Origin of the sequence: Pseudomonas sp. P20 (assembly GCF_016463925.1) — a bacterium.
GTDB lineage: Bacteria > Pseudomonadota > Gammaproteobacteria > Pseudomonadales > Pseudomonadaceae > Pseudomonas > Pseudomonas aeruginosa.
On the sequence record NZ_JAEMVM010000028.1, the window covers coordinates 110369 to 166789 of the forward strand.

Here is a 56421-nt window from a genome sequence, read left to right on the forward strand (position 1 = left end):
GGGCGACGCCCAGGGGTTCTTCGACCTGCTCACCGAGCGTATCGCCCGCCTGCCCTGAGTCTCTCGCCGTACGGCCGGCGCCGGGTCAGCCGTGGCGCCGGCTGGCGAGTTGGCGCAGGGCCTGCTCGGCGTCGCCGACGACTAGCGTTGCCGGCACCGCCAGCATCAGGTTGAGCGGCAGGCCGAACTCTTCCAGGGTCATGCCGTCGCGGTCGCGGGTCGGATCCTCGCCGATCAGCTCCGGGGCGTGCCGGCGGATCCGCTCGGCGTAGCTGCCGGCGTCGTCGACGTAGCCATAGACCGGCTTGCCGAGGGCGGTGGCATAGCCGACCTCGAAGGCGGTGCCGCTGTCCGGCTCGGCGCCGCGGAAGAAGTTCAGGTTGGCCAGCACCGCGTCGGCGCGTTCGATCAGGCCGATGTTGGCGCGGTAGATCCAGGCCGCCTGTTCGCGCGGCTCGGCGAGCTGTTTCGGCAGCGCGTTGTCCAGCGGGTAGAGGCCCTCGAAACCGTAGCGTGCGCACAGTGCCTTGAGTGCTTCGCCGTGGGCGACGGCGTCGGCGCGGAACACATCGGGACCGGCCAGATAGAGTTTCCGCGGCCTGGCCGCGGCGCGTACGCCCGGCAGGCTGCCGAGCAGGGCGCCGGCGGGCAGCAGCAGGGCTGCCAGGCGCAGGAAGGTACGACGGCTGCTGGAACCCTTGGATCGGTTCATCGGATGCCTCTTGCAGGCCGGCCTCCCGGATGGGGCCGTTGTTGTCCAGGATTATGGCCGGCAAGCGACGGGCCGGGCGGCGGCTATCTGCCAGCAGCTAGGCGACGGCCTTCCCGCGATGTCAGGCGCGCTCGAGTTCCTCGGCGAGGCGTCGCAGGGCCTCGCGCGGGCCGCCGGCGACCAGCCGCGAAGGCACCGCCAGCATCAGGTTCAATGGCAGGCCGAAACCCTCCAGTTGCCAACCGTCGCGGTCCTCGCCGGGGTGCTCGCCGAGCCATTCCGGGGCCAGCCGGGCGAGGCGCTCGGCGTAGGCGCCGGCATCGCTGAGGTAGGCATATACCGGCTTGCCCAGGGCCAGGGCGTAACCCACTTCGAAGGCGGTGCCGCTGTCCGGCTCGCTGCCGCGGAACGGTTCGAGGTTGGCCAGCACGCAGTCGGCGCGCTCGATCAGGCCGACATTGGCGCGGTAGATCCAGGCGGCCTGTGCGGCTGGCTCGCGGATGTCGGCGGGCAGGGCGTGGTCGAGCGGGTAGAGGCCGACGAAGCCGAACTCGGCGCAGAGCGCCTTGAGGGTTTCGCCATGGGCTTCGGCGTCGGGGCGGAAGACGTCCGGCCCGGCCAGGTAGATCGCGGTCATCGCGTGCGTGCCTTGTTACGGAAAGCCAGCGCCCATGGTAGCGCCATCGTGGCGGCGCCGGCATGCACCAAGCGATGGCGCGCTGCACCGTCCTGCAGCCGCGCCGGCATGACGCGGCGCGCAGAAGCGCGAGCTTGAGCGGAGTTGTCCGGGTGGTCAGGTAATTGCATCGGCGGGCGGGCTGAACGCGAAGCCACGCCCGATGGCCAACCCTGCACTCACCGGAGCACGCCCATCCATGAAACACCGTCGCACGCAATCCCGCATGTCCGTCCTGCGCCGCCTTGCCGCCGTCCTCGGCCTCGGCGCCTGCGCTCTCGCCGCCGAGGCCGCCGAACCACTGAAGATCGGCTTCGTCTATGTCGGCCCGGTCGGCGACCACGGCTGGACCTACCAGCACGAACTGGGCCGCCGCGAACTGGTGGAGCACTTCGGCGACAAGGTGAAGACCAGCTTCGTCGAGAACGTCGCCGAGGGCGCCGACGCCGAGCGGGTCATCCGCAACCTGGCGAAAGACGGCTACGGCCTGGTCTTCACCACATCCTTCGGCTACATGAACCCTACCGCCAAGGTGGCCCGGCAGTTTCCCAAGGTGACCTTCGAGCACGCCACCGGCTACAAGCGCGACAGGAACCTCGGCACCTACCTGTCGCGCTCCTACGAGGGACGCTACGTCGGCGGCTTCCTCGCGGCGAAGATGACCCGCAGCCACAAGATCGGCTACATCGCCTCGTTTCCGATTCCCGAGGTGATCCGCGACATCAACGCGATCCAGCTGGCGCTGGACAAATACGACCCGCAGGCCGAACTCAAGGTGATGTGGGTGAGCACCTGGTTCGATCCGGGCAAGGAGGCCGACGCGGCCAACGCGCTGATCGACCAGGGCGTCGACGTGGTGTTCCAGCACACCGATAGCCCGGCGCCGATCCAGGCCGCCGAGCGTCGCGGGGTGTACGCCGTGGGCTACGCCTCGGACATGCAGCACTTCGGTCCGAAGACCGTGCTCACCTCGATCGTCAACGACTGGGGCCCGCACTATATCCGCTCGGCCCAGGCGGTGATGGACGGCACCTGGAAATCCGAGGACTTCTGGGGTGGCCTGGCCGAGAGTACGGTGGTCCTGCCGCTGAACCAGGAGGTGCTGCCGGCGCCGGTGCGGGAAGAGGCGGGCAGGCTGATCGAGTCGATCCGCAGCGGAGCCTTCCACCCCTTCACCGGGCCGATCCGCGACCAGTCCGGCAAGGAGCGTTTCGCCGCCGGCGTCAGCGCGACCAATGCCGACCTGGCGTCGATGAACTATTACGTGGAAGGCATCAAGGCCGACCTGCCGAAGTGAGCCCTGGCCTTGTATGGAAAAAGTCGCCGAGCGCAGGCACTTTCCGTACAGGACCCATCGAGGAGAGCGCGATTGGACCGTCTACCCATCATCGACATCGCCCCGCTCTACGGCGCCGACCGTGGCGCCTGGAACGACGTGGCGCGGCGGATCGACCAGGCCTGCCGCGAGTGGGGCTTCTTCTACATCGCCGGACACCCGTTGCCGGCCGCGCGCTTCGAAGCCCTGCTGGCGGCGGCGCGGGAGTTCTTCGCGCTGCCCGTCGAAGAGAAGCTGAAGATCGATATCACCCGTAGCCGCAATCATCGCGGCTATGGCGCGATCGCCACCGAGCAGCTCGACCCGGCGTTGCCCAGCGACTTCAAGGAGACCTTCGACATGGCCCTGCACCTGCCGGCGGAGCATCCCGACGTGCGCGCCGGCAAATCCTTCTACGGGCCCAACCGACACCCCGACCTGCCCGGCTGGGAGGCCCTGCTGGAAGGACACTATGCCGACATGCTGGCGCTGGCCCGTACCGTGCTGCGCGCCCTGGCCATCGCCCTGGGGATCGAGGAGGACTTCTTCGATCGCCGCTTCGAGCAGCCGGTCAGCGTGTTCCGCCTGATCCACTATCCGCCGGCCTCGGCCCGGCAGAGCGCCGACCAGCCCGGCGCCGGCGCGCACACCGACTACGGCTGCGTGACCCTGCTCTACCAGGACGCCGCCGGTGGCCTGCAAGTGCAGAACCGCCAGGGCGAATGGATCGACGCGCCGCCCATCGACGGCACCTTCGTGGTCAACATCGGCGACATGATGGCGCGCTGGAGCAACGACCGTTACCGCTCGACCCCGCACCGGGTGATCAGCCCGCGCGGGGTGCACCGCTACTCCATGCCGTTCTTCGCCGAACCGCACATGGACACCGAGATCCGCTGCCTGCCGGGCTGCTTCGACGCGGACAACCCGCCGAAGTATCCGCCGACCACCTGTGGCGATTGGCTGACCTCGCGCTTCGCGCAGACCTATGCCTATCGGCGCGGCGAAACGGCCTGAGCCGCCCGTCGCGCGCGGGAGCGGCTCGTGGGTTTGCCGCGGGCCTGACTCCCGGGACAGGTTAAACTTGCCGGCCAAGACCAGCCTGATCGAGAACCCACCCCATGTACGAATGGCTCAACGCCTTGCCCAAGGCCGAACTGCACCTGCACCTGGAAGGTACCCTGGAGCCGGAGCTGCTGTTCGCCCTCGCCGAGCGCAACCGCATCGCCCTGCCCTGGAACGACGTCGAGACCCTGCGCAAGGCCTACGCCTTCAACAACCTGCAGGAATTCCTCGACCTCTACTACGCCGGCGCCGACGTGCTGCGCACCGAGCAGGACTTCTACGACCTGACCTGGGCCTACCTGCAGAAGTGCAAGGCGCAGAACGTCGTCCACGTCGAGCCGTTCTTCGACCCGCAGACCCACACCGATCGCGGCATTCCCTTCGAGGTGGTGCTCGCCGGCATCCGCGCCGCGCTACGGGACGGCGAGAAGCTGCTGGGCATCCGCCATGGGCTGATCCTCAGCTTCCTCCGCCACCTCAGCGAGGAACAGGCGCAGAAAACCCTCGACCAGGCGCTGCCGTTCCGCGACGCCTTCATCGCCGTCGGCCTCGACAGCTCGGAAGTAGGGCATCCGCCGAGCAAGTTCCAGCGGGTCTTCGACCGGGCCCGCAGCGAAGGCTTCCTCACCGTCGCCCATGCCGGCGAGGAGGGGCCGCCCGAGTACATATGGGAAGCCCTCGACCTGCTCAAGGTCGAGCGCATCGACCACGGCGTACGCGCCTTCGAGGACGAGCGGCTGATGCGGCGGCTGATCGACGAACAGATCCCGCTGACCGTCTGCCCGCTGTCCAACACCAAGCTCTGCGTGTTCGACGACATGAGCCAGCACACCATCCTCGACATGCTCGAACGCGGCGTGAAGGTGACGGTGAACTCCGATGACCCGGCCTACTTCGGCGGCTATGTCACCGAGAACTTCCATGCCTTGCAGCAGAGCCTGGGAATGACCGAGGAGCAGGCCAGGCGCCTGGCGCAGAACAGCCTGGATGCGCGCCTGGTGAAGTGAGGGGCGGCGTGCCGGATAGCCCGGCGCGCGACCCGCAAGGCGTTTCGTCGTCGCTGGCTTCTCGGTATTGATGATAAGCATTATCATTTGAAGGCCTGCTCAGCATTCCCATGGCGCCGCCCCGGCGCCGGCTTTCGTGCAGCCGTCCTCACCGATGCCCGACCGCGACCTACCTCCCGGCCCGCGCCCGGATGCCTTGCCGGCAGACGGCGAGGCGGCGCGCCGCGCGGATCTCCTCAAGGCCTTCCTGGCCCAGCGCCAGCGCATGGAAAGCCTGGTCAGCCGCTGGGTCGGCTGCCGAGCGACCGCCGCCGACCTGGTCCAGGAGCTGTTCCTGCGCTTCTGGCGGCGCCCGGCCGCCCCGGTGGAGGAGCTTGGCAGCTACCTCCTGCGCAGCGCGCGCAACCTGGCCATCGACCACTTGCGTGGCGAAGGATCGCGGCAACGGCAACTGGACGATTGGCTGCCGGAGCAGCGCCAGGGCGAGCCGGTCCGTCCCGAGCAGGCGCTCGAGGCCGGCGACCAGTGGCGCCGGGTCGAGGCCGCCTTGCGCGGCCTGCCCGAGCGCACCCGGCGGATTTTCCTGCTCAATCGCATCCACGGCCGCACCTACGCGGAGATCGCCCAGGCCATGCAGCTTTCCCAAAGCGCCGTGGAAAAACATATGATGCGCGCCCTCGACGCCTGCAAGGCGAGCCTGGCCGGCCCGGCCGGCGAGCAGGCAAGGAGCGCCCAGCCATGACCCGACCCGATAGCGACGCCGCGCCCTACGAGCCCGTCCTCGAGCAGACCGCCCAGGCCTGGCTGGTGCGCCTGCGCGGTACGCCGGATGCGGCGACCCGGCGGGCCTTCGAGGACTGGCTGGCGCAGCGGCCGGCGCATGCCGAGGCCTATGCCCGCGCCGAGGCGCTCTGGCGCCTGACGGAAATACCGGCGAGCCGCCTGGCCATCGAAGAGGCTGATGCCCTGGAAGCCTACCTGCGGCCGCGCCGAGCGTCGCGCAACCCGCGGCGCTGGGCCTACCCGCTGGCCAGCGTCGCCTGCCTGCTGGCGATGCTCTGGCTGGGCGGCTGGTGGCAGCCCGGCGACTGGCTGCAGGACTGGCGTGCCGACTATGTCGCCGCGCCGGGACAGGTCGCCGAATGGAAGCTGGCCGATGGCTCCTACCTGAGCCTGGACGCCGGCAGCGCGGTGCGCGTGCGTATCGACGGCGGCCAGCGGCGGGTCGAACTGCTGCGCGGCGCCGCCGCGTTGCGGGTGAAGCGCGACACGCTGCCATTCGTGGTCGAGGCCGGCGAAGGTCGGGCGCGGGTACTGGGCACCGAGTTCGAGGTCCGTCGCGGCGCCGGGGCGACCCGCGTCACCGTGTTGCAAGGGCGGGTCGCGGTGAGCGCCGGCACCGGTGCGGGCGCCGCCGAGGAAGTGCTGGGCGCCGGCCAGCAGGTCGGCTTCGCCGACGGCAAGCTGGGCCGGCCCGTGGCCATCGACGCCGCCGCCGCGCTGGCCTGGCGCCAGGGTTGGCTGAGCTTCTACCGGCGGCCGCTGGCGGAAGTGCTCGACGAACTCGCTCGCTACTACCCCGGACGCATTCTCCTGCTCGACGACGCGCTCGGTCGCCAGCCGGTCAGCGGCAGCTTCCGCAGCGATGATCCCGAAGCCGCGCTGAAGTCGCTGCAGGCGGTGCTCGGCTATCGCCAGCAGATCCTGTTCGGACGCCTGGTGGTGATTCGCTGACGGTGGCCCTGGTCCGTTTGGCCGCAGGAATCTTTCCCGGCGAAGAATTTTTTTGCCCTGCGGGGTGAGGTAAATCCGGCGCCGCTTCGTGTAGTGCTCATGACCGCGATTGATTCGCATTAGAAAAGCGACCGACACGAGCAACCCATGACCCCGTTCCCGCGCTTCGCCCTGCGTACTCTCCCCGCCCTGTTCCTCAGCCTCGGCTGTCTCGCCGCCACCGTGCAGGCCGCCGAGGCGGTTCGCTACCGCTTCAGCCAGGCTGCCGCGCCGCTGGCCCAGGCGCTCAACGCGTTCAGCCGGGCCAGCGGGCAGACGCTGCTCTACACCGCCGAGCTGCCGCCGCAGGCGACCGCTCCGGCATTGCACGGTTCGCTGGACGCGGAGGAGGCGCTGCAACGCCTGCTGCAGGGCAGCGGCCTGCGCGCGCGGCGGATCGACGAGCGCACCCTGACCCTGGAACCGATCCCCGCCAGCGGCGCGCTCGACCTCGATGCCACGACGGTCTCCGCCGCCGCCCCGGCGCAGGGCTACCGGCCGGCGGCCAACGCCTCGATCAGCCGCGGCGATGCGCCGGTACTGGAAATCCCCCAGGCGATCAGCGTGGTCCCGGCACAGGCGCTGCAGGACCAGCGCCCGCGCAACCTTGACGACGCGCTGGGCAACATCAGCGGCATCACCCAGGCCAACACCCTCGGCGGTACCCAGGACGCGGTGATGAAGCGCGGCTTCGGCGACAACCGCGACGGCTCGATCATGCGCGACGGCATGCCCTCGGTGCAGGGCCGCAATTTCACCGCCACCGCCGACCACGTCGAGGTGCTGAAGGGGCCAGCATCCCTGCTCTATGGCATCCAGGACCCGGGCGGGGTGGTCAACGTGGTGAGCAAGAAGCCACAACTGCAACAAGCCAACGCCCTGACCCTGCGTGGCTCGGCCTACGCCCACGGGCGCAACGGCAGCGGCGGCCAGCTCGACTCCACCGGCCCGCTGGGCGACAGCGGACTGGCCTACCGGATGATCCTCGATCATGAGGACGAGGATTACTGGCGCGACTTCGGCAAGAGTCGCGAGACGCTGGTGGCGCCCTCGCTGGCCTGGTACGGCGAGGACACGACGGTCAACCTGAGCTACGAGCACCGCGAGTTCACCACGCCGTTCGACCGTGGCACGGCCATCGACCCGCGTACCAACCGCCCGCTGGACATCCCGCGCAGCCGGCGCCTGGACGAGCCCTTCAACATCACCGAGGGCCGTTCCGAGCTGGCCCGCCTGGATCTCGAACGGCAGCTCGACGACACCTGGAAGGCCCACTTCGGCTACGGCTACAGTCGCGAGACCTACGACGACAACCAGGCCCGGGTGATGGCCGTGAATGCCGACGGCACCCTGACCCGGCGCATGGACGGCACCCACGGCGCGGTCAGCAGCGACAGCTTCGCCACCCTCGGCCTGAGCGGAACGCTGCAACTGGCCGGGATGCAACATGACCTGCAATTCGGCATGGACCACGAGAAGCGCAAGATCTTCCGCGCCGACCTGCTGCGCGACAGCAAGACCAGCCGCTTCGACTACCTCGACCCGGTCTATGGCCAGGTGGTGCCGTCGACCCGGGTGGTCGCCGGCGACAGCGACCAGACCGACAAGCTGCGCAGCGACTCGCTGTACTTCCAGGACTCGATCCACCTGGACGAACGCTGGATCCTGGTCGGCGGCGCGCGCTACCAGATCTACGACCAGCTCGCCGGGCGCGGCCGGCCGTTCAACGCCAACACCGATATCAACGGGCAGAAATGGGTGCCGCGCGGCGGCCTGGTCTACCGCCTGAGCGACGAGGTTTCGCTGTACGGCAGCTACACGCGCTCGTTCAAGCCGAACTCGACCATCGCCCCGCTGAGCACCGGCGAGACCATCGATTCGGCGATCCTGCCGGAGGAGGCGACCTCCTGGGAGCTGGGCGCCAAGCTGGATGTGCCGGGGCGTCTCAGCGGCACCCTGGCGCTGTTCGACATTCGCAAGAAGAACGTGCTGGTCAACGAACTCGACGGTGCCGGCAACAGCAGCGTGCGCGCCGCCGGCCGGGTCCGCTCGCGCGGCCTGGAGCTGGACCTCACCGGCCAGCTCAGCGAACGCTGGAGCCTGATCGGCAGCTACGCCTGGCTCGCCGCGGAAGTCACCGAGGACCCGACCCTGGAGGGCAAGCGCCTGCAGAACGTGGCGCGCAACACCGCGTCGCTGTCGGCGGTCTACGAACTCGGCCAGCTCTTCGGCGGCGACCGCCTACGCCTGGGCGGCGGCGCGCGCTACGTCGGCAAGCGCCCGGGCGACCCGGCCAATTCCTTCGACCTGCCGTCCTACACCGTGGCCGATGCCTTCGCCAGCTACGACACCCGCTTCGGCGGGCACGGCGTGAAGTTCCAGCTCAACGTGAAGAACCTGTTCGACCGCACCTACTACCCGTCCAGTGCCAATCGACTGTACGTGGCGATGGGCGAGCCCCGGCAGTTCCAGGTGTCGACGACGGTGGAGTTCTGAGTCGGCGCTCGCTCCAGGTGGGGTTCCCCGGCGTCCTCCTGGACGTGGAGGCCCCCTGAAGGGCGAAGGGTCGGCGCGATGCTGCCCGACCATGCTCCATCCGGTTCCTTCTTCCCCCAGGGAAGGGATTGCCCGGCGCGTGAGTCGTTCCGCCATCCAGTGCCTTCTCCCTTTGGGGAAAGGAAGGCGGAGAACCGCCTGGCACGACCTCGCCGCACGCCACACCTCGTTCCCAACCCGCCCGTTGGGTACCATGCCCGCACCACTCGCCGCCACGGCCGCCCCATGAACCTCGACAACCGCATCAAGTTCCGCCACCTCGCCTGCTTCCTCGAAGTCGCCCGCCAGCGCAGCTTCGCCAAGGCGGCGGATGCCGTGGCGGTGTCGCAGCCGGCGATCTCCAAGACCCTCAAGGAACTGGAGGAAATCCTCGGCGCGCGCCTGTTCGAACGGAGCAAGGCCGGCGCCGAGCTGACCGAGGCGGGCGTGACCTTCCTGCGCTATGCCGGCCCCTGCGTGCAGGCCCTGCGCGACGGGGTGAACACCCTGCGCGGCCACGAGGCGCAGGTCGAGACGGTGCGGGTCGGCGTGCTGTCGACGGTGGAGAGCCTGGTGGTGCCCGAGGTGATCCGGCGCCTGCACCGGCGCCACGGTGCGCTGGTGGTCAGCGTCGCCACCGGACCCAGCGCCTACCTGCTGGCGCAACTGAAGGTCGGCGAGCTGGACCTGGTGGTCGGGCGGATGACCGATAGCCCGGACATCCAGGGCCTGACCTTCGAGCACCTGTACAGCGAGTCGATGATGCTGGTGGTGCGTCCCGGCCACCCCTTGCTCGCCGCGCCCCTCGGCGACCTGCAGCGGCTGGCCGAATTCCCACTGGTGCTGCCGCTGGCCGGCACCACCATCCGCCGCCACGCCGACAGCCTGTTCGTGCAGTGGGGCATCGCGCTCGCCGGACAGCGCCTGGAAACCCTCTCGCCGACCCTCAGCCGCAGCTATGTGTTGCGCAGCGAGGCGATCTGGGTGGCGCCGCGCGATGCCGTGCGCCTGGACGTCGGCAACGGCGAGCTGGCCGAGCTGGACCTGGGTATCCGCGAACCGGGCGGTTCGGTCGGGCTGTGCCACAACGCGGCCTTGCCGTTGCCGCTGGGGGCGCAATGGTTCAGCGCGGTGTTGCGCGAGGTGGCCGCCGAGTTGCACTGATAAAGCATAACCAAATGGTTATGTATGGGGCCGGATAATTCACTGTCCCCGTCCCGCCTCCTGCGCAAGACTTCGTTTTCCATGCCTGAATCCACAAGCCTGGCGACCGATAACGCGAATAACAGGAGCCCGACATGCACGACGCCGAAAGCCGTCGTTTCGTCATCCGTGACCGAAACTGGCACCCCAAAGCCTTGACCCCCGACTACAAGACCTCCGTGCCGCGCTCGCCGAGCCAGGCGCTGGTGAGCATCCCGCAATCGCTCTCGGAAACCAGCGGGCCGGACTTCTCCCACCTCAGGCTCGGCCGCCACGACAACGACCTGCTGCTCAACTTCGACCACGGCGGCCTGCCCCAGGGCGAGCGCATCATCATGTTCGGCCGGGTCTTCGACCAGTACGGCAAGCCGGTCCCGCACACCCTGGTGGAGATGTGGCAGGCCAACGCCGGCGGGCGCTACCGGCACAAGAACGACCGCTACCTGGCGCCGCTCGACCCGAACTTCGGCGGCGTCGGCCGGACCCTCACCGACAGCGAGGGCCACTATTACTTCCGCACCATCAAGCCCGGGCCCTATCCCTGGCGCAACGGCCCCAACGACTGGCGCCCGGCGCACATCCACGTGTCTGTCAGCGGCCCGGCGATCGCCGCGCGGCTGGTCACCCAGATGTACTTCGAGGGCGACCCGCTGATCCCCAAGTGCCCGATCATCCGCACCCTTGCCGACCCGGAGGCGGCGCAGAGCCTGATCGGCCGGCTCGACATGAGCATGGCCAACCCGATGGATTGCCTGGCCTACCGCTTCGACATCGTCCTGCGCGGGCAGCGCAAGACCTTCTTCGAGAACGCCTGAGGAGCCGACCATGAGCCACGAACTGCTGCGGGAAACCCCTTCCCAGACCGCCGGTCCCTATGTCCACATCGGCCTGGCGCTGGCCGCCGCCGGCAACCCGACCCGTGACCTGGAGATCTGGAACCGCATGGCCCGCGAAGACGCGCCGGGCCAGCACATCCTCCTGCTCGGCCACGTCTACGACGGCAACGGCCACCTGGTGCGCGACTCGTTCCTGGAGTTCTGGCAGGCCGACAGCGAAGGCCGCTACCAGGAGCGCTACGATCCGGAGCGTCCGTTCAACAGCTTCGGCCGCACCGCCACCACCTTCGATGCCGGCGAGTGGACCCTGCACACGGTCAAGCCGGGGGTGGTGCGTAACGCCCAGGGCGTGCCGATGGCGCCGCACATCAACGTCTCGCTGTTCGCCCGCGGCATCAACATCCACTTGCAGACCCGGCTGTACTTCGATGACGAGACCGAGGCCAACGCCGCCTGTCCGGTGCTCAACCTGATCGAGCAGGCGCCGCGTCGCGACACCCTGCTCGCGCAGCGCTGCGAAGTGGACGGACAGCTCGCCTACCGTTTCGACATCCGCATCCAGGGCGACAACGAGACGGTGTTCTTTGACTTCTAGGCGCATCGATCGCGCGGGAAGGAAGGGCGCCCTTGCCGGAGCGGCAAGGGCGTACCCAGAACCCGCCGATGGGTACCTGACATTACTCCCGGAGGGCGATGGGTAGCCCCGACAGTACTACAGTCGGAGGCGCTCCGGTCAATTGCGATGATCGAACGAGTGTCCGATAATCGGCGAGCCTTTCCGTGACCCGAGCCCGAACGTCCATGAGCGAACTCCCGGAACACCCCGCCACCCTGGCGCCGCCGACCGTCCTTTCGCCGGCCAAGCGCATCGAGGCCTTCACCGGCGATCCCAACTTCATGACCTCGCTGGCCCGTGGCCTGGCGGTGATCCATGCGTTCCAGGAGCGCAAGCGGCACCTGACCATCGCCCAGATCAGCCACCGCACCGAGATACCCCGCGCCGCCGTGCGTCGCTGCCTGCACACGCTGATGCAGCTTGGCTACGCCACCACCGACGGGCGCACCTACTCGCTGTTGCCGAAGGTGCTCACCCTCGGCCACGCCTACCTGTCGTCGACGCCGCTGGCGATCACTGCGCAGCCGATCCTCGACCGCCTCAGCGAACAGCTCCACGAAGCCTGTTCGATGGCCACCCTGGAGGGCGACGACGTGCTCTACATCGCCCGTTCGGCCACTCCCCAGCGGCTGATTTCGGTGGACCTCAACGTCGGCAGCCGGCTGCCCGCCTATTGCACCTCGATGGGCCGCATCCTCCTCGCCGCGCTGGACGACGACGCGCTGCACGCCTACTTCGGCGGAGTGGAGATGCAGGCCAAGACCAGCCGTACCCTGTATACCCCCGAGACCCTGCTGCCGTGCCTGGTGGAGATTCGTCGCCAGGGCTGGTGCATCGTCGACCAGGAGCTGGAAGTCGGCCTGCGCTCGCTGGCGGTGCCGGTACGCGACTCCGCCGGCCATGTGCTCGCCGCGCTGAACGTCGGCACCCATGCCGGGCGGGTCTCCCGCGCCGAACTGGAAAGCCGTTTCCTGCCGTTGCTGCTGGAGGCCAGCCGCGAGCTGAGCGCGCGCCTGTTCACCTGACGCCGGAGGCGATCCCCTCCACAAGTTTGGAAAAGGAACCCCCGCTTCCATCTGATAGTCGCAATCCTTGGGGACGCGGCTAGAATCCCTGCCAATTCTGGGAGTTTCCGGCCGGATCGGCCGGTATCTGTATGGATCGCGAAGGGGAAGGCATGTCAGACGCCAGAGGCGCTTTTCATTCCAAAGGTCGCTGGTCGCGGATGGCGCTGCCCGCCATCCTGTGCGCCGGCCTGCTTGTCGGTTGCGGCGCCGAGCCGCCCGCCGAGGAACACGTCCGTGTGCTGGCGCAGACGGTGAAGATGGCCGAGTTCGCCTCGGCCACCTCGATCACCGGCGACATCCAGGCACGGGTACAGGCCGACCAGTCGTTCCGTGTCGGCGGCAAGATCGTCGAGCGCCTGGTCGATGTCGGCGACCACGTCGCGGCTGGCCAGGTGCTGGCGCGGCTCGACCCGCAGGACCAGCGCAGCAACGTGGAGAACGCCCAGGCGGCGGTCGCCGCGCAGCAGGCGCAGTCGAAGCTCGCCGACCTCAACTACCAGCGGCAGAAGGCGCTGCTGCCCAAGGGCTACACCAGCCAGAGCGAGTACGACCAGGCGCTGGCCTCGGTGCGCAGCGCGCAGAGTTCGCTGAAGGCCGCCCAGGCGCAGTTGGCCAACGCCCGCGACCTGCTTTCCTATACCGAGCTGCGTGCCTCCGACGCCGGGGTCATCACCGCCCGCCAGGCCGAGGTCGGCCAGGTGGTGCAGGCCACCGTGCCGATCTTCACCCTGGCCCGCGACGGCGAGCGCGACGCGGTGTTCAACGTCTACGAGTCGTTGTTCAGCCACGATGTCGACGGCCAGCGGATCACCGTCAGCCTGCTCGGCAAGCCGGAAGTCACCGCCAGCGGCAAGGTCCGCGAGATCACCCCCACGGTGGACGAGCGCAGCGGTACGCTGAAGGTCAAGGTCGGCCTCGACTCGGTGCCGGCGGAAATGAGCCTCGGCAGCGTGGTCAACGCCAGCGTCGCCGCGCCGGCCGAGCACAGCGTGGTGCTGCCCTGGTCGGCGCTGTCCAAGGTCGGCGAGCAGCCGGCGGTCTGGTTGCTCGACCAGCAAGGCAAGGCGCGTCTGCAACCGGTGCGGGTGGCACGCTACGCCAGCGAGAAGGTGGTCATCGACGGTGGCCTGGAGGCGGGCCAGACGGTGGTCACGGTGGGCGGCCAACTGCTCCATCCGGGCCAGGTGGTCGAGGTGGCCCAGCCGCCGCAGCCGACCCAGAGCACCGCCAGCCGCGACGCCGTGGGCGGAGGCCAGCCATGAAGCCGTTTTCCCTCGCCGGCCTGTTCGGCTTCGCCCTGCTCCTCTCCGGCTGCGGCGACGAGCCGCCGCCGGCACCGCCGCGGCCGGTGCTGACGGTGACCGTGAAGACCCTGAAGAACGACGACCTCGGTCGCTTCGCCGGGAGCATCCAGGCGCGCTACGAGAGCGTGCTCGGCTTCCGCACCAACGGACGGATCGCCTCGCGCCTGTTCGACGTCGGTGACTTCGTCGGCAAGGGCGCGCTGCTGGCGACCCTCGACCCCACCGACCAGCAGAACCAGTTGCGCGCCAGCCAGGGCGACCTGGCCAGCGCCGAGGCACAGTTGATCGACGCCCAGGCCAATGCCCGGCGCCAGGAAGAACTGTTCGCCCGCAGCGTCACCGCCCAGGCGCGCCTGGACGATGCGCGGACCCGCCTGAAGACCAGCCAGGCCAGCTTCGACCAGGCCAAAGCGGCGGTGCAGCAGGCCAGGGACCAGCTTTCCTACACGCGCCTGGTGACCGATTTCGACGGCGTCATCACCACCTGGCACGCCGAGGCCGGGCAAGTGGTCAGCGCCGGCCAGGCGGTGGTCACCCTGGCCCGGCCCGAAGTGCGCGAGGCAGTCTTCGACCTGCCCACCGAGGTCGCCGAGAGCCTGCCGGCCGACGCGCGCTTCCTGGTCAGCGCCCAGCTCGACCCGCAGGCCAGGACCACCGGCAGCATCCGCGAGCTGGGTCCGCAGGCCGACGCCTCGACCCGCACCCGTCGCGTGCGCCTGAGCCTGGCGCAGACGCCGGAGGCGTTTCGCCTCGGTTCGACCATCCAGGTCCAGCTGAGCAGCGCCGGTAGCGTGCGCAGCGTGCTGCCGGCCAGCGTGCTGCTGGAGCGCGACGGCAAGACCCAGGTCTGGGTCGTCGATGGGAAACAGTCCAGCGTGGCCCTGCGCGAGGTACAGGTGCTCAGCCGCGACGAACGCCAGGTGGTGATCGGACAGGGCCTGGCCGACGGCGACCGGGTGGTCCGCGCCGGAGTCAACAGCCTCAAGCCCGGCCAGAAGATCAAACTCGACGAGGATGCGCGATGAAGGGCGGTTTCAACCTGTCGGACTGGGCCCTGCGCCACCAGTCCCTGGTCTGGTACCTGATGGCGGTATCGCTGGTGATGGGCGTGTTCTCCTACCTCAACCTGGGGCGCGAGGAGGATCCCTCGTTCGCCATCAAGACCATGGTCATCCAGACCCGCTGGCCGGGCGCCACGGTGGACGACACCCTGGAGCAGGTCACCGACCGCATCGAGAAGAAGCTCGAGGAGCTGGACTCGCTGGATTACGTGAAGAGCTACACGCGACCCGGCGAATCGACGGTCTTCGTCTACCTCAAGGACACCACCAAGGCCGGCGACATCCCGGATATCTGGTACCAGGTGCGCAAGAAGATATCCGACATCCAGGGCGAATTCCCCCAAGGCATCCAGGGACCGGGTTTCAACGACGAGTTCGGCGACGTGTTCGGCAGCGTCTACGCCTTCACCGCCGATGGCCTGGACTTCCGCCAGCTGCGCGACTACGTGGAGAAGGTGCGCCTGGACATCCGCTCGGTGAAAGACCTGGGCAAGGTGCAGATGATCGGTGCGCAGAACGAGGTCATCTACCTCAACTTCTCTACCCGCAAGCTGGCCGCCCTCGGTCTCGACCAGCGCCAGGTCGTGCAGAGCCTGCAGGCGCAGAACGCGGTGACCCCGTCCGGCGTGGTCGAGGCCGGCCCCGAGCGCATCTCGGTGCGCACCTCCGGCAACTTCCGTTCGGAAAAGGACCTGCAGGCGGTCAACCTGCGGGTCAACGATCGTTTCTACCGGCTGTCCGACCTGGCCAGCATCAGCCGCGATTTCGTCGACCCGCCGACCTCGCTGTTCCGCTACAAGGGCGAGCCGGCCATCGGCCTGGCGGTGGCGATGAAGGAGGGCGGCAATATCCTCGAGTTCGGCGAGGCGCTCAATGCGCGCATGCAGGAGATCACCGGCGAACTGCCGGTTGGCGTCGGCGTGCACCAGGTGTCGAACCAGGCCCAGGTGGTGAAGAAGGCGGTCGGCGGTTTCACCCGGGCGCTGTTCGAGGCGGTGGTGATCGTCCTCATCGTCAGCTTCGTCAGCCTCGGCCTGCGCGCCGGGCTGGTGGTGGCCTGCTCGATCCCGCTGGTGCTGGCGATGGTCTTCGTGTTCATGGAATACACCGACATCACCATGCAGCGGGTTTCCCTCGGCGCGCTGATCATCGCCCTCGGCCTGCTGGTGGACGATGCCATGATCACCGTGGAGATGATGATCACGCGCCTCGAACTGGGCGACTCGCTGCACGACTCGGCGACCTACGCCTACACCTCGACGGCCTTCCCGATGCTCACCGGGACCCTGGTGACGGTGGCCGGCTTCGTGCCCATCGGGCTCAACGCCAGCTCCGCCGGCGAGTACACCTTCACCCTGTTCGCAGTGATCGCCGTGGCGCTGCTGCTGTCGTGGATCGTCGCGGTGCTGTTCGCCCCGGTGATCGCCGTGCACATCCTGCCGAAGACTCTCAAGCACAAGTCGGAGCAGAAGAAGGGCCGCATCGCCGAGCGTTTCGACAGCCTGCTGCACCTGGCGATGCGCCGGCGCTGGACGACCATCTTCCTCACCGCGCTGCTGTTCGGCGTGTCGCTGTTCCTGATGAAGTTCGTCCAGCACCAGTTCTTCCCGTCTTCCGACCGTCCGGAACTGCTGGTCGACCTCAACCTGCCGCAAAACAGCAGCATCCACGAGACCAGGGCGGTGATGGACCGCCTGGAAGCGACGCTGAAGGACGACGAGGACATCGACCACTGGAGCGCCTACGTCGGCGAAGGCGCGATCCGCTTCTACCTGCCGCTGGACCAGCAGTTGCAGAACAACTTCTATGGCCAGCTGGTGATCGTCACCAAGGACCTGGAGGCCCGCGAGCGCGTCGCCGCACGCCTGCGCGATCGCTTGCGCAAGGACTACGTCGGCATCAGCACCTACGTGCAGCCGCTGGAGATGGGGCCGCCGGTGGGACGGCCGATCCAGTACCGGGTCAGCGGACCGCAGATCGACAAGGTCCGCGAGTACGCCATGGGCCTGGCCGGCGTGCTCGACGGCAACCCGAACATCGGCGATATCGTCTACGACTGGAACGAGCCCGGGAAGATGCTCAAGATCGACATCGCCCAGGACAAGGCGCGCCAGCTCGGGCTGTCCTCCGAGGACGTGGCGCAGATCATGAACAGCGTGGTGACCGGCAGCGCGGTGACCCAGGTGCGCGACGACATCTACCTGGTGAACGTCATCGGTCGCGCCGAGGATAGCGAGCGCGGCTCGCTGGAGACCCTGGAGAGCCTGCAGATCGTCACGCCCAGCGGCACCTCGATCCCGCTCAAGGCGTTCGCCAAGGTCAGCTACGAGCTGGAGCAGCCGCTGGTGTGGCGCCGCGACCGCAAGCCGACGATCACGGTGAAGGCGTCGCTGCGCGGCGAGATCCAGCCCACCGACCTGGTCGCCCGGCTGGCGCCGGAGGTCAAGCGCTTCGCCGACGGCCTGCCGGCGAACTACCGGATCGAAGTGGGCGGCACGGTGGAGGAGAGCGGCAAGGCCGAGGGCCCGATCGCCAAGGTGGTGCCGCTGATGCTGTTCCTCATGGCGACCTTCCTGATGATCCAGTTGCAGAGCGTGCAGAAGCTGTTCCTGGTGGCCAGCGTCGCGCCGCTGGGGCTGATCGGGGTGGTCGCGGCGTTGCTGCCGACCGGCACGCCGATGGGCTTCGTGGCGATCCTCGGGATTCTCGCGCTGATCGGCATCATCATCCGCAACTCGGTGATCCTGGTGACCCAGATCGATGCCTTCGAGAAGGACGGCAAGACGCCCTGGGAAGCCGTGCTGGAAGCCACCCACCACCGCACCCGGCCGATCCTGCTGACGGCGGCGGCGGCCAGCCTGGGGATGATCCCCATCGCCCGCGAAGTGTTCTGGGGGCCGATGGCCTATGCGATGATCGGCGGCATCGTCGCCGCCACGCTGCTCACGCTGATCTTCCTGCCGGCGCTGTACGTCGCCTGGTACCGGATTCCGGAACCGGGACGCTGAGCGCGGCGTAAGGGGAAGGGGGCGCCGCCGTAGCAGAGTCTGTGCGGGGGGAAGGAGAGCGGACGGCGGGTGGGCCATCCGCCCCGACGCCGGGCAGGGTATGCCCGGCGTTGCTACGGCGACGGCGGCCAGTATAGGCAGCCCGGCGTCAGGGAAAATCCGACCAATTTACGAATCTGTTTTGCAACCGAGGTAATAGTGGACACATTGCAAGGCATGCGCGTGTTCGCCAGGGTGGTGGACAGCGGCAGCTTCACTTCCGCCGCCCAGGCCCTGGACCTGTCCACCGCGCAGGTATCGCGGCTGATCTCCGACCTGGAGGTGCACCTGCAGACGCGCCTGCTGCACCGCACCACCCGGCGCCTGGCCCTGACCGAAGCCGGCGAGCGTTACCTGGAACGGTGCCGCGGGATCCTCGAGGACATCGAGGTCGCCGAGGCCGAAGCCGCCGGCGCGCACATCCGCCCCTGCGGCCGCTTGCGCGTGCAGTCGCTGATGGGCATGGGCCAGCATCACCTGGTGCCGATGATCGCCCGCTACGGCGCACTGTTCCCCGACGTGGTGATCGAGCTGACCCTGTCCCAGCGCAACCCGGACATGCTCGAGGAAGGCCAGGATGTGCTGATCACCGGCGAGCGCCAGTTGCCCGACTCGGAGTTCGTCGCCCAGCGCCTGGGCAGCATCCACAGCGTGCTCTGCGCCAGTCCCGGCTACCTGCAGCAGCACGGCGTGCCACGCTCGGTGGACGACCTGGAGCGCCACGTCTGCCTGCGCCTGCAGGACCCGGCCTACCCGGAGGGCTGGATCTTCGCCGACGAGCAGGGCGAGCGCACCGTCAGCCCGCAGAACACCTTCATGGTCAATGTCGCCGAGGTCATGGCCCAGGCGGCCAAGGCCGACCTCGGCATCGCCCTGCTGCCCAGCTACGTGGCGGCCGCGGCGCTGCGCAACGGCGAGCTGCTACGGGTGTTGCCCGGCCATGCCATGCACCAGCGGACCATCTATGCGCTGTATCCCTCGCGGCGTTACCTGGACGCGAAGATCCGCACCTGGGTCGATCTGTTGCAACAGGAACTTCCCCAGGCATTCGCCCGCGACGAAACTACCATGCAAAGTTCAAGTTACTGGGCACAGTGAAGGATTGTTGTTATTGAGGTAATACTCTCTCGTCTGTTTGGCTATTTTTCCGAGCATGGCGGTTAACTAATATGGCGCCTGTCCCAAGTGAACAGGGTGTCATCGGAGACCCGCCATGAATCGCCAGATCCTTGCTGCCGCCATACTCAGTTTGTTTTTCCTCGCATTTTCCCAGGCCGGTTTCGCCGAAGAGTCCTCGCTGATGACCAACCGCATGGTCGACGCCAACCAGCAGGCCATCGAGCACCAGCAGGAACTTTCCGCCTCCGCCGCGCAGGCCGGGGCCCGCAGCGACTCCTGATCTAGCGCATGGCGCCAGCCGCGCCATGGCTTCCCCCGGGTACTCGGGAAGCGTGAGCCTGGGTACCCTGTCCTTGCGCCGCATATGATATGCGGCGTTTTTTTTGCCTTCCTGACCGTTCGGACAATTCTTGCAGAATATGTAAAAGACTTTCGTTGGATATCGGGTTTTTCCGATAGTGGCAAAAAAATATAATCGCGCCAGCTCAATGGATAATTGTCGCTGGCTGTCGACGATATTCGTTCTGTCTTCATCGATCTCGCCATGCAAGAGCGGGACGTGGAAAGCCTAAAGCCCGATGAGTCGAAGAGACTTTCAATAGAAGAGTCCGACTGCGTTCCAGCCGGTTTCCAGTGTCCGGAAATACACTGGCAAGACTTCCCGACGCCGAACTTTGATTGCTCCTATTCGACGTCTTCTCAAGGCCGCTGATACCAGCGACCTTTTTTTTCGGGTTGCGCCCGGCTGGGCGCCCCATGGGAGCGATCGCCCGCGCGACGCCAGCAGAAGCGTCGCCGGGAACGACACCACAACACGCTTTCCGGCCTTGCCGGATTTCACCACGCTGTAAGAAGGAGCAACCGCAATGAGGAATCTGTTCGCCTTGACGCCGATGGCGCTGGCGCTGTGCACCGCGTCCGCCGCCTGGGCCGATGAGGGGGAAGCCAAAGAAGGCTTCATCGAAGGCTCCAGCCTCCAATTGCTGACCCGCAACTACTACTTCAACCATGACCGCCGGCACGCTTCCGGGCACGACAGCAAGGAATGGGCGCAAGGCTTCATCGCCACCTTTCAGTCCGGCTACACGCCCGGCGTGGTCGGCTTCGGCGTCGACGCCTACGGCATGCTCGGGCTGAAGCTCGACGGCGGCGGCGGTACCGGCGGCACCAGCATCCTGCCGATCACCGCGCCGAGCAAGGAAGGCTACGAATCCGGCAAGGCACCCGATGAGTTCTCCAGTGGCGGGGCGGCGCTGAAGATCCGCGCCTTCGACACCGAGCTGAAGCTGGGCGACCAGTTCCTCAGCAACCCGGTGGTCGCCGGCGGCGAGTCGCGCATGCTGCCGCAGACCTTCCGCGGTGTGAGCCTGACCAACAACAGTTTCGAGGACCTGACCCTCACGGCTGGCCAGGTCAGTTTCACCAGGTACTACAACCAGAGTGGCCACCGTCGCCTCGGCTCGTACTACGGCGAACTGCCGGGCGACCGCGACAGCCATCATCTCAGCTGGCTGGGCGGCACCTGGGGCGGCATCGAGGGCTTCACCAGCAGCCTGTACGCCGCCGAACTGCAGAACGTCTGGAAGCAGTACTACGCCGACGTCGACTACACCTACGAGATCGACGACAACTGGTCGCTGAACCCCGGCGCGCACTACTACAAGACCGTCGACAGCGGCGACTCGTTGCTCGGCCGGATCGACAACAACACCTACAGCCTGCATTTCGCGGTCGGCTACAGGCAGCACACCGTCACCGCGGTGCTGCAGAAGGTCAACGGCAACACGCCGTTCGACTACATCAACCAGGGCGACAGCATCTTCCTCGACAACTCGCAGCAGTATTCCGACTTCAACGGTCCCAACGAGAAGTCCTGGAAGCTGCAATACGACTACGACTTCGTCGCCCTCGGCCTACCCGGCCTGAGCGCCTCGGCCTCGTACTCGCGCGGCAAGCTGGACCTGACCCGGGTCGATCCGGACAGCCCCGGCTACGGCGGCTGGTACAGCGCCGACGGCAAGAACGCCAAGCACTGGGAACGCGACCTCGACCTGCAGTACGTGGTCCAGGGCGGTCCGGCCAAGGACCTCTCGCTACGCCTGCGCTGGGCCACCCACCGCGGCACCGGCGGCTACAGCGCGGTGGACAACGACATCGACGAATACCGGGTGATCGTCGACTATCCCATCGACGTGTTCTGAGCCCCGCGCGCTGGGCCCTTCGCCGGGCTCAGCGCTGGCGGAACAGTTCGCCGGGAGTGAAGCCGAAGAGTCCCTTGAAGGCGGCGATGTAGGCCGAGGTCGAGTCGTAGCCGCTGTCCAGGGCGGCGCCGGTGACGCTGTCGCCGGCTTCCAGCGCGTTGAGCGAGGCGAGCAGGCGCTGGCGTTGGCGCCAGAGCCGGTAGTTCATCCCGGTCTCGCGCTGGAACAGGCGCGACAGGGTCTTTTCCGAGGTGCCCAGGCGCTGCGCCCAGTCGCCCATGGTCAGGCTCTGGGTCGGTTCGTCGATCAGTGCCTGGCACAGCCGCAGCAGGCGCGGCTCGCGCGGCATCGGCAGGGAGAAGGCGACCTCCGGCAGCAGCCGCAACTGGTCCAGCAGCACCTGCACCAGCCGCGATTCGGCGCTGTCGCCCTCCGGGTAGTCCACCGGCAACTCGCAGAAACTCTTGATCAGCTCGCGCGCCAGCGGCGTCACCTCCAGCACCCGGCAACGCGTCGGCGCCCAGGCGCAGGCGTCGCCACGGATGTACAGGCTGCGCATCTCGGCGCGGGTGGAGGTGACCACCTCGTGTTCCAGCTGCGCCGGAATCCAGATCGCCCGCTGCGGCGGGGCGAAGAAGCTGCCCTCGGCGGTATGTACGCCGAGCACGCCGCTGATGGCGTAGGAAAGCTGTACCCAGGCGTGCCGGTGGCGCGAGGTCCAGGAGCCGGCGCGCAGGCTTTCGGCGCGCGCGTAGACCGGCCGTGGCAGGCGGGCGAGGGTGGGAATCGGGCGGTGCAGTTCCGCAGGCTGTCCGTTCATCGTCATGACTTGGCGTCGTGTCGCTAGTCGGCAGAGTCTGGCAGGGCTAACCTGCCGCCTCAAGTTTCCCGGAGCCCACGCCGATGCTCGACTTCTCCGCCCACGCGCTTCCCTACGCCTCGCAACGTTCGCCGGTCCATGCCCGCCGCGGCATGGTCGCCACCTCGCAGCCGCAGGCGGCGCAGGTCGGGTTGGAGATATTGCGCCGTGGCGGCAACGCCATCGACGCGGCGATCGCCACCGCCGCCGCGCTGACGGTGGTCGAGCCGACCGGCTGCGGGATTGGCGGCGATGCCTTCGCCCTGGTCTGGACCCGCGGACGCCTGCACGGCCTGGACGCCAGCGGGCGCGCGCCGGGCCTGCTCGATCGCGAGCGGGTGCGCGCCGCCGGCCACGAGCGGATGCCGCTGTACGGCTGGACGCCGGTCACCGTGCCGGGCTGTCCGGCGGCCTGGGGCGAACTGTCGCGGCGCTTCGGCAAATTGCCGTTCGAACAACTGCTGCGGCCGGCGATCGAGCTGGCTCGCGATGGCTTTCCGGTCTCGCCGGTGATCGCCCGCCTGTGGCAGAGCGGCCTGGACAAGTTCCGCGCGGCGTTGCCGCAGCGGCCCGAGCTGCGGGCCTGGTTCGACGAGTTCCTCATCGACGGCCGGGCGCCGCGCGCCGGCGAGGTGTTCCGCCAGCCGGGCCAGGCCGACACCCTGGACGAGCTGGCGCGCAGCCAGTGCGAAAGCTTCTATCGCGGCGAGCTGGCCAGGGCCATCGTCGGCCACGCCGAGCGCAGCGGCGGCTACCTGCGCGCGGAGGACCTGGCCGGCTACCAGGCGAAGTGGGTCGAACCGATCTCACTGAACTACCGTGGCTATGACGTCTGGGAGATTCCGCCGAGCGGCCAGGGCCTGATCGCCCTGATGACCCTGAACATCCTCAAGGGCTTCGAATTCGGCGAGCGCGACTGCGCGCGGACCTGGCATCGCCAACTGGAGGCGATGAAGCTGGCGTACGTCGACGGGCTGCACTACATCAGCCAGCCGCAGTCGATGCGGGTCTCGGTCGAGGAACTGCTGCACGAGGACTACGCCGCCAGCCGCCGTGCGCTGATCGGCGAGCGCGCGCTCGATCCCAGCCCCGGCCAGCCGAGGCCGGGCGGCACGGTGTACCTGGCCTGTGGCGACGAGGAGGGCAACCTGGTCTCGTTCATCCAGAGCAACTACCACGGCTTCGGCTCCGGCGTGGTGGTGCCCGGCACCGGCATCGCCTTGCAGAACCGCGGCGCCGAGTTCAGCCTCGATCCGGACCACGTGAATTGCCTGGAGCCGGGCAAGCAGACCTTCCACACCATCATTCCCGGTTTCCTCAGCAAGGACGGCGTGCCGCTCGGCCCGTTCGGCGTGATGGGCGCCTATATGCAGCCGCAGGGCCACGTGCAGATGGTGATGAACCTGGTGGACTTCGGCCTCAACCCCCAGGCTGCCCTCGACGCGCCGCGCTGGCAGTGGCTGGGCGGGCTGCGCGTCGGCATCGAACATGCCGCGCCGCGCGCGCTGGCGGCGGAGCTGGCGCAGCGTGGGCACCAGGTGGAGATCGCCTACGACTCGACCAGCTACGGGCGCGGCCAGATCGTCCTGCGCGACCCGGCCAGCGGCGTGCTCTGTGGCGGCACCGAGCCGCGCACCGATTCGCAGATCGCGGTGTGGTGAGGGGACCCATGTGGGTGAGGCGGGGAGACCTGTCCGGCGGATAACGCCCAAGGCGTATCCGCCCTGCGGATGGCGAAGCAAGAAGTCCCGGCAGGCATAGGCTGCCAGGCGACCCGTACTCGAGCGCGCTCCGCTACGCGACATCGAGAGCGCCTTCTGGATGTCATGCCACCGGAGTCTCCCAGGCCCTGGCGAATTTACGTCCGGGCGTCCTGAAACCCGACGAAAAACCCCATTCGGGGATGAATTCCGCCCGCCGTCTCTGGCATCATCCGCGCCGCTTCTCGCCCGAACGCCGGGGCGGTGATGTGTAGAAATACCACGCAGTGTTTTGTGTACAAAATCCTACTGATTCTTTTTGTCACAAAACGCTTTTGTGTATCCAGTTTTCTTCGCGCTGCCATCCCAAAGTCGAGCACGCCCCTCCCGACCACGCACCAGCGCAAGGCAGAAACTGTCCTTGGGGTCAGGTTTTTGCCGTCGTAGAGAGGTTGGAGGCATTTCGCCGCCTTTGTCCAGAACACTGAAAAAACAGGCGTTCCCTTCGCCGTTGGAAACCCGGCGAAGCGCCCGCGCCGTCTTGGCTTCGTTCTTGCTATCCATGGCGAGGCCTGACCGCTCGGACAGGTTCGCCCACTAGAAAAAAAGCTATTCACTCCAGGAGCGTTTCAATGAGCCGCACACTCGCCACCGTGATGCTAGCCGGGGGGCTGCTGGCCGCAGGCCAGGCTGTCGCCGAAGACCATGACATGACGCCGACCCACGAGACCGACTCGGGGCCGCTGCTCTGGCACAACGAGAGCCTGACCTACCTCTACGGCAAGAACTTCAAGATCAACCCGCCGATCCAGCAGACCTTCACCCTGGAACATGCCAGCGGCTGGACCTGGGGCGACCTGTTCATCTTCTTCGACCAGATCAACTACAACGGCAAGGAAGACGCCAGCAACGGCAAGAACACCTACTACGGCGAGATCACTCCGCGCCTGAGCTTCGGCAAGCTCACCGGAGCGGACCTCTCCTTCGGCCCGGTTAAGGACGTGCTGCTGGCCGGCACCTACGAGTTCGGCGAAGGCGACACCGAGGCCTACCTGCTCGGCCCGGGCTTCGACCTGGCGATCCCCGGCTTCGACTACTTCCAGCTCAACTTCTACTACCGCAAGCCCGACGGCAACCGCGTGCGCGCCGGCGCCTGGCAGATCACCCCGGTGTGGTCCTACACCATTCCGGTGGGCAACTCCGACATCCTCATCGACGGCTACATGGACTGGGTGATCAACAACAAGAGCGCCAGCACCAGCCGCCGCAACCAGAGCGACTATCACGCCAACCTGCACTTCAACCCACAGGTCAAGTACGACCTGGGCAAGGCCCTCGGCTACGAGCCTAAGCACCTGTACGTGGGCCTGGAGTACGACTACTGGTCCGACAAGTACGGTGTGAAGGACTCGCAGTACTTCACCACCGACCAGAACACCGCAAGCTTCCTGGTCAAGTACCACTTCTGAGTCCGTCGCGCGGGGCTGCCGGCCGGGCCCCGCCAGCGCGCCCCGTCATTGCGCGCCGTGCATCGGCACGGTGCGCGACGGTCGCCTTCGTCGTCCTTGCGTTTGCCTCCCGTTGTTCGCTCGACCCACGCCGGGCGCGCCCTGCAGCCTGAGCGGCAGGAATAAGCTGATCACCTGGACAGCTTTTTGCAGAAGCCGTGCATCCTCCTCCTGTCCGAGGAGCGCCACTTGAGACGGCCCGATGCATAGCGAAGACCAGCGCCCCAACGACCTCATCTACGGCCTCGACGACCGGCCGCGCCCGCTTCCCGCCTTCCTTGCCGCGCTACAGCACGGGCTGGCCAGCTTCGTCGGTATCGTCACTCCGCCGCTGGTGATCGGCTCGCTGCTCGGCCTCGGCGAGCACCTGCCATACCTGATCAGCATGGCGCTGATGGTTTCCGGCGCCGGCACCCTGATCCAGGCGCGCCGGCCGTTCGGCATCGGCGCCGGGATGATCTGCCTGCAAGGCACCAGCTTCGCCTTCCTCGGCGCCGTGCTGGCCGCCGGGATGCTGGTGAAGCAGCGCGGCGGCGGTCCCGAGGAGATCCTCGCGATGATCTTCGGCGTGTGCTTCTTCGGCGCCTTCGTGCAGATCGTCCTCAGTCGGTTCCTCGGCCATCTTCGCCGGGTGATCACGCCGCTGGTCACCGGCATCGTCATCACCCTGATCGGCGTCAGCCTGATCAAGGTCGGCATCACCGACCTCGGCGGCGGAGCCGGGGCCACGGACTTCGGCGCACCGGCCAATCTCGCGCTGGGCGCGCTGGTGCTGCTGAGCATCGTCCTGCTGAACCGCTCGCGCCTGCCCTGGCTGCGCCTGGCCGCCATCGTCATCGGCCTGGCGCTGGGTACCCTGGCGGCCTGGGCGACCGGCCTGTTCGTTCCGCGGGCGTTGCCCGAGCTGCCGCTGGTCAGCCTGCCGCAGCCGTTCCGCTTCGGCTTCGCCTTCGACTGGATGGCCTTCCTGCCGGTGGCGCTGATCTACCTGATCAGCAGCATCGAGACGGTCGGCGACCTGACCGCCAACTGCATGCTCTCGCGGCAACCCCTGGAGGGGCCGGCGTACCTGCAGCGGTTGCGCGGCGGGGTGCTCGGCGACGGCGTCAGTTGCCTGCTGGCAGCCACCTTCAGCGCCTTCCCGAACACCACCTTCGCGCAGAACAACGGGGTGATCCAGCTCACCGGGGTGGCCAGCCGGCACGTCGGCATCTACATCGGCGGCGTGTTGCTGGCGCTCGGCCTGTTCCCCTGGGTCGGCGCGATCCTCCAGCAGATCCCCAAGCCGGTACTCGGCGGCGCCACCCTGGTGATGTTCGGCAGCGTCGCCGCCGCCGGCATCCGCATTCTCGGCCAGACCGCAATGGACCGCCGCAGCGTGCTGATCATCGCCGCCTCGTTCGGCGTCGGCCTCGGCGTGGCCGCGCAGCCGACCCTGCTCGACCAGATGCCGGCGGTGGTGAAGACCCTGTTCGACTCGGCGATCACCAGCGGCGGCATCACCGCCATCCTGCTCAACCTGCTGCTGCCCGAGGAGCGCGTTGCCGAAGCGGCGCAAGCCAGCGCGAAGGGCGGCGCCCTGGCGCGCTGGCGCAAGCCGCTGGGTTGATACGGGCGTTTGCAAATTTTTCCGCGCCTGGCTTGTGTCCCGCGGCCGGGCTGGGGTATCAACGCGGGGATCACGCCGATGGAAACCTGCGCATGACCCTGACAGTGCCCGCCCACGACCCGGCCGCCCGCGACAAGCCGGCCGGGCGCATCCGCCAGAAGAACGAGGAGGCGATCCTCGCCGCGGCCGAGGAGGAGTTCGCCCGCCACGGCTTCAAGGGCACCAGCATGAACACCATCGCGCAGAACGTCGGCCTGCCCAAGGCCAACCTGCACTACTACTTCGGCAACAAGCTGGGCCTCTACACGGCGGTGCTGAGCAACATCCTCGAACTCTGGGACAGTACCTTCAACACCCTCGGCGTCGACGACGATCCGGCCGAGGCGCTGGCCCGCTACATCCGCGCCAAGATGGAGTTCTCCCGCCGCTACCCGCTGGCCTCGCGGATCTTCGCCATGGAGATCATCAGCGGCGGCGAGTGCCTCACCGCGCATTTCAACCAGGACTACCGCAGCTGGTTCCGCGGCCGCGCCGCGGTATTCGAGGCCTGGATCGCCGCCGGCCGGATGGACCCGGTGGATCCCGTGCACCTGATCTTCCTGCTCTGGGGCAGCACCCAGCACTACGCCGACTTCGCCAGCCAGATCGGCCTGGTCACCGGCCGCAAGCGCATGTCCAGGCAGGACTTCGCCGCCGCCGCCGACAACCTGGTGCGGATCATCCTCAAGGGCTGCGGACTGACCCCGCCGGCGGCCTGAACGCGATGCCGAGCACCCTGCAAGGCCTCGCCGAATACCGCGAGGAAATCCGCAAGAGCCGCTTCCACACCATCGCCGCGCCGGTGGCCGACGAGGACGAGGCGCAGGCGTTCATCGCCGCCCACCGCGACGCTTCCGCCGGACACAACTGCTGGGCCTGGAAGTGCGGCGCGCAGTACCGCTTCAGCGACGACGGCGAACCCGGCGGCAGCGCCGGGCGGCCGATCCTGGCGGCCATCGAGGGACAGGACATGGACTGCGTGGCGGTGCTGGTCAGCCGCTGGTTCGGTGGCATCAAGCTCGGCACCGGCGGCCTCGCCCGCGCCTATGGTGGCGGCGCGGCCAAGTGCCTGCAGCAGGCGCCGCGCAGCGAGCTGGTCGAGCGCTGTCGGGTGCGCTTCGCCTGTGCCTTCGCCGACCACGCGCTGCTCAAGGCGCGCAGCCTGGCGCTGGGCGCCAGCGTGGCGGCCGAAGACTACGGCGCCGACGGCGTCGTCCTGACCCTGGAGTTGCCGGTGGCGCGCTTCGAGGCGCTTCAGGCGCTGCTGGTGGACCTCAGCCGAGGCCAGGTGCGGCCGCAGCGGCTGGACGCCTGAGGAGGCTCAGCGCGCTGGAGCCGGGCGGGAAGGGGCAGGAAGCGGCGGGAGCGCGGCGAACACGCATTTGTCGCGGCCGCTGCGCTTGGCGTCGAGCAGTGCGGCGTCGGCGCGATTGACGGTCTGCGAATAGGTTTCGCCGATGCGGTGTTCGGTAACGCCGACGCTGGCGGTGACGCTCAGCGCCTCGGTGCCGACGCGTACCGCCAGGGTCCGTACGCTGTCGCGCACCCGCTCGAGTACCGGGCCGGCGTCCTGCAGGCGGGTCTGTGGCAGCAGCAGGAGGAATTCCTCGCCGCCCCAGCGGCCGCAGAGGTCGTATTCGCGTAGCTCGGACTCCATGGCCCGGGCGATTTCCACCAGCACCCGGTCACCGCTGTCGTGGCCCCAGGTATCGTTGACCTGCTTGAAGAAGTCCACATCGAGCATTGCCAGCACGTAGCTCTGGCCGTGGCGCTGGGAGCGTTCGTTCTCCTCCCTGAGGCGCTCCAGCAGCATGCGTCGGTTGGGCAGGCCGGTCAGCGGGTCGCGGATCGAGGCTTCCTTCAGCGCCAGGTTGAGGTCGCGCATCATCTGCTGGTAGCGGTCGGAGATCCGCGCCACCTTTTCCAGGCGCCGCAGCTGCTTGTGGTAGCGCTCGGACAGCGACAGGTTCTGCTCCCGCGCCATCGACTGGAATCCGTCGGAGATCCGGGCGATGCGCTCCAGCCGCACCAGTTGCTCCAGCGATTGCTGGCGCAGGCGGGCCAGCGCCTGGTGCAGCGGATGCCCGTGGAACTGCGGATCGGCCAGCAGGCCGTCGATCCAGGCGTCCAGTTCGCGTTCGCGGCTCATCGTCGGCTACTCGTCGTGGGCCTGGATGGCGAAGGGGAAGCTGCAGTCCTCGCGGAACTCCTCGGCCAGCTCCGCGACCCGTTCGTTGCGCCGGTCGTAGTGCCAGCGCAGGCTGACCGGACGACCGCCCTGGTGGGCCTCTTCGAGCAGGTCGAGGATGTCCATCATGGCCTTGATCGAACTGGTGTTCAGGTACAGCAGGCGCAGGTCCAGTTCCAGCGGCCGCTGCCCGGCGGCGAGGAAGCGCTCGACCCAGTCGATCACCTGGCCGAACAGTTCATAGGAGTTTTCCGGGTAGGAATCGCCTTGCATGGACAGGCGTCCGGCCTGCCAGTCGCCCTGGATGGCGGGCGTGGACTGGGTGCCGGGTATGTGCAGGTCACTCATGATGGTGTTCTTCCTAAAACACGGGGTCAGATCACGGCGCGCAGGCTGAAGAAGGCGCGCCCGTCGGGCTGTTCCTTCAGCGATGCGGCCAGTGGTTCGCTGGACTTGCGGGCGATGTCCAGCAGGCCGAGACCGGCTCCGCTGGCGCAGCCGCTGTCGCGCGGGCGGCGTAGCTGCTCCTTGTAGGCGGCCTTGAGGGCGGCCTTGTCGAGGTTGGCGATGGCCTGGATGCTGCGCACCAGGCTCTGGCCGTCGTCGCGTTCCACCAGGTTGCCGGCGGACACCACGTAGTGGCCGTCCTCGTTGCGGGCGATGGCTACCGTGGCCGCCGCCTCGTGTTCGCCGTAGCCCTTGAGATTGGCGTAGTGGCGGATGTTCTGGGTCATCTCGATGTACACCGCGAAGACGTCCATCGCTTCGCTCGGCTTGGCCTGTTCGGCGTGCAGGTAGTTGCGCAGCGCGTGGCCTATCTCCTCGATCAGGCTGCGCGAGATCGGTCCGTTGAAGCAGAGCAGGATGCGTTGGCGGGTGTAGCTTTCACGCATGGCCAGCAGGTCTAGCGTTTCCATGGGTGCCCCTAGTCGAATCGGAAGGACAGGATGGTGATGTCGTCGCGTTGCGGGTGCTCGCCCTGGTACTCGGCGAGCGTCGCCACGAAGGCCTCGGCCTGCTCGGGGAGCGGCTGCCGCGCGTGGTCGCGGAGCATGTCGGCGAAGCGCCGGCTGCCGAAGCCGAAGCCGTGTTCGCCGCCGGCCTGGTCGAGGAAACCGTCGGTGCTCAGGTAGAAGGTCCAGCCCGGCGCCAGCGGTACCTCGATGTTGCGGTAGTCGCCACGGCGCTTGTCGCCGATCGCCCGGCGCGCGCCCTTGAGTTCCTGGACCTCCTCGCCGTCGCTGGCGTACAGCGAGATCTTCGCCCCGGCGAAGGCCAGCTGGCGGCGCCGGCGGTCGACCCAGACCAGCCCGGCATCCATGTTGGTGGCCAGCGCCTGGGGGATCTGCTCCTGGCTGAGCATGCTGCGCATCGCCTGGTCGGTCTCGCCGAGGATCGCCGCCGGGTCGCGGCTGCCCACCGCCTCGATGGCGTGGTCGATGGCGGCGCGGGCGAGCATGGTCATCAGCGCGCCGGGCACGCCGTGACCGGCGCAGTCGACCACGCCGATCAGGTAGCCGTCGGTCTGCTCGCGGTACACGTAGAAGTCGCCGCCGACCACGTCGCGCGGTTTCCACAGGATGAAGTGATGCTCGCCGAGGGTGGCGCTGAGCTGGCGGTCGGGGAGGATCGCGCGCTGGATGAGGCTGGCATAGTCGAGGCTGTCGCCGATCTTCTTCTGCGCGGCGGCCATCTCGCGGTTGGCTTCCTCCAGCGCCTGGGTGCGCTCCTGGACCTTGTCTTCCAGCTCGGCGGTGTGCCGGCGGACCTGGTCGGCCATGCTGGCGAAGGCCTTCGACAGCGAGCCGATCTCGTCCTGGCGCGCCAGCGGCAGCGGCGTGTCGTAGCGCCCGGCGGCGATCGCCTTGGCCGAGCGCTTGAGGCTGCGCAGGGGGCGCAACAGCAGGCGCTCGACGGCATAGGCGAAGCCCAGCAGCAGGGCCACCAGCAACAGCAGGAACGTGCCCGCCAGCGGCCAAAGCCAGCGGTTGTCGAGGACCTGGGCGGCGTGCAGGTCGACGGCGGTGAGCACGTACCAGCGCAGTTGGGGAATGTAGGCCACGGCGAAGAGTTGCTGGCGGCCGTCGAGGCCGGCCCACAGGCAGTGCACCGAGCCGGCCTTGGCGCGGGCCAGGCGCATGGCCTCGCGCAGGGCGTCGCGCTGTTCCGGCTGGTCGAGCAGGTCGAACACCCGGTGGCGTTCGCTGGCGCCGCCGGCGGCGGAGCTGTAGGCGATCAGGCGGCGGTCCGGGTGGGCCTGGATGGCGCCGTCGTCGCCGACGATCATCGGCGTCACGCCCGGCTCGCGGGCGATGATGAAGTCGTCGAGGAAGCCGCTCAGGTCCAGGCCGCTGCCGGCCAGGCCGATGGGCCGGCCCTGGTCGCGGATCACCAGGTTGAACCAGACCTTGGTCAGGTTCAGCTTGCTGTCGACATTGACGTTGATGTTGTAGGCGGCGCTGTTGCGCAGGGTATTGAAGTACCAGGCGTCTTCCGGGTCGCCGGCCTCCAGGGTGTAGCGCGGCCGTTCGCTGTAGGGTTGGCGGCCGTCGTTGAAGTAGTAGTGGTGGGAGCCGCTGGCGATGATGAAGTAGGCGTGGTCGCGGAAGTCGCCGCGGTAGCCCTCGGCCTCGCGGAAGAACAGCGCGCGGCGCGCCGGGTCGTCTTCCTTCAGCAGCCAGTCGCGGGTCACCACCGATTCGGCGAAACGGCGCGACAACGCCAGTTCGCGGGAGACCGGGGCGAGGATCTTCTGCCGGTGCAGCAGGGTGAAGTTCTTCGCGTAGGCCAGGCCGAAGTGCGTACGGATGTCGTCCATCGCGCGCCAGCCCAGCAGCACCGCCGGGACCAGTGCCAGGGCACAGGCCAGCAACAGCGCCACCACCGATTTGCCGCGCAACCCCCAGTTCGCCGCCATGGCTATCCCTATCAGTTTCTCGCCCGGCCCGCGGCCGAAATCATGGATCGAAAGCGTGTGTCGAACTTTTGGCGAAAGGGCCAATTGTGCAGATGTGCATTATTTCAGGCAACGTAATTTGGTTTTATTTCGCCATTAATTTGACGTCACAATGATGGCGAGCAGGCAAAGGCCCGTGGTTCGGGCCTGTCGTCGGCGGGGTCTCGGCGGGGGAGGTTGCGGGGGGCGGCGAAAAAGCGCAGCGGGCCGGCCAGGATCCCGCTCAGAGGCGGTTGCCGCTGCCGCGCCGGGCGGCTTGCTGGAGCAGCGCGGCGGCGATCCGTTCGAGCGGCAGCACGTCTTCCGCGGCGCCCAGTTCCACCGCTTCGCGGGGCATGCCGTAGACCACGCAGGTAGCCTCGTCCTGGGCCAGGGTGTAGCCGCCGGCCTGGCGGATCGCCAGGAGCCCGCGCGCGCCGTCCTTGCCCATGCCGGTGAGCAGGCCGGCGAGCAGGTTGCGCCCGGCGCAGCGAGCCAGCGACTCGAACATCACGTCCACTGCCGGGCGGTGGCCGTTGACCTGCGCCTGGCGGTTCAAACGCACCACGTAGTTGGCGCCGGAGCGCTGCACCTCCATGTGGTGGTCGCCCGGCGCGACCAGGGCGTGGCCGGGCAGTATGCGGTCGCCGTCGCGCGCTTCGCTGACGCTGAGCCGGGTCAGGCGATCCAGGCGCTCGGCGAAGCTGCGGGTGAAGCCGGGAGGCATGTGCTGGGTGATGACCACCCCGGGACTGTGCGCCGGCAGGCCGAGCAGCACTTCCTTGAGCGCCTCGGTGCCGCCGGTGGAGGCGCCGAGGGCGATGATCTTCTCGGTGCTGAGCAGCGGCGCCGCGCTTTCCGGCGGCGCCGGCGCGTCCGCCGCACGGCGGCGCAGGCGGGCGCGGGCGACGGTCTTGAGCTTGGCGCGGATTTCCTCGGCATAGGCCTGCATGCCTTCGGCGATGCCCAGCCGGGGCTTGGCGATGAAGTCCACCGCGCCCAGTTCCAGCGCGCGCAGGGTGGCTTCGGAACCGCGCTCGGTGAGCGAGGAGATCATCAGCACCGGGGTCGGCCGCGCCTTCATCAGCTTGTCGAGGAAGGTCAGGCCGTCCATTCGCGGCATTTCCACGTCGAGGCTGATCACGTCCGGCGCGTGCTGCTTGATCAGGTCGCGGGCGACGAAGGCGTCCGGCGCGCAGCCGACCAGGCGCAGCTCCGGGTCGGCCTGGATGATCTCCTTGAGCAGGCTGCGGATCAGGGCGGAATCGTCGACGACCAGGACACTGATGGGCATGGCGGGCTCTCCCGGAGAGTCAGAACAGGTCGATGGGGCCGCCGTCCGCGTTGCGGTCGATACGGCGGCGGTAGTCGCGTTCACGCTGCAGCACGGTGTCGTTCTTCAGCTCCACCAGGGACTTCACCAGGACCCGGCCATTGCGCGGGAAGAAGTAGATCTTGCGCGGGAAGGCCTCCAGCACGTCGCTGGCGAGCAGCGGGATACGCTCGGTGGCCAGGTAGTCGAGGGTGAACTCGACGTTGCGCTGGCCGATGGCGGCGCTGATCTGGCGCAGTACCGAGCCGCCGCCGAAGACCTTGGCCTGCAGGCGCTCGCGGCTGGCGCCGAGGGCCAGCATGCGGTTGATCAGCAGTTCCATGGCGTGGCTGCCGTAGCGCGCCGACGGCGAGGCCGGGTCGCCGCCGAGGCCGCGCTCGGGGAGCATGAAGTGGTTCATCCCGGCGATGCCGTTGAGCGGGTCGCGCAGGCACACCGAGACGCAGGAGCCGAGCACGGTGACGATCACCAGGTCTTCGCCGCTGGCGAAGTATTCGCCGGGCAACAGCTTCACCGCATCGCAGGCGAAGTACGGATCGTAGTAGCGGTTCAGCGGCGCGCCTTCCCGGGCCTGGAGATTCATCGCGATCAGGCCGGGCTGTAGACGGTCTGGCCGACGGAGCGCACCAGGTGGCTGGCGTGGACGAAGTTCTCCGAATGCCCGGCGAAGAACAGGCCCTCCGGCCGCAGCAGGGCCACCATGCGTTCCAGCAGGCGGGTCTGGGTCGGCTTGTCGAAGTAGATCATCACGTTGCGGCAGAAGATCGCGTCGAGTTCCCCGGCGATCGACCAGTCTGCCTCCAGCAGGTTGATCTGGCGGAACTCCACCAGTTGCCGCAGTTCCTCCACCACCCGCGCCTTGCCGGCGTTGGGCCCGGTGCCGCGGAGGAAGAAGCGTTTCTTCAGCGGCGCCGGCATCTGCTCCAGGCGCTCCAGCGGATAGACGCCCTGGCGGGCGCAGTCGAGCACTCCGGTATCGATGTCCGAGGCGACGATCTTCACCGGCGGATCGAAGCTGCCCAGCGCCTCCACCAGGGTGATGGCGATCGAATAGGGTTCCTCGCCGGTACTCGCCGCCGCCGACCAGATGCGCAGCGGGCGATGCCGCTGCAACTGGCGGCGGGCGAGGTCGGCGAGCAGGGGGAAGTGGTGGCGTTCGCGAAAGAATGCGGTGAGGTTGGTGGTCAGCGCGTTGACGAACAACTGCTGCTCGCCCGGCTCGCGGTCGAGGTGGGTGAAATATTCGGCGAAGCTGCCGAGCCGCAACAGGCGCAGGCGCCGCGAGAGGCGGCTATAGACCAGTTGCGCCTTGCTCTCGGCCAGGCTGATGCCGGTCAGCCGGTAGAGCCGCTCGCGTACTTGCTGGAAGTCCTCGCGGGTGTAGTGGAACTCCTGGTTGCCGAACACCGGCGAAGGCGTGGAGGTGGGCATTGGCGTCGGGTTTCCCTGGTCGACCCTAAGGGCTTGCCGCCCTCCGCCTGGCGGAGGCGCGGCGTGGTCTCAGAACTCTTCCCAGCCGTCTTCCTTGCGCGCCTTGCTGGCCCGCGCCATGCCGCTGCGGGCCAGCGGCGCCGGCGCGCTGGGGCGTGGCGCGGACGGCCGCGCGCTGGCGAGCTGGACCACGCTCGGCGGAGTGTCCAGCCTGAACACCGCCACCGACTGGTTGAGCAGGCCCGCCTGCTCCTGCATGGCCTCGGCCGCGGCCGCGGCTTCCTCCACCAGCGCGGCGTTCTGCTGGGTCATGTCGTCCATCTGCGAGACCGCGCTGTTCACCTCTTCGATGCCGGTGCTCTGCTCGGCGGAGGCGGCGGCGATCTCCGACATGATGTCGGTGACCCGGCGGATCGCCACCACGATGTCGCTCATGGTCTGTCCGGCCTGGGCCACCAGGGTGTTGCCGTTCTCCACCTTGTCCACCGAGTCGGAGATCAGCGTCTTGATCTCCTTGGCCGCGGCGGCGGAACGCTGGGCGAGGGTGCGCACTTCCCCGGCGACCACCGCGAAGCCGCGGCCCTGCTCGCCGGCGCGGGCTGCCTCGACCGCGGCGTTGAGGGCGAGGATGTTGGTCTGGAAGGCGATGCCGTCGATCACCCCGATGATGTCGGCGATCTTGCGCGCCGACTCGTTGATCGAGGACATGGTGCTGACCACCTTCTGCACCACGGTGCCGCCCTGGGTCGCCACTTCCGAGGCATTGGCCGCCAGCGAGTTGGCCTGGCGGGCATTCTCGGCGTTGAGCTTCACCGTGCTGGTCAGTTCTTCCATGCTCGAGGCGGTTTCCTCCAGGCTCGACGCCTGCTGCTCGGTGCGCGCCGACAGTTCGGCGTTGCCGCTGGCGATCTCGCTGGCGGCGGTGTTGATGGTGTCGGCGGCCTCGCGAATCTGCCCGAGCATCCGCGACAGGCTTTGTGCGGTGTCGTTGGAGAAATCCTTGAGCTGGCCGAAGGTGCCCTGGTAGTCGGCCTCGATGCGCTGGGTGAGGTCGCCCTGGGCCAGCGCCCCGAGCATCCGCGAGACGTCGCGCAAGCCGCGGTCGGCGGTATCCACCAGGCTGTTCAGGTCCTTCGCCAGCCTGAGGAAGAAGCCTTCCTTGCCGGCCTCCTCGACGCGCTTGCTGAAGTCGCCGGCCGCCGCCGCCTGCACCAGTTGCGAGACTTCCTGCTCGGCGCGGTGTTCCTCGGTGCGGTCGGTCCATTGCACGGCGGAGCCGAGGCGTTCGTTGGCGTCGTTGAACACTGGCACCACATCGAGGGAGAAGCGCCGGCCGCCGAGGTTGAGCTCGGCCTTGTGCACGCCGGTGAGGTTGGCCAGCAGGTGCCGCTGGTGCGCCGGATTCTTGTGGAACACGTCGATGTTGGCGCCCATCAGGCGGCCGGCGTCGAAGTTCGGCAGTTGCTTGCGGATATCCGCTTCGGCGCGACCGAGCATCTCGCTGACGGTGCGGTTCATGTAGATGATGTTGAGGTCGTTGTCGGCGATCATCACGTTGGCCGAGACGTTGTCCAGCGCGCTCTTGATCCGCGCGTTGTAGGCCGCCGTGGCCAGTTGCGCCGAGGTCGCCTCGGCGGCCCCGCGCAGGCGTTCGCGAACGCCGTCGATGGCTTCGGTGATCTGCGCCTTCTTGCCCGGCAGGCGGTCCATCAGCGGCTCGAAGTTGCCCTGGCCGTAGGCGGTGACCACGCTGACCACCTTCATCTTCACCGCGATGTGCGCGGCCACCAGTTCGTTGACGCCCTTGGCGATGCGCGCCGCGCGACCTTCCAGGCGTTCGGCGGGAATCGTCTGGTCGATCCAGCCGGCTTCGTGCTGGCGGCTCATCTCCGCCAGCCCCGCCTCCAGGCTTTCCACCTGCTGGAGTTCGGCGCGTTGTTCGCGCAGTTGCCGCTGCAGCGCCCGCAGGCTGTCGTAGAGACGCTCGTAGCCGGGCGCCGGGGCCTCGCCGACGGCGGTGTCGAGCTGGCCGTCGGCGAACGACTGGAGGAGCGTGGCGATCCGGTCGGCGCGTTGCTGCGCCACCGCATGTGCATTGAACAGACCCATTTCGATATCCCCTGCCTATCCCTCGTTGGCGCCGCTCAGGCCGCGGCTTCGTCGACCAGCGCCATTTCGCGGCTGGTCATCAGTCTCTCGATGTCCACCAGGATCAACATGCGCTCGCCCGCGGTGGCCAGGCCGAGCAGGTATTCGGTGTCGAAGCTGGCGCCGAACTCCGGCGGCGGCCTGATCGCGTCGCCGCCCAGTGCGATCACGTCGGATACCGAGTCCACCACCACGCCGACGATGCGCCGGCCGATGTTGAGGATGATCACCACGGTGAACGGGTCGTAGGTGACCTCGGCGAGGTGGAACTTGATGCGCAGGTCGACGATCGGCACGATCGCCCCGCGCAGGTTGATCACGCCCTTGATGAAGGGCGGCGCGTTGGCGATCGCGGTGACCTGGTCGTAGCCGCGGATCTCCTGCACGCGGAGGATGTCGATGGCGTACTCCTCGCGGCCCAGGGTGAAGGTCAGGTATTCCTGCGCCGGGCCGTTCGCCTGGCTTGCCTCAGTGCCGTTCATCGGCGGTGTCCTCCCGCGCCGCCAGGCGTGGCAGCGCATCGACGTCGAGAATCAGGGCGACGCTGCCGTCGCCCATGATGGTGGCGCCGGCGATACCCTCCACACGGCGAAAATTCTGTTCCAGGCTCTTGATCACCACCTGCTGCTGGCCGACCAGTTCGTCCACCTGCAGGGCGAAGCTGCGCCCCTCGGACTCGAGGATCACCACGATGCCCTGCTCCGGCGCCGGCGCTTCGCCGCCGATGCGCAACAGCTCGTGCAGGCTGAACAGCGGCAGGTACTCGCCGCGTACGCGGATCATCGCGTTGTCTTCGCCGCCGAGGCCGCGCACGTCGTCGCTGCGCGCCTGCAGCGACTCGACGATGTAGGTCAGCGGAATCACGTAGTTGACCGCTTCGACGGCGACGATCAGGCCGTCGAGGATCGCCAGGGTCAGCGGCAGGCGGATGCCGATGCGAGTGCCCATGCCGGGCGCCGAGTCGATGTCGATGCGCCCGCCCATGGCACCGATGTTGCGCTTCACCACGTCCATGCCGACGCCGCGTCCGGACAGCTCGGTGACCGCCTCGGCGGTGGAGAAGCCGGGCATGAACACCAGTTGCCAGACCTCGGCGTCGCTCATCCCGTCATGCACCGGCAGGTTGCGCTCGCGGGCCTTGGCGAGGATACGCGGACGCGACAGGCCGCGACCGTCGTCGGAAACCTCCACCACCACGCTGCCGCCCTGGTGGCTGGCGGCGAGCTTCACCGTGCCGCTCGCCGGCTTGCCGGCGGCGAGGCGTTCGGCGGGCGTTTCGATGCCGTGGTCGATGCTGTTGCGGACGATGTGGGTGAGCGGATCGCTGAGTTTCTCGATCACGCTCTTGTCCAGTTCGGTGTGCTCGCCGTGCAGGTGCAGCTCGACCTGCTTGCCCAGGCGCGTGGCGGTGTCGCGCACCAGCCTGGGGAAGCGGCTGAAGATGAAGTTGATCGGCAGCATGCGGATCGACATCACCGACTCCTGCAGGTCGCGGGTGTTGTGTTCGAGCTGGGCCAGGGCGTGCTGCAGGCGCTCGTGGCGGCTCGGGTCGAGCTGCTCGCCGAGCTGGCCGAGCATGGCCTGGGTGATCACCAGTTCGCCGACCAGGTTGATCAGGCTGTCGATCTTTTCCACGCTGACCCGGATCGAGCCGGACTCGCCGTCGCCACGCACGGGCGCGACTGCGCCCCTGGCCGGCGCGGCGACGGCTTGCGCGGGCGCACTGGGCGCGGCGGGGCTGCCGGGGGCGCCGTCGAACAGGCCGAAGGCGCGTTCCTCCGCCGGTGGGGAACCCGGTGCCTCATCGAAGAGGCCGAACGCTTCGCTCGCGGCCGGTGCGCCGGGCGCCTCGTCGAAGAGCCCGAACGCTTCCGGCGCGGCCGCTCGTTCCGGAGCGCCCGGGCCTTCGTCGAAGAAGCCGAAGGCATCGTCGTCCGCGGTTTCCCTGGCGGGCGCGTCGTCGAACAGGCCGAAGCCTTCCTCCGCCGCTTCCTGCTCCGGCACCCGCAGCCAGCCGCGCAGCCGCTCGACCGTCTCCAGTAACGGCACCCCGGGGTCGGGACTGCCGCTGCGATGGGCGTCGAGCAGGCGCTGCAACACGTCGCGGGCTTCGAGGAAGGAACTGATCATGTCCGGCCGCAGGTGCATCTGGCCGCAGCGGATGCGGTCGAGCAGGGTCTCCAGTTCGTGGGTGACGGCGGTGATGTCGTCGAAACCGAACATTCCGCTGGAACCCTTGATCGAATGCGCGGCGCGGAAGATGCCGTGCAGCGTCTCGCTGTCCGGCCGGTCCAGGTCGAGACCGATCAGGAGGAGTTCGAGGGTGGCCAGGTGTTCCTCGGTTTCCTCGAAGAACACCTGGAGAAACTGGCTCATATCCTGGGGCATGGGACCTCCCCCGCGGGGGAACGGGAATCAGGGCAGGACCTTGCGCGTCACTTCGAGCAGTTTCGGCGGGTCGAACGGCTTCACCAGCCAGCCGGTGGCGCCGGCGCTGCGCCCCTGCTGCTTCATCGCGTCGCTCGATTCGGTGGTCAGCATGAGGATCGGCACGCTGCGGTAGCCGGCCAGGTTACGCAGGCTGCGGATCAGCGACAGGCCGTCCATGTTCGGCATGTTCTGGTCGGTGAACACCAGGCTGTAGCTCTTGCTCTGGGCCTTGCCGAGGCCTTCCTTGCCGTCCGCGGCCTCGTCCACCTCGTAGCCGGCGGACTTCAGGGTGAAGCTCAGCATCTGGCGGATAGACGCCGAGTCGTCGACGATCAGAATCGGTTTGCCCATGGTCTTGCGTCCTCACGGTGTCCCTACCGCAGCGCCAAGCTCGGCGGCGAAGGTGGTGTGTGCCAGGTGGCTGTGACGGAGGGCTCTGATGGCCCTTTGCTAGTTCCAGTAAAGACAATGTCCGGTGGATTTCAATTATTGGCGCCGGTTTCTCGTCGGATAGTTATCCGGTTAGACGGATTGGCTATCGATACCCCTCAGAACAATTCCACTTCGCCCACGTTGACGCTGTTCTGGCTCACCGGGCTGGGCAAGGGCCGGCGCAGTTCCTCGACCTCCCGTGCGACCCGTTCGGGCCATTCCTGGCGCGGTCGCGCCTCCAGCGCGCCGAGGCCGAGGGCGAAGGCGCCAAGACGCGCATGGTGCTTGCGCATCTGGCCGAGCAACTGGCTGCCCATGTCCTGGAATTGCAGGGCGGTGACCGCCGCGTCGACGCCCTGGCCGACTTCCAGCGAGAGCCGGTCCAGTTCGTGGATGACCTTCAGGGTGTGCCGATTCATCGCCTCCAGGTCATCGAGCATGCCCTGGATCTTGTGCTTGGAATCGAGGGCGAAGGACATGTCCTTGTCGGCCAGTTGCGAGATCGCGCTCTCGGCGTCCTGGATCTCGTGGTGGACCACGTCGACGTGCTTGCGGATGGCGGCGGAAAACTCCGTGGAGCGGGTCGACAGCGCGCGCACTTCATCGGCGACCACGGCGAAGCCGCGGCCGCTCTCGCCGGCTCGGGCGGCCTCGATGGCGGCGTTGAGGGCGAGCAGGTTGGTCTGCTTGGCGATGGCGTCCATGTCCTGGGTCGACTGCAGGATCTCGGTGATCTTCAGCCGCACCTGGTCCATGCGTTCCACCAGTTGCTGCGAGGTCCGGCTGGTTTCCAGGGTAGCCTCGACGAACAGGCTGAGGGTCTGCTGGGTGGTCCTGACGAAGTCCTGGAAGTTGATGCCTTCGTCGACCTGGCCGCGCCCGTCGTAGCGCTCGATCAGCGAATGGGACAGGCCGCGCTGGGTATCGATGCGTTCGGCGAGGCCGTGGAAGCTGTCGCTGAGCTGGCGGATCGCCGAATGCAGCAGTTCGTCGATCTGCCGGGCGTGACCGTCCAGTTGCGCGGTTTCGTCGGCGAGCGCCCGTTGCGCCGCGCTCCAGGCCGGCGAAGCGGTATCCGCCTGCGGGTTGGCATTCGCTACCGCTTGCCGAGGGGCGCGCAGGAGGAGGACGAGCATGGCCAGGCTGGCGAACCAACCGAGCGCCAGGACCAGCCAGACGCCGAGGCCGACGGCATGCAGCCCGGCGCACAACGCCCAGGGTAGGGAAAGCAGGCCCAGCTTCAGCAGCAGGGGCCGGGATGGTAACGAAACACCGAGGGACTCGCGCATGCTGCACTCCATGTGCCGGATCGGAGCAGGGCTTCCAGGCGGTCCCTCGGGACCGTGCGGAAGACGCCTTCCAAGCTCGTCGGCGGCGTTTTCTAAAACTAGAGTCCCAATCGGTAATGTCAAACTGCCGTTTTTCCGGCGAGGCCGGTGCCAGGGCCTTTTCCCGTTTGCCGAGGCGACGGATGGCTGGCGCTAGCCGGTTGGGAAGGCGGAGAAGCGCCGGGCCAGGTCCTGGCGGCGGAAGTAGTCGACGACGAAGTCGACGAAGACCCGGGTCTTGGCCGGTAGCAGCTTGTTCGCCGCGTAGTAGAGGCTGGTGTTGCCGGCGTCGACGTACCAGTCCGGCAGGACCCGCACCAGGGCGCCGGACTCCAGGTAGGCATAGGCGTGCTGCATGCATACCAGGGTGATGCCCAGGCCCATGGCGGCGACCTCGCAGGTGGCTTCCGGGTCGCTCATGGTCATGCGTTCGCGCAGCTCTATCGGCGCCTCCTCGCCGTTGCGCCGGCGCAGCGGCCAGGAGCGCACGCGGCCGGTCTGCGGCGAGCGGATGCGGATCCCGTCGAAGCCGCCCAGGTCGCCTGGATGGCGGATTGGCGGCTTGTCGCGGAGGTAGGCGGGCGAGGCGAGGAGGATCAGGTGGCCCGGCGTCAGGTTGCGCGCCACCACCCCGGGAGGCAGTTCGAAACCGCCGCCGATGGCGGCGTCGAAGCCTTCGCCGATGAGGTCCACCTGGCGATTGTCGAAATGCCAGTCGGGCACGATGTCGGGATAGCGTTCGAGGAACTCGCCGAGCAGCGGCAGGATGTAGTCGCGGCCGAAGGCCAGCCCCATGCTGACCTTCAACGTGCCGCTGGGTTGGTTGCCGACGCTGGAGACGTTGGCGAGAGCGGTCTGGATGCCCTCCAGGCTGCCGCCGACCTCTTGCAGGAAACGCTCCCCGGCTTCGGTCAGGGTCAGGCGCCGGGTGCTGCGCTGGAACAGGCGCACGCCGAGGTTGCTTTCCAGGCGGGCGACGTTCTTGCCCACCCCGGCCGGCGTCAGGCCCAGACGCCTGGCGGCCTCGGCGAAGCTACCGGCCTCGGCGCTGCGGACGAAGCACTGGATGTTGCTGAGGGTTTCCATGGGAAAGGGCCCGCATAAACCATTGGTATCGGCTGAATATAGCGATTACCCGCTACCAGGTCTGCAATGGACGACGGAAACTCGGGGCCTGTCTATCCACTCCGATGGAGATTTCCATGTCCGTATCCTCTGCATCCCTCGCCGGCAAAGTCGCCTTCGTCCAGGGCGGTTCCCGCGGCATCGGCGCCGCCATCGTTCGTCGGCTGGCCGCCGAAGGCGCCAGCGTCGCCTTCACCTACGTCAGCTCGGCGGACAAGTCCCGGGCCCTGGCGGCCGAACTCGAAGGCGCCGGAGCCAGCATCCTGGCCCTGCATGCCGATAGCGCCGACGCGGCGGCGCTCGTCGCCGCCGTCGACGAAGCGGCGGCTCGCTTCGGACGCATCGACATCCTGGTCAACAACGCCGCCGTCCTCGCCCTCGGTTCGGTGGAAGAGCTGCCGCTGGCCGACTTCGAGCGGACCCTGGCGATCAACGTGCGCAGCGTCTTCGTCGCCACCCAGGCGGCGGTCAAGCACATGGGCGACGGCGGGCGGGTGATCAGCATCGGCAGCACCAATGCCGAACGCATGCCGTTCGCCGGCGGCGCCACCTACGCGATGAGCAAGTCGGCGCTGGTCGGCCTGACCAAGGGCCTGGCCCGCGACCTCGGCCCGCGCGGGATCACGGTGAACAACGTGCAGCCGGGTCCGGTGGATACCGACATGAACCCGGACGACGGCGACTTCGCCGAGGCCCTCAAGGGCCTGATGGCGCTGCCGCGCTACGCCCGCAGCGAGGAAATCGCCAGCTTCGTCGCCTACCTGGCCGGGCCGGAAGCGGCCTACATCACCGGGGCCAGCCTGACCATCGATGGCGGTTTCTCGGCCTGACCCGGGTCGCCTCGTTCCACCCGGCGAAGTAGCCCCTCTCCCCGACCTTCTGGCCAGACGTTCCCTCCTGAAGGGAGAGGGCGAGGGGAGAGGTTCCGCTTATCGCACCAGGAAAGGCGAAGCCCCCTCTACGACACCGGTCTCGCTGACGTATCGCTTCCAATGCTCGATCAGCTCCGCCAGCTTGCCCGGCTGGCTGTCAGCGAGGTCGTGGATCTCGCCCGGGTCGCGGGCCAGGTCGTAGAGCTGCCAGGTGGCCGGGCCCACCGGGGCCGGCAGGTACACCGCCTTCCAGTCGCCCTGGCGGATCGCACGCATGCCGAACAGCTCCCAGCCGGTCACGGTGTTCTCGTCGTGGGCCGCCTCGGTCTCGCCGGAAAGCCAGCCCAGCCAAGACCTGCCGCGCGGCTCGGCGATCTCGCGGCCGCGCCAGCGCTTGCCTGGGTGGCGGACACCGGCGAGGTCGAGGAGGGTCGGGGTGACGTCCATCACCGTGGCGAAGGCATGGCTGATCGCACCCTGCCGGCTTAGCCGCGGGTAGCGCACCAGCGCTGGCACGCGAATCCCGCCCTGGGTGGTGAACGCCTTGTACAGGCGCGATGGTGCGGTGGCCGCCTGGGCCCAGCGCGGGCCATACCAGACGTAGGAATTGGCGCGGCCGATGTTTTCCAGGCTGTTGTCGTAGTGCCGGTCGAGAAAGCCCAGCAGGTCCGGGCCGAATTTCGGGAACGCCTCCAGCAGGGCGCCTTCGGCGCCGTTGTCGGACATGAACAGGACGAAGGTGTTGTCCAGCTCGCCCTGCCGGCGCAGGTAGTCCACGACCCTGCCGATGTTCCAGTCCATGCGCTCGACCATCGCCGCGTAGACCTCCATCGCCCGCGCCGACTTAGCCCGTTCCTCGTCCTCCAGGGCCTCCCACTCGCGGGTCAGGGCGAGCACCGGATGGGCTTCGACGTCCGCTTCCACCAGGCCCAGCTCCTTGAGCCGGGCCAGGCGTTCCTGGCGCAGCGCTTCTGGACCGGCGTCGTAGCGACCGCGGTACTTCTCGACGATCTCCCGCGGCGCTTGCAGCGGCCAGTGCGGCGCGGAGAACGGCAGGTAGGCGAAGAACGGCCGGCTCTGGTCGCGCTCCTTGAGGTATTGCAGCAGCTTGTCGCCGAAGGCGTCGGAGGAATAGAAGCCCTCCGGCAGCGTGTCGAGGTAGCGCTCGTCTTCCACGTAGAGCGCTGGCGTACCCTTGAGGATGCGCGGAGTGCTTTCGTCGTAGGGCGGCTCGAAACCATAGTGGTTGGCGGCGCCCGGCAGCAGCGAGAGGGAACGCTCGAAACCGCGTGCATGGGGCGTCTGTTCCGGCTTCAGACCGAGGTGCCACTTGCCGGCCATGAGGGTCTGGTAGCCGGCCTCGCGGAGCAGCTCCGGCAGCGCCACCACGCGCTCGTTGAGATGCCCTTCGTAACCCGGCTTGCCTTCCAGTTCCGGGGTCAGCGCCTCGGCCATGGTGCCGATCCCGGCGATGTGGTGGTCGGTGCCGGTGAGCAGCATCGAGCGGGTCGGCGAGCAGGTCGAGGCGGTGTGGAAGTCGGTCAGGCGCAGGCCGGCGATGGCCAGGGCGTCGAGGTTCGGCGTGGCGATCTCGCCGCCGAAGGCGCCGATATCGGAGAAGCCCAGGTCGTCGGCGACGATCACCAGGAAGTTGGGGCGTTTGCTCATGCGCGGGTCTCGTCTGGATGGGAGGAGAAGGTGGGGCCCTCGCCCCCGCCCTTCCCGCAGGGGGAAAGGGCCAGGGCAAGGGGCTTTTCAGCAAGCGAGGAATTCGAAGGGCAGGTTTTCCACCCGTCGCGGCGGCGGCGCGACGTACTCGCCGTCGGCGGTCAGTTCGTGCAGCAGCGCTTCGCGCTGGCGCAGGAAGTCGAAGCCACCGCGCTCGCGCGGATGCGCCAGGCCCACCTCGACCACCCGCCTGATCCGCCCCGGACGCGGCTCCATCACCACCACCCGGTCGGCCAGGTAGAGCGCTTCCTCGACGTCGTGGGTGACCAGCAGGGTGGTGATACGGGTGCGCCGGCGGATCGCCAGCAACTCTTCCTGCAACTGCTGGCGGGTCAGTGCGTCGAGGGCGCTGAACGGCTCGTCGAGCAGCAGCAGGCGCGGGCTGGCCACCAGGCCACGGGCGATCGCCACGCGCTGGGCCATGCCGCCGGACAACTGGTGCGGGTAGGCACGCTCGAAGCCGTGCAGGCCGACCAGGCGGATGTATTCGTCGATCCGCGCCGCCTTGTCGGTTTCGCCAAGGGCTTCGTTGACCAGGCCGAGGGCGACGTTCTGCTGCACCGTCAGCCAGGGGAACAGGCGGTGCTCCTGGAACACGATGCCGCGTTCGCCGCCGATGCCGGCGATTGGCCGGCCGTCGACGCGGATCTCGCCGTCGTAGTCGCGGTCCAGGCCGATCAGCAGGCGCAGCAGGGTCGACTTGCCGCAGCCACTGGCGCCGACGATGGCGATGAACTCGCCCTCGCCGATCTCCAGGTCGAACTGCTGGATCGCTTCCAGTCGCCGGCCGTCCACGGCGAAGTGCTTGCGCACCTGGCGGAAGCTGACCAGCGGGGTGCCCGTGGCGGGCGCGGTGAATGCGTTCATGCGTGTCTCCAGCGCGTGGCGCGCGCTTCGATGCGTTGGCCGAGGGCATTGAGCAGGGCGCCGGTGAGGCCGACCAGGAGCATGCCGGCGCCGATCAGGTCCATGCGGAACAATTGCTGGGCGCCGATCATCAGGCTGCCGATGCCGCCGTCGGAGGGCATGAAGTACTCGGCGCCGATGGTTCCCAGCCAGGCGTAGATCAGCGCCAGGCGCAGGCCGGCGAACACCGACGGGGCGGCACCCGGCAGGACCAGCCGGAGCAGCCGTCGCCAGGGACCCAGGCGCAGCACCCGGGCCGCCTCGCCGAGGCTCGGCGGCAGGCTGGCGATGCCGCGCTGGGTGGCCAGCAGCAGCGGGAAGAAGGCGGCGATTGCGACGAACGTCAGCTTGGCCGGTTCGCCCAGGCCGAACCAGGCGGTGAGCAGCGGTACCCAGGCGAAGATCGCCACCTGCCGCAGTGCCGCGAAAGTGGGGCCGAAGAAGCGTTCCGCCGGGCGCCACAGGCCGAGCAGCAGGCCGCCGAGGAAACCCAGGCCGCCGCCCAGCAGGAGCCCGCCGAGCGTGCGCTTCAGGCTGTCGAACAGGGCGCCTGGGAGGCTGCCGTCGAGCGCTCCGCTCCAGGTCGCCCGCGCCACTTCCAGAGGGCTGGCGAGGATCGCCGGATCGACCCATTCGGCGCTGCTCGCCGACTGCCACAGGAGCAGCAGCGCCAGCGGCGGCAGCCACACCTGCAGGCGCTGCCAGCCGCGTCCCGGCGGGCGCCGGCGGAATTCGCCGGTGGCGGCTTGCGGCCAGTGCAGCAGGCGGCGGTCGAGCCACTGGATGGCGCGGTCCATGCCCACCCCGACCAGGCCGATGATGAGGATGCAGACGAACACGATGTCGAGCATGAACAGTTGCCGGCCCTGCACCATCAGGTAGCCGATACCCTCGCTGGAAGCCAGCAACTCGACCGCCAGCAGCGAGGTCCAGCCCTGCGCCAGGGCCAGGCGCAGCCCGGTGAGGAAGGCCGGCAGCGCCGCCGGCAGGATCAGCCGCCAGACCAGCAGGCGTGGCGGCAGGCGCAGTACTGCGGCGGCTTCGCGCAGCTTGGGCTGGGCGTCGCGCACGCCGACCAGGGTATGGATGGTCACCGGCACCACGACCGCTTTCACCAGCACCACCAGCTTGAGCAGTTCGCCGATGCCGAAGAACAGCATGAACAGCGGGATCCAGGCCAGCGTGGGGATTTGCGCGAGGGCGCTGAAGGTGGGGAAGACCAGGCGCTCGGCACGCGGACTGAAGCCCAGCCAGGCGCCTAGCGCGGCGCCGCTGGCGACCCCGGCGAGCAGGCCCCAGGCCAGGCGCCGCAGGCTGATCGCCAATTCGCTCCAGAGTTCGCCGGCGAGCAACTCGCGGGCGCTCTGCCAGACCAGCTCGGGAGTTGGCAGCACCTGGGCCGACATCCAGTGGCGATGGCTGGCGACCCACCACAGCAGCGCCAGCCCGAGCGGCAGCAACCAGGGCAGCAGGCCGTCCCCCAGGCGCCGGGCGAAAGCCGCGGAGGGCGGCGGCGCCAGGCGCGGCAGGGGCCGGCTCCAGGCGGGCGAAAGGGTTTTATCGATATTCTTCATGGGAATATAAATCGCCGAATCAATGCATTTTTTCGCTAAGAAGGGCCATTTAAAGAAAGGCACCAGGCAGCGGCAAATGCATTTGGAGAATATTTTCCATGCTCTGGCTGCATATGACGCGGAGAGGCCCGTGCGGCCTGTCATACTGCTTTTGGTTATAAAAAAATGAATTTTTATTATTTATTTTCGAGGCGCCGCTGTGCATAGCTAGCCGCACACCCGCTCCCGGCGGGAATCCCTCTCTTCCCGTTCCAAGGAGCCGCCCCATGAAAGCGCTTACGTCTTCCCTGCTCGGTCTGTTCGCCGCGCCTGTGCTCGCCGGCCTGCTCGGTGCCTACGTGCCGCTGGCGAGCGCCGCTCCGCCGAAGGAAATCCGCATCGCGGTGCCGGACGTCAGCGCCGGCAGTTCGCACTCGGGCGGCGGCGTGGTCGACGTGCTCTACACCCGCCAGTTGCTGGAGAAGGAGTTCGCCAACGACGGCATCGCGGTGAAATGGAGCTTCTTCAAGGGCGCCGGCCCGGTGGTCAACGAAGCGTTCGCCAACGGCCAGGTGGACTTCGCCTACCTCGGCGACCTGGCGGCGATCATCGGCAAGTCCGGAGGCCTGGACAGCCGCCTGCTGGCCGCTACCGCGCGAGGGGTCAACCACTATCTCGGCGTGCAGCCGGGCTCCGGGATCAAGACCCTGGAGGATCTCAAGGGCAAGCGCGTAGGCATCTTCCGTGGCACCGCCAGCCAGTTGTCGTTCGACAATGCCCTGGCCAGCGTCGGTCTCAGCGAGAAGGACCTGAAGGTGATCAACCTCGATTTCAGCGCCGCCCTGTCCGCCCTCGCAGCCAGGCAGATCGAAGCCACCTGGGGCCTGGCCGGACTGTTCGCCCTGCGCGACCGCGGGCTCGCGGAAATTCCGCTGAGCACCCGCGACCTGAACGGCGCCGGCACCCTGCAGGCGCTGCTGGTCGGCTCCGGAGCCTTCGTCGATGCCCATCCGGACATCACCGAGCGGCTGCTCAAGGTGCAGTTGCAGGCCCAGGACTGGCTGGCCCGCGAGGAGAACCGCGACGCCTACATCGAACTGGTGTCGAAGCAGGCCAGCTACCCGGTGGTGATCCTGCAGAGCGAGTACCGTGGCCGCAAGCTGGGCGACGCCCTGTCGCCGCGCCTGGACGCCGATTTCCTTGGCCGGCTGGATGCTTCGATCCAGGCGGCCAAGCGTTTCGGCCTGATCCGTCGCGAATTCAGCGCCGAGCAGTGGGCCGCGCCGGAACTGCTGGAGGCGGCCGGCAAGCTGGCGAAGGCCAAGGCCGTGGCGCAAGCGGCGGAGTGACGCCGCGCCGCGGCCCGGGGCGTCACCAGATCGAGCGGGAGTAATCGACGACCAGCCGGGTTTCGTCGATGTCGCCGTCGAGATAGCTCGCGTTGCCCCGGTGCCAGGCCTGCGAGGCGCGCAGCGCGAGGCCGGCGAGGGGGCCCGCCTTGACCCGATAGGCGAAGCCGAGGTCGCTTTCCCGGTGCCGCCCGTCACGCCCGTAGAGTCCGGCGTAGATGCTCTCGGCGGCACTGCTGGCGCTGGCCCCGGCACGGCCGCGGGCATGCAGCGCATGCAGGCTGAGCCCAGGCAGGCCGAGCGCGCCGAGGTCCAGGTCATAGCGTAATTGCCAGGAACGCTCGCCCGGTCCGTTGAAGTCGGAGTAGCCCACCGAGTTGGCCAGTACCATGGACGCGCTGGAGCGCCCGTCGCCGAAGGCCATGTAGTCGAACGGCTGCTCGCCATGGACACGCTGGTAGGCCAGGGTGATGCGCTGCGGCCCCTGTTCGTAGCCCAGGGCCAGGGAGCTGGCCAGGGTGTCGATGCGGCCGAAGCGGCTCTGGCCGCTGTCGCGGGTGCGGTAGGCGTCGAGGTCGACCCGCAGCGCGCGCTCCCCGCCCAGCGGCTGGCGATGGCTGGCGCCGAAATAGGCCTGCTGCCAGATGTCGTCGAAGCGCGAGGCGTAGAGCGACAGTTGCAGCCGCTCCGTGGCCTGCCATTGACCGCCGAGGAAGCCGACCGCGTCGAGGCGCACCGGATAGGCGCCGAGGCGTCCGTAGACGGTGCTGATGTCGCCGCGGACCTTGGATTCGCCGGGGCCGGAGGCGGCGGTGAAGCGCCCGCCCTCGAGCAGCAGCCCGTCGAACGAGCGGTCCTCCAGCAGCAGGCCGTAGGCCATGCCGGCCAGCGTGCGGTTGCTGCTGGCGGCGAACACCGGCGCGCTGGTGGTGGTCTGGCCGTACTTCAGGCGGGTTTCGCCGTGGCGTAGCCTGAGGGCGCCACCGACCTTGCCGTAGCGATGGTCGGGATGGCCGTCGGCGCCGACCGGCAGGTTGCCGGTGCCGGTGCGGCCGCCGCCGCTGTCCAGTTGCAGGCCGAGCATGGCATGGGCGTCGAGGCCGAAGCCGAGGCTGCCCGGCGTGTAGCCGGAGGCGAACTGGAGGCGCAGGCCCTGGGTGGCTTCCTCGCGGTAGCCGTTGCGCTCGCTCCTGGGCTTGAAGCGGTTGCGCCCGGCGTTGTTCGGGCTGTCGCGGTAGTCGCGGTTGAAGTAGTAGGTGCGAGCGAGGAACTGCAGTTCGCTGTCCTCGACGAAGCCCCCATCCCCGGCCGTCGCGGCCGCCCCTTCGGAAAGCGTGCCGGCGACCAGGCCGGCGAATACAGCGCGTCTGAGATTTTGCATTTATTGTTTTCTCCCACCTGAGTGCCAGGTGGGCGCAGTCTCGGAAGTCGCTCCGCAGGCCGCTTGTGTTTCCCTGCCTCGGCTTTTGCCGGGGCCTGCCATTGGCAGGGGCTGGCATGTGCAACGGCAGGCCGGGTCAAGCATTTCGGAAGTCACCGACGGAGAGTGTGGCGTCGGCCGTCATCCGCAACGGCCGTGGGTGGGAGCCTAGGCTCCCGATGCAACCTCGCCTCAGGGAATACGCTTCATGAACAACAAGACCCTATGCCCTTCGCTCTTGCTCTGCCTTTCGCTGCTTGCACCGCTGTCTTGTCTCGGGGAGACCGCCGCCGCGCCCTATCCGCTGGCCCACCCACCGCGCCTGGCCGACTACCTCCCGCCGCCGCCGGCGGCGGACTCGGCTGCGGCCGTCGCCGATCTCGGCGCGGTGCTGGAGGCGCAACGCCTGCGCACGCCCGAACAGGTACGCCGGGTACGCGCCCACGACCAGTGGGAGGACAACGTCTTCCCCTTCGCCGGCGACCTGCTGGGCGCCTCGTTCGACAAGGAACGCCTGCCGCTGACCCGGAGTTTCTTCAACCGCGCCCAGGAAAACCTGGTCGAGGTGCTGATGCCGGCGAAGAAGCACTTCGCCCGCCCGCGTCCCTACGAAGTGACACCGAAGGTGAAGCCGGTGCTGCCGCCGCCGGAGGGGGAGTCCTATCCCAGCGGCCACACCATGGACAGCTACTTCAAGGCCTCGCTGCTGAGCATGCTGGTGCCGGAGCATCACGATGCGTTCTTCGCCCGCGCCGAGGAGCATGCGCAGAGCCGTGTGCTGGCCGGCGTGCACTTCCCCAGCGACCTGGAAGGCGGGCAGACCGCCGCCGCGGCGCTGGTGGCGAGCCTGCTGGCCGATCCGGCGGTGGCCGCCGACTTCGCCGCGGTGCGCGAGGAGCTGCGCGGCGCGCTGGGGTTGCCGAAACTCCAGTAGAGGAAGGGAAACCGCGCGGCGGCTCAGGCCGCCGCGTGTTGCGCCTGGTCCAGTTCCACCAGCGTCTCGATCATCGCCTTGGCCGCTGCCGAAAGCCGGTAGCCGCTGCGGCTGATGATGCCGCAGCGGGCGCTGAGGCTATCCAGGTTCTGCGGCAGGTTGCGCCACTGTAGCGGTTGCAGTTCGCCGCGCTGCAGGTAGGGGCGCAGGGTCTCGTCGCTGGCGATGCCGATGGCGTCGGTCTGGCGGACGATACGGATCAGCGCGTGCATGTTCTCGCAGCGGATGTTGGCGGCGAAGTCGATCTTGCCGCTGAGGTTCGCCAGCAGCTTGCGGATGCCCGGGGGAATCAGGGTCGAGGCCAGCGGGTAGTTGAACAGGTCGTTGGTGGACAGGCTGTCCTTGCCCAGCAGCGGATGTTGCGGACGGCAGAAGAACTGGCCGCGGCGCGGGGTCAGCGGGCGCGTCTGGAAGTTCGGGTCGGCCTCGAAGTCGCGGATGTCGGCGACGAAGAATTCGATCTCTTCGCGGAGCAGGGCGCGGCTGAGCTTTTCCCAGTTGTCCACGTCCAGGCTGATCTGCACCCGCGGGTGGCGGTTGATGAAGTCGGCCACCGCGTCCGGCACCAGTTGCTGGGCCGGCGCCGGCCCGCTGCCGAAGCGCAGCTCGCCGGCATCCAGCTTGTTCAACTGGGCGATCTCGTGGATCAGGTTGGCCGACCCCTGCACCAGGCTCAGCGCGTGTTGCAGCACAACCTGGCCTTCCGGCGTCGGGCGCAGGTCCTTGCTGCCACGGTCCACCAACTGACAGCCAAGCTCCTGCTCCAGCCCCTGGATGCTGCGGCTGAAGGCCGGCTGGGTGATGCCCATGGCGTCCGCCGCGCGGACGAAACTGCGGTGTTCGGCGAGGGCGATGAAGTAACGCAGTTGGCGCAGATCCATGATGCTTTACCGGCATTGGAAATATTGGACAAAGGCATTTGCCGTTCGGGATGTGCTGGTTTTAAATGCAAGCTCTTATTCCGTCAACAAAGAACAAATTAGAAAAATATGCGATTTAGTAATAAGCATAGATAGACCCCAGGAGCTGAACATGGTCCACCGTGCCTTTGCCGCCCCACCTCCGCCGTTCCGAATGCCCTTCCGCGTCGCCGGCGGCTGTCGCCCCTGACAGTCGCCCGGGGCTGAGCCGTCCGCCGGCCCCCTTCGAACCTTTCGCCAGATCGCTGCCTTGCGCGGCATGGCCGCCTGCTGCCTGCGTCCGGCTGCGCCGGAACCGAGGACATTCACGATGAAGCACCACTACCGCTTGCCGCTCCGCCGAACGCCGCCCGGCGGCTCCGACTACGCCCTGGCCCTGCTGCTCGCCCTCGGCGGTGCGTTGCCGGCCAGTGCCGCCGATGCTCCCGCGCCCGCCGAGGAAGCGCCGCCGCTGGCCAGCAGCGTCCCGGACAAGGCCGATACGGCCCTGGGCAAGGTCACTGTCACCGCGCGTCGCCGCGAGGAGGATTCGCAGAAGGTACCGACGCCGATCACCGTGCTCGGCGGCGAGACTCTCGAGGCCCAGCGCATCTCCCGGGTGCAGGACCTGCAGCAGGTGCTGCCCAGCGTCAATGTCGCCTACATCCATGCGCGGCAGTCGAGCGTCGCCGTGCGCGGCATCGGCAACAACCCCGCCAGCGACGGCCTGGAAGGCAGCGCCGGGATCTACCTCGACAACGTCTACCTGGGACGTCCGGGAATGGCCGTGTTCGACCTGCTGGACATCGAGCAACTGGAGCTGCTGCGCGGTCCGCAGGGCACCCTGTTCGGCAAGAACACCACCGCCGGGGTGCTGAACATCAGCACCCGCGCGCCGACCTTCACTACCGAGCGTACCGTCGAGGTCTCCGGCGGGCAGGATGGCTACTTCCAGGGCCGCGGCACGGTTTCCGGGCCGCTCGGCGAAACCCTCGCCGGACGCCTCTCGGCCTATCGCACCCGCGACGACGGCTACATCAAGAACATCCACGACGACAACTATCTCAACGGCGGCGAGCGCCAGGGCGCGCGCGGGCAATTGCTGTTCGAGCCGAACGAGGACTTCAGCCTGCGCTGGATCGCCGACTACAACGAGGAGGATTCGAGCAACGGCAGCATGGTGGTCTACGGCGCCGCCGAGCGTTTCTGGCAGCGCGCCGCGCTGGTCGGCGCTTCGCCGTTGCGCGATCCGCAGCGCAGGAAGGTCAACATCAACGGCCGCCAGCACGTCAGCGTGCACCAGGGCGGCAGCTCGCTGGAGGCCAACTGGATCCTCGCCGGCGGCTACCGCCTGACCTCCATCAGCGCCTACCGCTACTGGCACTTCACCCCGGCCAACGACGAGCAACTGAACGTCTCGGCGATCAACGACACCGGGGTGGAAGTGCACGACCGGCAGTTCTCCCAGGAGATCCGCCTGGCCTCGCCCACCGGCGGTGCCTTCGACTACGTGGTGGGCGCCTACGCGTTCAGGCAGAACCTCGGCAACAAGACCTTCACCTCCTACGGACCGTTGGCCGACCTGTACCTGCTCGGCGCCAATCTCGGCGCGCTGAACGACACCTACTCGAAGGCCAACGGCAAGATCGAGACCGACAGCTTCGCGCTGTTCGCCCAGGGCACCTGGCACCTCACCGAACGCCTGGACTTCACCGCCGGCCTGCGTGGTACCTACGAGGAGAAGAACGCCAAGGTCGAGCGCTTCGCTCCGCTGGGCGGCGCGGCGGTCGGCGGGGTCGGCGCGGCGGTGCGCAACGGCCAGCTCGGCGCCTACGATTCCGGCGATCTCAGCCAGTACAACTTCGCCCCTTCGGCGTTGCTCAGCCTCAGCTACCAGTTCAGCGACGACCTGCTCGGCTACGCCAGCCTGTCCCACGGCGAGAAGTCCGGCGGGGTCAACCTGGCGGTGGGCAGCGCACCGAGCGCCGGCGCCGATTCGCTGCTGGTCGGACCGGAGCGCGCCAACGACGCCGAGCTGGGCCTGAAGAGCACGCTCTTCGACCGGCGCCTGCTGCTCAACGCCAACCTGTTCTGGACCGGCATCCACGGCTACCAGGCCACCACCCTGTACCAGGCGCCGGGCTCGACCCAGTTGGTGCAGGTGCTGGCCAACGCCGGCAGCGTGCGCTCGCGTGGTCTGGAGTTCGAGGCCACCGCGCTGCCGTTGCGCGGCCTGACCCTGAACTTCAACGGCTCCTATAACGACGTCACCTACCTGTCGTTCAAGGATGCCCCGTGCCCTGCGGAAGTCAGCACCCGGCCCGGCGCGCCGAGCAGTTGCGACCTCACCGGGCAGCGCGTGGTCGGCGCCTCGAAATGGATCGCCAATCTCAATGGCGAATACCAGTGGCGCCTCGACGACCGCTTCCAACCCTACGTCAGCGCCAGCTACGCCTACCGCTCCGCCGCCGAGGGCACGCTGGACAACTCCGACCTTTCGAAGATCGACGGCTACGCCCTGGTGAACCTCGCCGCCGGTCTGCGCAGCGATCTCGGCGACGGCCAACTGGACACCTCGGTATGGCTGAAGAACGCCTTCGACAAGGACTACTACCTGAGCGCCTTCGCCAGCATCAACGGCTCCTACACCGCATCGGTGGGGCAGCCGCGCACGCTCGGCGTATCGCTGCGCTACGACTTCTGAGCCTTCACCCACGCAGTACCCCACGCATGAGGAACATGACATGAGCAATGCAGCACAAGCCCTCGCCACGCCGGTACGGCTCGACATCCGGCCGGTCGCCGGACGGATCGGCGCGGAGATTCGCGGCGTGACCCTGTCCGGCGAACTGGACGCCGCCACCGTCGAGGCGATCCAGGCCGCCCTGGTACGCCACAAGGTGATCTTCTTCCGGGACCAGAGCCATCTCGACGACCAGACCCAGGAGGCCTTCGCCCACTTGCTCGGCGAACCGGTCGCCCACCCCACCGTGCCGTCCCGCGAAGGCACCCGCTTCCTCCTCGAGCTGGATGGCGCCGAAGGCCGCCGGGCCAATTCCTGGCATACCGACGTGACCTTCGTCGAGGCCTACCCGAAGGCCTCGATCCTGCGCAGCGTGGTGGCCCCGGAGTCCGGCGGCGACACCGTCTGGGCCAACACGGCGAGCGCCTACGCCGACCTGCCGGCGGAGCTGCGCGAGCTGGCCGACCGGCTCTGGGCGGTGCACAGCAACGAGTACGACTACGCCGGGGTCAAGCCCAGCGCCTCGGTGGAGCAGTTGGAGAACTACCGCAAGGTGTTCACCTCGACCGTCTACGAGACCGAGCACCCGGTGGTCCGCGTGCATCCGCAAAGCGGCGAGCGGACGCTGCTCCTCGGCCACTTCGTGAAACGCCTGAAGGGTCTTTCGCAGCATGACTCGGCGCACCTCTTCGCGGTGCTGCAGGGGCACGTCACGCGCCTGGAGAACACCGTGCGCTGGCGCTGGCAGGCCGGCGACGTGGCGATCTGGGACAACCGCGCGACCCAGCACTACGCGATCGACGACTACGGCGACCAGCCGCGCGTGGTGCGCCGGGTGACCCTCGGCGGCGACGTGCCGGTAGGCATCGACGGGCAACGCAGCCGGACGATCCGGAAGGCATGACGGACCCGGCCCTCTCCTCGCCGGGGAGGGCGACCACAGGCAGAACGAACCCGCGAGGACCCCTTACATGAGCCAATCCGCCACCGCCCGGCAACCCGAACCCGAGGTCGCCGAGGCATTCCGCATCACCCCCCTGGAGGCGCCGCTGGGCGCCGAAGTCCGTGGCCTCGACGCGCGCCGGCCGCTGGCGCCGGAGCAGGTCCTGGCGCTCAAGCAGGCGCTGCGCGAGCACCACATCCTGGTGTTCCGCCAGCAGCACCTCGACGATGAGCAGTACTTGCGCTTCGCCACCCTGTTCGGCTCGGTGTTCCAGCCGCCGGCGGACATCCCGGTGCTGTCCTCGGGTGGCGACGGCAAGGTGCCGGACATCGTCAAGGTGGCCAACACCGGCGACGGCGAACTGGGCAACTTCGCCCTGCCGGCACACATCGACCACCAATGGACGCCGGTG

Annotated in this window: 50 protein-coding genes (2 of these 50 only partly in view); 28 read left to right on the forward strand and 22 right to left on the reverse strand. The window is 68.1% G+C overall.

The features are described from left to right. Positions 1 to 58 carry the end of a nucleoside hydrolase gene (locus JHD77_RS26360; RefSeq protein ID WP_003106723.1) on the forward strand. Its footprint begins 995 nt before the window's first position, so the window shows 58 of its 1053 coding nt (coding positions 996-1053); its start codon lies off the left edge, out of view; it ends in the stop codon at positions 56 to 58. Between the two features lie 27 nt (positions 59 to 85). Here JHD77_RS26360 and JHD77_RS26365 read toward each other — a convergent pair whose 3' ends face one another. Then, positions 86 to 712: a nucleoside 2-deoxyribosyltransferase gene (locus tag JHD77_RS26365; protein ID WP_003117212.1), complete on the reverse strand. Its 627-nt coding sequence runs from the start codon at positions 710 to 712 to the stop codon at positions 86 to 88. Positions 713 to 833: 121 nt separating this feature from the next. Further along, entirely contained in the window at positions 834 to 1349 is a 516-nt protein-coding gene (locus JHD77_RS26370; RefSeq protein WP_003106720.1) for a nucleoside 2-deoxyribosyltransferase, read from the reverse strand. 238 nt (positions 1350 to 1587) lie between these two features. On the opposite strand from JHD77_RS26370, the gene JHD77_RS26375 reads away from it, so the two are divergent. The 16 genes from JHD77_RS26375 (at position 1588) to JHD77_RS26450 (ending at position 21537) form a co-directional block, all read left to right on the forward strand. Further along, positions 1588 to 2685: a BMP family ABC transporter substrate-binding protein gene (locus JHD77_RS26375; protein WP_003118576.1), complete on the forward strand. Its 1098-nt coding sequence runs from the start codon at positions 1588 to 1590 to the stop codon at positions 2683 to 2685. A gap of 72 nt (positions 2686 to 2757) precedes the next feature. Then, positions 2758 to 3720, forward strand: a complete 963-nt coding sequence (locus JHD77_RS26380) for an oxidoreductase (RefSeq protein WP_003112640.1) — start codon at positions 2758 to 2760, stop codon at positions 3718 to 3720. 104 nt (positions 3721 to 3824) lie between these two features. Continuing rightward, complete coding sequence (locus JHD77_RS26385) at positions 3825 to 4775, forward strand: adenosine deaminase (RefSeq protein WP_003112641.1); 951 nt, start codon at positions 3825 to 3827, stop codon at positions 4773 to 4775. 196 nt (positions 4776 to 4971) lie between these two features. Further along, positions 4972 to 5517 (forward strand): RNA polymerase sigma factor, encoded by a 546-nt coding sequence (locus JHD77_RS26390; protein ID WP_019681399.1) that lies wholly within the window; start codon positions 4972 to 4974, stop codon positions 5515 to 5517. After that, positions 5514 to 6509, forward strand: a complete 996-nt coding sequence (locus JHD77_RS26395) for a FecR family protein (RefSeq protein ID WP_023085740.1) — start codon at positions 5514 to 5516, stop codon at positions 6507 to 6509. The genes JHD77_RS26390 and JHD77_RS26395 overlap by 4 nt, the downstream gene beginning before the upstream one ends. A gap of 147 nt (positions 6510 to 6656) precedes the next feature. Continuing rightward, positions 6657 to 9044 (forward strand): TonB-dependent siderophore receptor, encoded by a 2388-nt coding sequence (locus tag JHD77_RS26400; protein ID WP_003142427.1) that lies wholly within the window; start codon positions 6657 to 6659, stop codon positions 9042 to 9044. Positions 9045 to 9329: 285 nt separating this feature from the next. Continuing rightward, the gene (gene pcaQ / locus JHD77_RS26405) at positions 9330 to 10247 is read left to right on the forward strand and encodes a pca operon transcription factor PcaQ (RefSeq protein ID WP_003102186.1); all 918 of its coding nucleotides are present in this window, start codon (positions 9330 to 9332) and stop codon (positions 10245 to 10247) included. Positions 10248 to 10381: 134 nt separating this feature from the next. Then, positions 10382 to 11101, forward strand: coding sequence for a protocatechuate 3,4-dioxygenase subunit beta (gene pcaH, locus JHD77_RS26410; protein ID WP_003102187.1), 720 nt, complete (start codon positions 10382 to 10384; stop codon positions 11099 to 11101). Positions 11102 to 11111: 10 nt separating this feature from the next. Further along, positions 11112 to 11717, forward strand: coding sequence for a protocatechuate 3,4-dioxygenase subunit alpha (gene pcaG, locus JHD77_RS26415; protein WP_003118582.1), 606 nt, complete (start codon positions 11112 to 11114; stop codon positions 11715 to 11717). 206 nt (positions 11718 to 11923) lie between these two features. Continuing rightward, positions 11924 to 12763: an IclR family transcriptional regulator domain-containing protein gene (locus JHD77_RS26420; protein WP_003083866.1), complete on the forward strand. Its 840-nt coding sequence runs from the start codon at positions 11924 to 11926 to the stop codon at positions 12761 to 12763. 152 nt (positions 12764 to 12915) lie between these two features. Beyond that, the gene (gene triA, locus JHD77_RS26425) at positions 12916 to 14067 is read left to right on the forward strand and encodes a triclosan efflux RND transporter adaptor protein TriA (protein WP_003118583.1); all 1152 of its coding nucleotides are present in this window, start codon (positions 12916 to 12918) and stop codon (positions 14065 to 14067) included. After that, positions 14064 to 15134 (forward strand): triclosan efflux RND transporter adaptor protein TriB, encoded by a 1071-nt coding sequence (gene triB, locus JHD77_RS26430; RefSeq protein ID WP_003083872.1) that lies wholly within the window; start codon positions 14064 to 14066, stop codon positions 15132 to 15134. Before triA ends, triB begins: the two co-directional genes overlap by 4 nt. Beyond that, entirely contained in the window at positions 15131 to 18178 is a 3048-nt protein-coding gene (gene triC / locus JHD77_RS26435) for a triclosan efflux RND transporter permease subunit TriC (RefSeq protein ID WP_003102199.1), read from the forward strand. Before triB ends, triC begins: the two co-directional genes overlap by 4 nt. A gap of 198 nt (positions 18179 to 18376) precedes the next feature. Then, the gene (locus tag JHD77_RS26440) at positions 18377 to 19315 is read left to right on the forward strand and encodes a LysR family transcriptional regulator (protein ID WP_191519386.1); all 939 of its coding nucleotides are present in this window, start codon (positions 18377 to 18379) and stop codon (positions 19313 to 19315) included. A 115-nt stretch (positions 19316 to 19430) separates the two neighbouring features. Continuing rightward, positions 19431 to 19616 carry a hypothetical protein gene (locus JHD77_RS26445; protein ID WP_191519387.1) on the forward strand — a complete coding sequence of 62 codons (186 nt, stop codon included), beginning with the start codon at positions 19431 to 19433 and terminating at the stop codon, positions 19614 to 19616. A 586-nt stretch (positions 19617 to 20202) separates the two neighbouring features. Further along, a complete protein-coding gene (locus JHD77_RS26450; RefSeq protein ID WP_031756515.1) occupies positions 20203 to 21537 on the forward strand; it encodes an OprD family porin in 1335 nt (444 codons plus the stop codon). A 28-nt stretch (positions 21538 to 21565) separates the two neighbouring features. Here JHD77_RS26450 and JHD77_RS26455 read toward each other — a convergent pair whose 3' ends face one another. Next, on the reverse strand, positions 21566 to 22363 hold the full coding sequence (locus JHD77_RS26455) for an AraC family transcriptional regulator (protein WP_003083886.1): 798 nt from the start codon (positions 22361 to 22363) through the stop codon (positions 21566 to 21568). Between the two features lie 77 nt (positions 22364 to 22440). On the opposite strand from JHD77_RS26455, the gene JHD77_RS26460 reads away from it, so the two are divergent. Beyond that, the gene (locus JHD77_RS26460) at positions 22441 to 24057 is read left to right on the forward strand and encodes a gamma-glutamyltransferase family protein (RefSeq protein ID WP_003102206.1); all 1617 of its coding nucleotides are present in this window, start codon (positions 22441 to 22443) and stop codon (positions 24055 to 24057) included. Between the two features lie 345 nt (positions 24058 to 24402). Here the strand turns inward: JHD77_RS26460 and JHD77_RS26465 are convergent, their stop codons facing one another. After that, positions 24403 to 24660, reverse strand: a complete 258-nt coding sequence (locus JHD77_RS26465) for a hypothetical protein (protein WP_109233049.1) — start codon at positions 24658 to 24660, stop codon at positions 24403 to 24405. Positions 24661 to 24728: 68 nt separating this feature from the next. Between JHD77_RS26465 and JHD77_RS26470 the strand changes: the two genes are divergently transcribed. From JHD77_RS26470 to JHD77_RS26485, 4 genes are all read left to right on the forward strand, one after another. Next, complete coding sequence (locus JHD77_RS26470) at positions 24729 to 25565, forward strand: outer membrane protein OmpK (RefSeq protein WP_003102209.1); 837 nt, start codon at positions 24729 to 24731, stop codon at positions 25563 to 25565. Positions 25566 to 25806: 241 nt separating this feature from the next. Continuing rightward, positions 25807 to 27213: a uracil-xanthine permease family protein gene (locus tag JHD77_RS26475; RefSeq protein ID WP_191519388.1), complete on the forward strand. Its 1407-nt coding sequence runs from the start codon at positions 25807 to 25809 to the stop codon at positions 27211 to 27213. Positions 27214 to 27305: 92 nt separating this feature from the next. Next, positions 27306 to 27971, forward strand: a complete 666-nt coding sequence (locus tag JHD77_RS26480; RefSeq protein WP_003083903.1) for a TetR/AcrR family transcriptional regulator — start codon at positions 27306 to 27308, stop codon at positions 27969 to 27971. A 5-nt stretch (positions 27972 to 27976) separates the two neighbouring features. Continuing rightward, positions 27977 to 28567, forward strand: a complete 591-nt coding sequence (locus JHD77_RS26485; RefSeq protein WP_003102213.1) for an IMPACT family protein — start codon at positions 27977 to 27979, stop codon at positions 28565 to 28567. A 6-nt stretch (positions 28568 to 28573) separates the two neighbouring features. Here the strand turns inward: JHD77_RS26485 and siaD are convergent, their stop codons facing one another. The 13 genes from siaD to JHD77_RS26550 form a co-directional block, all read right to left on the reverse strand. Beyond that, positions 28574 to 29401: a biofilm formation regulator diguanylate cyclase SiaD gene (gene siaD, locus JHD77_RS26490; RefSeq protein WP_003083910.1), complete on the reverse strand. Its 828-nt coding sequence runs from the start codon at positions 29399 to 29401 to the stop codon at positions 28574 to 28576. 6 nt (positions 29402 to 29407) lie between these two features. After that, a complete protein-coding gene (gene siaC / locus JHD77_RS26495) occupies positions 29408 to 29788 on the reverse strand; it encodes a biofilm formation regulator SiaD modulator protein SiaC (protein ID WP_003102215.1) in 381 nt (126 codons plus the stop codon). A 26-nt stretch (positions 29789 to 29814) separates the two neighbouring features. After that, entirely contained in the window at positions 29815 to 30357 is a 543-nt protein-coding gene (gene siaB / locus JHD77_RS26500) for a biofilm formation regulator kinase SiaB (RefSeq protein WP_003083916.1), read from the reverse strand. Between the two features lie 8 nt (positions 30358 to 30365). Continuing rightward, entirely contained in the window at positions 30366 to 32357 is a 1992-nt protein-coding gene (siaA, locus tag JHD77_RS26505) for a biofilm regulation protein phosphatase SiaA (RefSeq protein WP_030047852.1), read from the reverse strand. 262 nt (positions 32358 to 32619) lie between these two features. Beyond that, positions 32620 to 33669 carry a protein-glutamate methylesterase/protein-glutamine glutaminase gene (locus tag JHD77_RS26510; protein WP_003083922.1) on the reverse strand — a complete coding sequence of 350 codons (1050 nt, stop codon included), beginning with the start codon at positions 33667 to 33669 and terminating at the stop codon, positions 32620 to 32622. Positions 33670 to 33688: 19 nt separating this feature from the next. After that, entirely contained in the window at positions 33689 to 34291 is a 603-nt protein-coding gene (cheD, locus tag JHD77_RS26515; protein ID WP_003102220.1) for a chemoreceptor glutamine deamidase CheD, read from the reverse strand. A gap of 5 nt (positions 34292 to 34296) precedes the next feature. Further along, the gene (locus JHD77_RS26520) at positions 34297 to 35139 is read right to left on the reverse strand and encodes a CheR family methyltransferase (protein WP_003102222.1); all 843 of its coding nucleotides are present in this window, start codon (positions 35137 to 35139) and stop codon (positions 34297 to 34299) included. 69 nt (positions 35140 to 35208) lie between these two features. Then, complete coding sequence (gene aer2, locus JHD77_RS26525; protein ID WP_003112650.1) at positions 35209 to 37248, reverse strand: aerotaxis transducer Aer2; 2040 nt, start codon at positions 37246 to 37248, stop codon at positions 35209 to 35211. Between the two features lie 35 nt (positions 37249 to 37283). Then, positions 37284 to 37769, reverse strand: a complete 486-nt coding sequence (locus JHD77_RS26530; RefSeq protein ID WP_003083938.1) for a chemotaxis protein CheW — start codon at positions 37767 to 37769, stop codon at positions 37284 to 37286. Further along, on the reverse strand, positions 37756 to 39675 hold the full coding sequence (locus tag JHD77_RS26535; protein WP_003162954.1) for a chemotaxis protein CheA: 1920 nt from the start codon (positions 39673 to 39675) through the stop codon (positions 37756 to 37758). The genes JHD77_RS26530 and JHD77_RS26535 overlap by 14 nt, the downstream gene beginning before the upstream one ends. A 27-nt stretch (positions 39676 to 39702) precedes the next feature. Continuing rightward, on the reverse strand, positions 39703 to 40068 hold the full coding sequence (locus JHD77_RS26540; RefSeq protein ID WP_003083943.1) for a response regulator: 366 nt from the start codon (positions 40066 to 40068) through the stop codon (positions 39703 to 39705). A 197-nt stretch (positions 40069 to 40265) separates the two neighbouring features. Further along, a complete protein-coding gene (gene cttP / locus JHD77_RS26545; RefSeq protein ID WP_369700423.1) occupies positions 40266 to 41450 on the reverse strand; it encodes a trichloroethylene chemotactic transducer CttP in 1185 nt (394 codons plus the stop codon). A 180-nt stretch (positions 41451 to 41630) separates the two neighbouring features. Next, positions 41631 to 42563 carry a LysR family transcriptional regulator gene (locus JHD77_RS26550; RefSeq protein ID WP_003083951.1) on the reverse strand — a complete coding sequence of 311 codons (933 nt, stop codon included), beginning with the start codon at positions 42561 to 42563 and terminating at the stop codon, positions 41631 to 41633. A 116-nt stretch (positions 42564 to 42679) separates the two neighbouring features. Between JHD77_RS26550 and JHD77_RS26555 the strand changes: the two genes are divergently transcribed. Next, positions 42680 to 43432, forward strand: a complete 753-nt coding sequence (locus JHD77_RS26555) for a 3-oxoacyl-ACP reductase family protein (RefSeq protein WP_003106691.1) — start codon at positions 42680 to 42682, stop codon at positions 43430 to 43432. Positions 43433 to 43531: 99 nt separating this feature from the next. Here the strand turns inward: JHD77_RS26555 and atsA are convergent, their stop codons facing one another. From atsA to JHD77_RS26570, 3 genes are all read right to left on the reverse strand, one after another. Beyond that, a complete protein-coding gene (atsA, locus tag JHD77_RS26560) occupies positions 43532 to 45142 on the reverse strand; it encodes an arylsulfatase AtsA (protein WP_191519389.1) in 1611 nt (536 codons plus the stop codon). 87 nt (positions 45143 to 45229) lie between these two features. Next, the gene (locus JHD77_RS26565; RefSeq protein WP_003117229.1) at positions 45230 to 46069 is read right to left on the reverse strand and encodes an ABC transporter ATP-binding protein; all 840 of its coding nucleotides are present in this window, start codon (positions 46067 to 46069) and stop codon (positions 45230 to 45232) included. Beyond that, positions 46066 to 47682 carry an ABC transporter permease gene (locus tag JHD77_RS26570; protein WP_003106694.1) on the reverse strand — a complete coding sequence of 539 codons (1617 nt, stop codon included), beginning with the start codon at positions 47680 to 47682 and terminating at the stop codon, positions 46066 to 46068. Before JHD77_RS26570 ends, JHD77_RS26565 begins: the two co-directional genes overlap by 4 nt. A gap of 266 nt (positions 47683 to 47948) precedes the next feature. Between JHD77_RS26570 and JHD77_RS26575 the strand changes: the two genes are divergently transcribed. Continuing rightward, a complete protein-coding gene (locus tag JHD77_RS26575) occupies positions 47949 to 49010 on the forward strand; it encodes an ABC transporter substrate-binding protein (RefSeq protein WP_191519390.1) in 1062 nt (353 codons plus the stop codon). 22 nt (positions 49011 to 49032) lie between these two features. Here JHD77_RS26575 and JHD77_RS26580 read toward each other — a convergent pair whose 3' ends face one another. Beyond that, positions 49033 to 50391, reverse strand: coding sequence for an OprD family porin (locus tag JHD77_RS26580; RefSeq protein WP_003142446.1), 1359 nt, complete (start codon positions 50389 to 50391; stop codon positions 49033 to 49035). Positions 50392 to 50638: 247 nt separating this feature from the next. Here JHD77_RS26580 and JHD77_RS26585 point away from each other — a divergent pair, with 247 nt between their 5' ends. Then, entirely contained in the window at positions 50639 to 51364 is a 726-nt protein-coding gene (locus JHD77_RS26585) for an acid phosphatase (protein WP_003083962.1), read from the forward strand. A 23-nt stretch (positions 51365 to 51387) separates the two neighbouring features. On the opposite strand, the gene JHD77_RS26590 is transcribed toward JHD77_RS26585, so the two are convergent. Beyond that, a complete protein-coding gene (locus JHD77_RS26590) occupies positions 51388 to 52305 on the reverse strand; it encodes a LysR family transcriptional regulator (protein ID WP_003083964.1) in 918 nt (305 codons plus the stop codon). Between the two features lie 349 nt (positions 52306 to 52654). On the opposite strand from JHD77_RS26590, the gene JHD77_RS26595 reads away from it, so the two are divergent. The 3 genes from JHD77_RS26595 to JHD77_RS26605 all read left to right on the forward strand — a co-directional run. Beyond that, the gene (locus JHD77_RS26595) at positions 52655 to 55027 is read left to right on the forward strand and encodes a TonB-dependent receptor (RefSeq protein WP_031689087.1); all 2373 of its coding nucleotides are present in this window, start codon (positions 52655 to 52657) and stop codon (positions 55025 to 55027) included. A gap of 40 nt (positions 55028 to 55067) precedes the next feature. Beyond that, positions 55068 to 55970, forward strand: a complete 903-nt coding sequence (locus tag JHD77_RS26600; protein WP_003112660.1) for a TauD/TfdA dioxygenase family protein — start codon at positions 55068 to 55070, stop codon at positions 55968 to 55970. 67 nt (positions 55971 to 56037) lie between these two features. Continuing rightward, positions 56038 to 56421, forward strand: partial view of a TauD/TfdA dioxygenase family protein gene (locus tag JHD77_RS26605; protein WP_023083875.1) — the 5' portion only. 516 nt of this gene lie beyond the right edge of the window; only the first 384 of its 900 coding nucleotides appear in the window; its start codon is at positions 56038 to 56040; its stop codon lies beyond the right edge, outside the window.

Excerpts from the sequence above, each read along its gene's own strand:
- cheD (WP_003102220.1), bottom strand. The coding sequence starts at position 34,291 with ATGAATCTCCAGGCCCGGGAAGGCGCGCCGCTGAACCGCTACTACGAT.
- JHD77_RS26585 (WP_003083962.1), top strand. The coding sequence starts at position 50,639 with ATGAACAACAAGACCCTATGCCCTTCGCTCTTGCTCTGCCTTTCGCTG.
- triB (WP_003083872.1), top strand. The coding sequence starts at position 14,064 with ATGAAGCCGTTTTCCCTCGCCGGCCTGTTCGGCTTCGCCCTGCTCCTC.
- JHD77_RS26485 (WP_003102213.1), top strand. The coding sequence starts at position 27,977 with ATGCCGAGCACCCTGCAAGGCCTCGCCGAATACCGCGAGGAAATCCGC.
- aer2 (WP_003112650.1), bottom strand. The coding sequence starts at position 37,248 with ATGGGTCTGTTCAATGCACATGCGGTGGCGCAGCAACGCGCCGACCGG.
- JHD77_RS26600 (WP_003112660.1), top strand. The coding sequence starts at position 55,068 with ATGAGCAATGCAGCACAAGCCCTCGCCACGCCGGTACGGCTCGACATC.
- JHD77_RS26370 (WP_003106720.1), bottom strand. The coding sequence starts at position 1,349 with ATGACCGCGATCTACCTGGCCGGGCCGGACGTCTTCCGCCCCGACGCC.
- JHD77_RS26565 (WP_003117229.1), bottom strand. The coding sequence starts at position 46,069 with ATGAACGCATTCACCGCGCCCGCCACGGGCACCCCGCTGGTCAGCTTC.
- JHD77_RS26595 (WP_031689087.1), top strand. The coding sequence starts at position 52,655 with ATGAAGCACCACTACCGCTTGCCGCTCCGCCGAACGCCGCCCGGCGGC.
- JHD77_RS26590 (WP_003083964.1), bottom strand. The coding sequence starts at position 52,305 with ATGGATCTGCGCCAACTGCGTTACTTCATCGCCCTCGCCGAACACCGC.
- JHD77_RS26445 (WP_191519387.1), top strand. The coding sequence starts at position 19,431 with ATGAATCGCCAGATCCTTGCTGCCGCCATACTCAGTTTGTTTTTCCTC.
- JHD77_RS26555 (WP_003106691.1), top strand. The coding sequence starts at position 42,680 with ATGTCCGTATCCTCTGCATCCCTCGCCGGCAAAGTCGCCTTCGTCCAG.
- JHD77_RS26395 (WP_023085740.1), top strand. The coding sequence starts at position 5,514 with ATGACCCGACCCGATAGCGACGCCGCGCCCTACGAGCCCGTCCTCGAG.
- JHD77_RS26455 (WP_003083886.1), bottom strand. The coding sequence starts at position 22,363 with ATGACGATGAACGGACAGCCTGCGGAACTGCACCGCCCGATTCCCACC.
- JHD77_RS26365 (WP_003117212.1), bottom strand. The coding sequence starts at position 712 with ATGAACCGATCCAAGGGTTCCAGCAGCCGTCGTACCTTCCTGCGCCTG.
- JHD77_RS26520 (WP_003102222.1), bottom strand. The coding sequence starts at position 35,139 with ATGCCCACCTCCACGCCTTCGCCGGTGTTCGGCAACCAGGAGTTCCAC.
- pcaQ (WP_003102186.1), top strand. The coding sequence starts at position 9,330 with ATGAACCTCGACAACCGCATCAAGTTCCGCCACCTCGCCTGCTTCCTC.
- JHD77_RS26465 (WP_109233049.1), bottom strand. The coding sequence starts at position 24,660 with ATGGATAGCAAGAACGAAGCCAAGACGGCGCGGGCGCTTCGCCGGGTT.
- JHD77_RS26420 (WP_003083866.1), top strand. The coding sequence starts at position 11,924 with ATGAGCGAACTCCCGGAACACCCCGCCACCCTGGCGCCGCCGACCGTC.
- JHD77_RS26460 (WP_003102206.1), top strand. The coding sequence starts at position 22,441 with ATGCTCGACTTCTCCGCCCACGCGCTTCCCTACGCCTCGCAACGTTCG.
- JHD77_RS26580 (WP_003142446.1), bottom strand. The coding sequence starts at position 50,391 with ATGCAAAATCTCAGACGCGCTGTATTCGCCGGCCTGGTCGCCGGCACG.
- JHD77_RS26385 (WP_003112641.1), top strand. The coding sequence starts at position 3,825 with ATGTACGAATGGCTCAACGCCTTGCCCAAGGCCGAACTGCACCTGCAC.
- pcaG (WP_003118582.1), top strand. The coding sequence starts at position 11,112 with ATGAGCCACGAACTGCTGCGGGAAACCCCTTCCCAGACCGCCGGTCCC.
- JHD77_RS26400 (WP_003142427.1), top strand. The coding sequence starts at position 6,657 with ATGACCCCGTTCCCGCGCTTCGCCCTGCGTACTCTCCCCGCCCTGTTC.
- JHD77_RS26480 (WP_003083903.1), top strand. The coding sequence starts at position 27,306 with ATGACCCTGACAGTGCCCGCCCACGACCCGGCCGCCCGCGACAAGCCG.
- JHD77_RS26510 (WP_003083922.1), bottom strand. The coding sequence starts at position 33,669 with ATGCCCATCAGTGTCCTGGTCGTCGACGATTCCGCCCTGATCCGCAGC.
- JHD77_RS26475 (WP_191519388.1), top strand. The coding sequence starts at position 25,807 with ATGCATAGCGAAGACCAGCGCCCCAACGACCTCATCTACGGCCTCGAC.
- siaD (WP_003083910.1), bottom strand. The coding sequence starts at position 29,401 with ATGAGCCGCGAACGCGAACTGGACGCCTGGATCGACGGCCTGCTGGCC.
- JHD77_RS26530 (WP_003083938.1), bottom strand. The coding sequence starts at position 37,769 with ATGAACGGCACTGAGGCAAGCCAGGCGAACGGCCCGGCGCAGGAATAC.
- JHD77_RS26550 (WP_003083951.1), bottom strand. The coding sequence starts at position 42,563 with ATGGAAACCCTCAGCAACATCCAGTGCTTCGTCCGCAGCGCCGAGGCC.
- siaB (WP_003083916.1), bottom strand. The coding sequence starts at position 30,357 with ATGGAAACGCTAGACCTGCTGGCCATGCGTGAAAGCTACACCCGCCAA.
- siaC (WP_003102215.1), bottom strand. The coding sequence starts at position 29,788 with ATGAGTGACCTGCACATACCCGGCACCCAGTCCACGCCCGCCATCCAG.
- pcaH (WP_003102187.1), top strand. The coding sequence starts at position 10,382 with ATGCACGACGCCGAAAGCCGTCGTTTCGTCATCCGTGACCGAAACTGG.
- JHD77_RS26470 (WP_003102209.1), top strand. The coding sequence starts at position 24,729 with ATGAGCCGCACACTCGCCACCGTGATGCTAGCCGGGGGGCTGCTGGCC.
- cttP (WP_369700423.1), bottom strand. The coding sequence starts at position 41,450 with ATGGAGTGCAGCATGCGCGAGTCCCTCGGTGTTTCGTTACCATCCCGG.
- triA (WP_003118583.1), top strand. The coding sequence starts at position 12,916 with ATGTCAGACGCCAGAGGCGCTTTTCATTCCAAAGGTCGCTGGTCGCGG.
- triC (WP_003102199.1), top strand. The coding sequence starts at position 15,131 with ATGAAGGGCGGTTTCAACCTGTCGGACTGGGCCCTGCGCCACCAGTCC.
- JHD77_RS26540 (WP_003083943.1), bottom strand. The coding sequence starts at position 40,068 with ATGGGCAAACCGATTCTGATCGTCGACGACTCGGCGTCTATCCGCCAG.
- atsA (WP_191519389.1), bottom strand. The coding sequence starts at position 45,142 with ATGAGCAAACGCCCCAACTTCCTGGTGATCGTCGCCGACGACCTGGGC.
- JHD77_RS26535 (WP_003162954.1), bottom strand. The coding sequence starts at position 39,675 with ATGCCCCAGGATATGAGCCAGTTTCTCCAGGTGTTCTTCGAGGAAACC.
- JHD77_RS26450 (WP_031756515.1), top strand. The coding sequence starts at position 20,203 with ATGAGGAATCTGTTCGCCTTGACGCCGATGGCGCTGGCGCTGTGCACC.
- siaA (WP_030047852.1), bottom strand. The coding sequence starts at position 32,357 with ATGGCGGCGAACTGGGGGTTGCGCGGCAAATCGGTGGTGGCGCTGTTG.
- JHD77_RS26570 (WP_003106694.1), bottom strand. The coding sequence starts at position 47,682 with ATGAAGAATATCGATAAAACCCTTTCGCCCGCCTGGAGCCGGCCCCTG.
- JHD77_RS26375 (WP_003118576.1), top strand. The coding sequence starts at position 1,588 with ATGAAACACCGTCGCACGCAATCCCGCATGTCCGTCCTGCGCCGCCTT.
- JHD77_RS26575 (WP_191519390.1), top strand. The coding sequence starts at position 47,949 with ATGAAAGCGCTTACGTCTTCCCTGCTCGGTCTGTTCGCCGCGCCTGTG.